The sequence below is a fragment of the Devosia sp. genome (assembly GCF_030689745.1).
GTDB classification, from domain to species: Bacteria; Pseudomonadota; Alphaproteobacteria; order Rhizobiales; family Devosiaceae; genus Devosia; species Devosia alba.
Genome location: NZ_JAUYGL010000146.1, coordinates 1 through 57,383, shown reverse-complemented (window position 1 = coordinate 57,383; position 57,383 = coordinate 1). Strand labels below are relative to the sequence as shown.

General features: G+C 63.1%; 51 protein-coding genes and 1 tRNA gene (1 of these 52 running past the window's edge). 32 read left to right on the top strand and 20 right to left on the bottom strand.

Annotation, left to right across the window (positions count from 1 at the left end; genetic code table 11):
* A protein-coding gene (locus Q8O80_RS13030; protein WP_305579879.1) for a cellulase family glycosylhydrolase crosses the window boundary here: on the top strand, positions 1-945 show its 3' portion. It extends 108 nt beyond the left edge of the window; 945 of the gene's 1,053 nt are visible here — the last part of the coding sequence; its start codon lies beyond the left edge, outside the window; its stop codon occupies positions 943-945.
* Here Q8O80_RS13030 and Q8O80_RS13025 read toward each other — a convergent pair whose 3' ends face one another.
* Complete coding sequence (locus Q8O80_RS13025; RefSeq protein WP_305579878.1) at positions 946-1,341, bottom strand: hypothetical protein; 396 nt, start codon at positions 1,339-1,341, stop codon at positions 946-948.
* A 70-nt stretch (positions 1,342-1,411) separates the two neighbouring features.
* Between Q8O80_RS13025 and dnaG the strand changes: the two genes are divergently transcribed.
* The 5 genes from dnaG to Q8O80_RS13000 all read left to right on the top strand — a co-directional run bounded on the left by dnaG (position 1,412) and on the right by Q8O80_RS13000 (position 6,525).
* On the top strand, positions 1,412-3,346 hold the full coding sequence (gene dnaG, locus Q8O80_RS13020; protein ID WP_305579877.1) for a DNA primase: 1,935 nt from the start codon (positions 1,412-1,414) through the stop codon (positions 3,344-3,346).
* A 182-nt stretch (positions 3,347-3,528) separates the two neighbouring features.
* Positions 3,529-5,595: an RNA polymerase sigma factor RpoD gene (gene rpoD, locus Q8O80_RS13015; RefSeq protein WP_371136195.1), complete on the top strand. Its 2,067-nt coding sequence runs from the start codon at positions 3,529-3,531 to the stop codon at positions 5,593-5,595.
* Positions 5,596-5,607: 12 nt separating this feature from the next.
* Positions 5,608-5,898 (top strand): DUF2442 domain-containing protein, encoded by a 291-nt coding sequence (locus Q8O80_RS13010; protein ID WP_305579876.1) that lies wholly within the window; start codon positions 5,608-5,610, stop codon positions 5,896-5,898.
* A gap of 25 nt (positions 5,899-5,923) precedes the next feature.
* Complete coding sequence (locus tag Q8O80_RS13005) at positions 5,924-6,214, top strand: HlyU family transcriptional regulator (RefSeq protein WP_305579875.1); 291 nt, start codon at positions 5,924-5,926, stop codon at positions 6,212-6,214.
* A gap of 89 nt (positions 6,215-6,303) precedes the next feature.
* Complete coding sequence (locus Q8O80_RS13000; protein ID WP_305579874.1) at positions 6,304-6,525, top strand: hypothetical protein; 222 nt, start codon at positions 6,304-6,306, stop codon at positions 6,523-6,525.
* On the opposite strand, the gene Q8O80_RS12995 is transcribed toward Q8O80_RS13000, so the two are convergent.
* From Q8O80_RS12995 to Q8O80_RS12980, 4 genes are all read right to left on the bottom strand, one after another.
* Positions 6,506-7,561, bottom strand: a complete 1,056-nt coding sequence (locus Q8O80_RS12995; protein WP_305579873.1) for an Atu2307/SP_0267 family LLM class monooxygenase — start codon at positions 7,559-7,561, stop codon at positions 6,506-6,508. The two genes, Q8O80_RS13000 and Q8O80_RS12995, sit on opposite strands and share 20 nt — an antisense overlap.
* 87 nt (positions 7,562-7,648) lie before the next feature.
* Positions 7,649-8,338: a tellurite resistance TerB family protein gene (locus Q8O80_RS12990; protein WP_305579872.1), complete on the bottom strand. Its 690-nt coding sequence runs from the start codon at positions 8,336-8,338 to the stop codon at positions 7,649-7,651.
* Positions 8,339-8,501: 163 nt separating this feature from the next.
* Entirely contained in the window at positions 8,502-8,891 is a 390-nt protein-coding gene (locus Q8O80_RS12985; protein WP_305579871.1) for a hypothetical protein, read from the bottom strand.
* 283 nt (positions 8,892-9,174) lie between these two features.
* Positions 9,175-11,310, bottom strand: a complete 2,136-nt coding sequence (locus Q8O80_RS12980; protein WP_305579870.1) for an OmpA family protein — start codon at positions 11,308-11,310, stop codon at positions 9,175-9,177.
* A gap of 252 nt (positions 11,311-11,562) precedes the next feature.
* Between Q8O80_RS12980 and Q8O80_RS12975 the strand changes: the two genes are divergently transcribed.
* Together Q8O80_RS12975 and Q8O80_RS12970 are read left to right on the top strand one after the other, a co-directional pair.
* Positions 11,563-11,985, top strand: coding sequence for a secondary thiamine-phosphate synthase enzyme YjbQ (locus Q8O80_RS12975; RefSeq protein ID WP_305579869.1), 423 nt, complete (start codon positions 11,563-11,565; stop codon positions 11,983-11,985).
* On the top strand, positions 11,985-12,809 hold the full coding sequence (locus Q8O80_RS12970) for a sulfite exporter TauE/SafE family protein (protein WP_305579868.1): 825 nt from the start codon (positions 11,985-11,987) through the stop codon (positions 12,807-12,809). Before Q8O80_RS12975 ends, Q8O80_RS12970 begins: the two co-directional genes overlap by 1 nt.
* 79 nt (positions 12,810-12,888) lie before the next feature.
* On the opposite strand, the gene Q8O80_RS12965 is transcribed toward Q8O80_RS12970, so the two are convergent.
* Positions 12,889-13,608, bottom strand: a complete 720-nt coding sequence (locus Q8O80_RS12965) for an SIMPL domain-containing protein (protein ID WP_305579867.1) — start codon at positions 13,606-13,608, stop codon at positions 12,889-12,891.
* 211 nt (positions 13,609-13,819) lie between these two features.
* On the opposite strand from Q8O80_RS12965, the gene Q8O80_RS12960 reads away from it, so the two are divergent.
* The 8 genes from Q8O80_RS12960 to Q8O80_RS12925 all read left to right on the top strand — a co-directional run bounded on the left by Q8O80_RS12960 (position 13,820) and on the right by Q8O80_RS12925 (position 23,180).
* Positions 13,820-14,962 (top strand): fumarylacetoacetate hydrolase family protein, encoded by a 1,143-nt coding sequence (locus Q8O80_RS12960; RefSeq protein WP_371136193.1) that lies wholly within the window; start codon positions 13,820-13,822, stop codon positions 14,960-14,962.
* Positions 14,963-14,985: 23 nt separating this feature from the next.
* Positions 14,986-16,425 carry an aldehyde dehydrogenase family protein gene (locus tag Q8O80_RS12955; protein ID WP_305579865.1) on the top strand — a complete coding sequence of 480 codons (1,440 nt, stop codon included), beginning with the start codon at positions 14,986-14,988 and terminating at the stop codon, positions 16,423-16,425.
* 162 nt (positions 16,426-16,587) lie between these two features.
* Positions 16,588-17,754 (top strand): ROK family transcriptional regulator, encoded by a 1,167-nt coding sequence (locus Q8O80_RS12950; RefSeq protein WP_305579864.1) that lies wholly within the window; start codon positions 16,588-16,590, stop codon positions 17,752-17,754.
* Positions 17,751-18,554 carry an ATP-binding cassette domain-containing protein gene (locus Q8O80_RS12945; protein WP_305579863.1) on the top strand — a complete coding sequence of 268 codons (804 nt, stop codon included), beginning with the start codon at positions 17,751-17,753 and terminating at the stop codon, positions 18,552-18,554. Before Q8O80_RS12950 ends, Q8O80_RS12945 begins: the two co-directional genes overlap by 4 nt.
* 5 nt (positions 18,555-18,559) lie before the next feature.
* Positions 18,560-19,591 (top strand): sugar ABC transporter substrate-binding protein, encoded by a 1,032-nt coding sequence (locus Q8O80_RS12940; RefSeq protein ID WP_371136196.1) that lies wholly within the window; start codon positions 18,560-18,562, stop codon positions 19,589-19,591.
* Positions 19,592-19,657: 66 nt separating this feature from the next.
* Complete coding sequence (locus Q8O80_RS12935) at positions 19,658-20,653, top strand: ABC transporter permease (RefSeq protein ID WP_305579861.1); 996 nt, start codon at positions 19,658-19,660, stop codon at positions 20,651-20,653.
* A gap of 2 nt (positions 20,654-20,655) precedes the next feature.
* Positions 20,656-21,432 (top strand): SDR family NAD(P)-dependent oxidoreductase, encoded by a 777-nt coding sequence (locus tag Q8O80_RS12930; protein ID WP_305579884.1) that lies wholly within the window; start codon positions 20,656-20,658, stop codon positions 21,430-21,432.
* Positions 21,433-21,554: 122 nt separating this feature from the next.
* Positions 21,555-23,180 (top strand): MFS transporter, encoded by a 1,626-nt coding sequence (locus Q8O80_RS12925; protein ID WP_305579860.1) that lies wholly within the window; start codon positions 21,555-21,557, stop codon positions 23,178-23,180.
* Between the two features lie 67 nt (positions 23,181-23,247).
* On the opposite strand, the gene phoB is transcribed toward Q8O80_RS12925, so the two are convergent.
* The 7 genes from phoB to Q8O80_RS12890 all read right to left on the bottom strand — a co-directional run bounded on the left by phoB (position 23,248) and on the right by Q8O80_RS12890 (position 30,622).
* A complete protein-coding gene (gene phoB, locus Q8O80_RS12920) occupies positions 23,248-23,949 on the bottom strand; it encodes a phosphate regulon transcriptional regulator PhoB (protein ID WP_305579859.1) in 702 nt (233 codons plus the stop codon).
* 122 nt (positions 23,950-24,071) lie between these two features.
* Positions 24,072-24,782, bottom strand: coding sequence for a phosphate signaling complex protein PhoU (phoU, locus tag Q8O80_RS12915; RefSeq protein ID WP_305579858.1), 711 nt, complete (start codon positions 24,780-24,782; stop codon positions 24,072-24,074).
* 29 nt (positions 24,783-24,811) lie between these two features.
* Positions 24,812-25,594 (bottom strand): phosphate ABC transporter ATP-binding protein PstB, encoded by a 783-nt coding sequence (gene pstB, locus Q8O80_RS12910; protein ID WP_305579857.1) that lies wholly within the window; start codon positions 25,592-25,594, stop codon positions 24,812-24,814.
* Positions 25,595-25,658: 64 nt separating this feature from the next.
* A complete protein-coding gene (gene pstA / locus Q8O80_RS12905; protein WP_305579856.1) occupies positions 25,659-27,020 on the bottom strand; it encodes a phosphate ABC transporter permease PstA in 1,362 nt (453 codons plus the stop codon).
* Between the two features lie 2 nt (positions 27,021-27,022).
* Positions 27,023-28,399, bottom strand: a complete 1,377-nt coding sequence (pstC, locus tag Q8O80_RS12900) for a phosphate ABC transporter permease subunit PstC (protein ID WP_305579855.1) — start codon at positions 28,397-28,399, stop codon at positions 27,023-27,025.
* Positions 28,400-28,504: 105 nt separating this feature from the next.
* A complete protein-coding gene (locus Q8O80_RS12895; RefSeq protein WP_305579854.1) occupies positions 28,505-29,536 on the bottom strand; it encodes a PstS family phosphate ABC transporter substrate-binding protein in 1,032 nt (343 codons plus the stop codon).
* A 330-nt stretch (positions 29,537-29,866) separates the two neighbouring features.
* Positions 29,867-30,622 carry an IclR family transcriptional regulator C-terminal domain-containing protein gene (locus Q8O80_RS12890; RefSeq protein WP_305579853.1) on the bottom strand — a complete coding sequence of 252 codons (756 nt, stop codon included), beginning with the start codon at positions 30,620-30,622 and terminating at the stop codon, positions 29,867-29,869.
* A 172-nt stretch (positions 30,623-30,794) separates the two neighbouring features.
* On the opposite strand from Q8O80_RS12890, the gene Q8O80_RS12885 reads away from it, so the two are divergent.
* The 3 genes from Q8O80_RS12885 to Q8O80_RS12875 all read left to right on the top strand — a co-directional run bounded on the left by Q8O80_RS12885 (position 30,795) and on the right by Q8O80_RS12875 (position 32,721).
* Positions 30,795-31,544, top strand: coding sequence for a fumarylacetoacetate hydrolase family protein (locus Q8O80_RS12885; RefSeq protein ID WP_305579852.1), 750 nt, complete (start codon positions 30,795-30,797; stop codon positions 31,542-31,544).
* Positions 31,545-31,742: 198 nt separating this feature from the next.
* Positions 31,743-31,818, top strand: a tRNA-Ile gene (locus tag Q8O80_RS12880).
* A gap of 387 nt (positions 31,819-32,205) precedes the next feature.
* A complete protein-coding gene (locus Q8O80_RS12875) occupies positions 32,206-32,721 on the top strand; it encodes a tetratricopeptide repeat protein (RefSeq protein ID WP_305579851.1) in 516 nt (171 codons plus the stop codon).
* A 169-nt stretch (positions 32,722-32,890) separates the two neighbouring features.
* Here Q8O80_RS12875 and Q8O80_RS12870 read toward each other — a convergent pair whose 3' ends face one another.
* The 5 genes from Q8O80_RS12870 to Q8O80_RS12850 all read right to left on the bottom strand — a co-directional run bounded on the left by Q8O80_RS12870 (position 32,891) and on the right by Q8O80_RS12850 (position 40,155).
* Positions 32,891-33,139 carry a hypothetical protein gene (locus Q8O80_RS12870; protein ID WP_305579850.1) on the bottom strand — a complete coding sequence of 83 codons (249 nt, stop codon included), beginning with the start codon at positions 33,137-33,139 and terminating at the stop codon, positions 32,891-32,893.
* A complete protein-coding gene (locus tag Q8O80_RS12865) occupies positions 33,136-34,536 on the bottom strand; it encodes a type II and III secretion system protein family protein (protein WP_305579849.1) in 1,401 nt (466 codons plus the stop codon). Before Q8O80_RS12865 ends, Q8O80_RS12870 begins: the two co-directional genes overlap by 4 nt.
* 70 nt (positions 34,537-34,606) lie before the next feature.
* On the bottom strand, positions 34,607-35,572 hold the full coding sequence (gene cpaB, locus Q8O80_RS12860) for a Flp pilus assembly protein CpaB (protein WP_305579848.1): 966 nt from the start codon (positions 35,570-35,572) through the stop codon (positions 34,607-34,609).
* Positions 35,573-35,924: 352 nt separating this feature from the next.
* Positions 35,925-39,038: an efflux RND transporter permease subunit gene (locus tag Q8O80_RS12855; RefSeq protein ID WP_305579847.1), complete on the bottom strand. Its 3,114-nt coding sequence runs from the start codon at positions 39,036-39,038 to the stop codon at positions 35,925-35,927.
* Positions 39,039-39,057: 19 nt separating this feature from the next.
* Positions 39,058-40,155, bottom strand: coding sequence for an efflux RND transporter periplasmic adaptor subunit (locus tag Q8O80_RS12850; protein ID WP_305579846.1), 1,098 nt, complete (start codon positions 40,153-40,155; stop codon positions 39,058-39,060).
* 510 nt (positions 40,156-40,665) lie between these two features.
* Between Q8O80_RS12850 and Q8O80_RS12845 the strand changes: the two genes are divergently transcribed.
* From Q8O80_RS12845 to Q8O80_RS12785, 13 genes are all read left to right on the top strand, one after another.
* Complete coding sequence (locus Q8O80_RS12845) at positions 40,666-43,353, top strand: cation-transporting P-type ATPase (RefSeq protein WP_305579845.1); 2,688 nt, start codon at positions 40,666-40,668, stop codon at positions 43,351-43,353.
* Positions 43,354-43,635: 282 nt separating this feature from the next.
* Positions 43,636-45,138, top strand: a complete 1,503-nt coding sequence (locus Q8O80_RS12840) for a catalase (protein ID WP_305579844.1) — start codon at positions 43,636-43,638, stop codon at positions 45,136-45,138.
* 72 nt (positions 45,139-45,210) lie between these two features.
* Positions 45,211-45,483, top strand: coding sequence for a hypothetical protein (locus tag Q8O80_RS12835; RefSeq protein WP_305579843.1), 273 nt, complete (start codon positions 45,211-45,213; stop codon positions 45,481-45,483).
* Between the two features lie 251 nt (positions 45,484-45,734).
* Positions 45,735-46,688: a tripartite tricarboxylate transporter substrate binding protein gene (locus Q8O80_RS12830; protein WP_305579842.1), complete on the top strand. Its 954-nt coding sequence runs from the start codon at positions 45,735-45,737 to the stop codon at positions 46,686-46,688.
* Positions 46,678-47,208 carry a tripartite tricarboxylate transporter TctB family protein gene (locus Q8O80_RS12825; RefSeq protein WP_305579841.1) on the top strand — a complete coding sequence of 177 codons (531 nt, stop codon included), beginning with the start codon at positions 46,678-46,680 and terminating at the stop codon, positions 47,206-47,208. The genes Q8O80_RS12830 and Q8O80_RS12825 overlap by 11 nt, the downstream gene beginning before the upstream one ends.
* Position 47,209: 1 nt before the next feature.
* Complete coding sequence (locus Q8O80_RS12820; protein WP_305579840.1) at positions 47,210-48,697, top strand: tripartite tricarboxylate transporter permease; 1,488 nt, start codon at positions 47,210-47,212, stop codon at positions 48,695-48,697.
* A gap of 55 nt (positions 48,698-48,752) precedes the next feature.
* Positions 48,753-50,276, top strand: coding sequence for an MmgE/PrpD family protein (locus Q8O80_RS12815; RefSeq protein WP_305579839.1), 1,524 nt, complete (start codon positions 48,753-48,755; stop codon positions 50,274-50,276).
* Between the two features lie 4 nt (positions 50,277-50,280).
* Positions 50,281-51,156, top strand: coding sequence for an oxaloacetate decarboxylase (locus Q8O80_RS12810; RefSeq protein WP_305579838.1), 876 nt, complete (start codon positions 50,281-50,283; stop codon positions 51,154-51,156).
* The gene (locus Q8O80_RS12805; RefSeq protein WP_305579837.1) at positions 51,125-51,868 is read left to right on the top strand and encodes a GntR family transcriptional regulator; all 744 of its coding nucleotides are present in this window, start codon (positions 51,125-51,127) and stop codon (positions 51,866-51,868) included. The genes Q8O80_RS12810 and Q8O80_RS12805 overlap by 32 nt, the downstream gene beginning before the upstream one ends.
* A 150-nt stretch (positions 51,869-52,018) precedes the next feature.
* Positions 52,019-53,284: an MFS transporter gene (locus Q8O80_RS12800; RefSeq protein WP_305579836.1), complete on the top strand. Its 1,266-nt coding sequence runs from the start codon at positions 52,019-52,021 to the stop codon at positions 53,282-53,284.
* Between the two features lie 280 nt (positions 53,285-53,564).
* Positions 53,565-53,969, top strand: coding sequence for a nucleoside diphosphate kinase regulator (gene rnk, locus Q8O80_RS12795; RefSeq protein WP_305579835.1), 405 nt, complete (start codon positions 53,565-53,567; stop codon positions 53,967-53,969).
* A gap of 126 nt (positions 53,970-54,095) precedes the next feature.
* Complete coding sequence (locus tag Q8O80_RS12790) at positions 54,096-54,623, top strand: hypothetical protein (protein ID WP_305579834.1); 528 nt, start codon at positions 54,096-54,098, stop codon at positions 54,621-54,623.
* A gap of 45 nt (positions 54,624-54,668) precedes the next feature.
* Positions 54,669-55,067: a GreA/GreB family elongation factor gene (locus tag Q8O80_RS12785; protein WP_305579833.1), complete on the top strand. Its 399-nt coding sequence runs from the start codon at positions 54,669-54,671 to the stop codon at positions 55,065-55,067.
* A 96-nt stretch (positions 55,068-55,163) separates the two neighbouring features.
* Here the strand turns inward: Q8O80_RS12785 and Q8O80_RS12780 are convergent, their stop codons facing one another.
* Together Q8O80_RS12780 and Q8O80_RS12775 are read right to left on the bottom strand one after the other, a co-directional pair.
* Positions 55,164-56,399, bottom strand: coding sequence for an MFS transporter (locus Q8O80_RS12780; RefSeq protein WP_305579832.1), 1,236 nt, complete (start codon positions 56,397-56,399; stop codon positions 55,164-55,166).
* A 135-nt stretch (positions 56,400-56,534) separates the two neighbouring features.
* Positions 56,535-57,146, bottom strand: coding sequence for a LysE family translocator (locus Q8O80_RS12775; protein ID WP_305579831.1), 612 nt, complete (start codon positions 57,144-57,146; stop codon positions 56,535-56,537).
* Between the last annotated feature and the right edge of the window lie 237 nt (positions 57,147-57,383).

The window sequence follows — 57,383 nt, the reverse complement described above, 5'->3', positions numbered from 1 at the left end:
AACCAGCTCGAGATGTGGCAGAAGGAGACGTTCAGCCCGGAGGTGATCGCGCGCGAGCTCGGCTGGGCGGCCGGGCTGGGCATGAACTCGATGCGGGTGTTTCTGCATGACCTGCTCTGGGCGGATGATCCGGCAGGCTTCAGGGACCGGATCGAGCGCTACCTCGATATCGCCGCCGACAAGGGAATCAGCACCATGCTGGTGCTGTTCGACTCGGTGTGGAATCCCGACGTGGCACTGGGCACGCAGCCGGCGCCCCGTCCGGGCGTTCACAATTCGCAATGGGTGCAGGGGCCGGGCAGGGCGCTCGCCGATCCCCAGCAGTATGGGCGGCTGCAGGACTATGTCGAAGGGGTGGTCGGCGCCTTTGCCACGGACGAGCGCGTGCTGGTCTGGGACGTGTGGAATGAGCCGAGCAATCTCAATGGCGGGCGGTTCGCTGAGCTGGACAACAAGATCGAGCTGATCAGCGCGCTGTTGCCGCGCGTCTTCGAGTGGACGCGCAATGCCGGGCCGAGCCAGCCTTTGACCTCAGGGGTCTGGGCGGGGAAGACGCTCTATGACGATCCGCATGCCCGGATCCAGATCGAGAATTCCGACGTGGTCAGCTTCCATGACTATCAGACCCCGGAGGCGTTCGAGGCCAAACTTCTCGGCCTGCCGAGGGATCGACCGCTGTTGCTGACCGAGTTCATGGCCCGGACGCCCGGCAGTACCTTTGAGGGCATCCTGCCGATTGCCAAGCGCGAGCGCATTGCCAGCTATTGCTGGGGGCTGGTCGCCGGGCGGTCACAGACGCTCTATCCGTGGGACAGCTGGACCAAGTCCTATGCGGATGCGCTACCCGATCCGTGGTTTCATGACGTGTTCCACGCCGACGGGCGACCCTACCGGGAAGCCGAGGCGGCGTTCCTCAAGCAGATCACCGCCCGGGACGCCAGCTGATCAGCGATAGATCACGGCGATGCCGGCGACGGCATCGTCCTGGCGATGGATTTTCGCGGCCACCGGCACGGTCAATTCGATATTGCCAAAGCCGTCCCAGCGCGGCGCCAGATCGGCGTCAGCGCCGATGGACAGAAAGCTGACGGCGTCGTCGGCAAGAGCGGCGCCAGCCGGGATCAGCGCCGCCTGGGTGTTTGGTTCGGTGTCGGGACCGCAGGTGCGGGCAAAGACCACCAGGTCAAACGTCGCGTCGGGCGCGGTGAGGCGGGCGCGCTCGATGCTGCTGCAGGTGGGCAGGGCGCCGGCGAGTAGCCAGAGCAGGGCGCCGACCAGCAGCGCCGGCAGGGTGGTGAACAGCATCAGATTGCGGAAACGGAACTTGCTGGAAATAGCCACGGAACGGTCCATGCTGTGGATAAGAACATGGGCCGTGACTCAGGCCCCGCGAATGCTTATCTAACATGTCATGCGCTTTTCCGATCAGTTTCTGGACGAGATCCGTCAACGGCTGCCCATCACGCAGGTGGTGGGCGAGCACGTCATGTGGGACAAGCGCAAGAGCCAGCCGGCCAAGGGCGATATGTGGGCCTGCTGCCCGTTTCATGGCGAAAAAAGCCCGAGTTTTCACGCCGATGACCGGCGCGGCATCTATCACTGCTTTGGCTGCGGCGTGTCGGGCGATCATTTTCGCTTTCTGACCGAAAAGGTCGGGATGAGTTTTCCCGAAGCGGTGGAACGGCTGGCCGAAATGGCGGGCCTGCCGATGCCGGCGCGCGACGAACGGCAGGAGCAGCGGGCCGCCGAACGCAAATCGCTGACCGATGTCATGGAACTGGCGACGAAATATTTCGAGGCCGCACTGAGCCATAATATCGGGGCGCGGGCACGCGGCTATCTGCTGGAACGCGGGGTCTCGGCGCAGAGCCAGGCACGCTTCCGCATCGGCTTTGCGCCCGACAGCCGCAACGGGCTCAAGGAACACCTGGCGGCCAATGGCGTGTCGGCGCAGGACATGATCGATACCGGCATGGTGGCGGTGCGCGAGAATGACCCGCTGCCCTATGACCGGTTCCGCAACCGGGTGATGTTCCCGATCATGGATTTTCGCGGCAAGGTGATCGCCTTTGGCGGGCGGGCCCTGTCAGCCGATGTGCCGGCCAAATATCTCAACTCGCCCGAGACCGAACTGTTTCACAAAAGGCAGACCCTCTATAATGGCCAGACGGCGCGGCAGGCCGCGCGCGATGGCGGCACGATTGTCGTGGTGGAAGGCTATCTCGACGTGATTGCGGCGGTGGCCGCGGGCTTTGAGGGCACGGTGGCGCCACTGGGCACGGCGCTGACCGAAGAACATCTGCAATTGCTGTGGCGGATGAGCCCGGACCCGATCCTGTGCTTTGACGGCGACAAGGCCGGACAGAAGGCGGCAGAACGCTCGGCAGACCTGGTGCTGCCCCATCTCAAGCCGGGCTTTACCGTGCGCATCGCCACCTTGCCGGAAGGGCAGGATCCCGATGACCTGATCAAGGCGCAGGGGCGTGCGGCGTTCGCCGATGTGCTGGACCGGGCGCGGAGCCTGTCGGATGTGATCTGGAGCATGGAAACCGGCGGGTTGGTGCCCGAGACGCCCGAAGCGCGGGCGGCGCTGCAGGCGCGGCTGCGCGAGCGCGCCAACTCGATCCAGGATTCGTCGGTGCGGTTCCATTATGGCCAGGCGTTCGATGAAAAGCTGCGGGCCTTTCTGGCGCCGGTGCGGCAGAATCGCTTCGAGCCGCGCCACGGCCAGCAGCGCTATGGCCAGAGCGGCGCCTATGGCTATCCCGGCCGGGGCACGCCCAAGCTGGTGGTGTCGGACACCCTGCGCAATTCGCGGCTGCTCAAGCCGGGCTCGGTGGCGGACGCCACGCCGCGCGAGGCCGCGATCATCCTCAGCCTGGTCAATCACCCGGCGCTGGTGGAGGACAGTTTCGAAATGCTGGCCAATCTGGACTTTGAAACCCCGGCTGCGCAAAAAGTGATGAGCGAGATTCTCAACCTGGCGGTGCGCCATCACGACATCTCGGGCAATGACCTGAAAGCGGCGCTGGGCGTGCGTGGACATGGCGCAGCGCTGGCCCGGATGGAGGATGTGCTGATGCGGCAGGGGGTCTGGCAGATCGGCTCGGAGATCGCGCTGGCCGATGCCCAGACCGGATTGAGTCATGCCTTGGCCTTGCATAACAAGAAAGTTCAGCTAAATAGAGAGCTTAAAGCAGCCGAAGCAGCGCTGGGCGAAGTCCCGAGCGAAGAAACCTTTGAAAGGCTGCGGGACATCAAGAACCAGATTACCACTGTCGATGGCACCGAGGCATTGATCGAAGGATTTGGTTCGTTATCGGGGCGCGCGACACGCAGTTTTTAGAGAATGCTCTAAAAGCCAGCGCGTACGCGCGATTTCGCATATGATCATGCGATAAGTTCGAGACGGACCTGGTTGCTGCTGGCGTTAACGCCTTGGTGACCGAACCTTTACCTTGCTTTGAGGTGTCACCACTTAAAGCCTTATTCGGGCCCGAGCGCAGACGGGTGCCGACGGAGTACCAGATGGCCACCAAGGCAGCTACCAAAACCACCAAGGACAACGAGAAGCCGGAATCCGGCGCCCCTGAGGCGACGATGAATGACAGCCCGCTGCTCGACGTCAACGACGCCGCCGTCAAAAAGCTCATCAAGGTCGCCAAGAAGCGCGGCTATGTGACTTATGAAGAACTGAACGCAGTGATGCCCTCGGACGAGGTCAGCTCCGAACAGATCGAAGACTTCATGAGCATGTTCTCGGACATGGGCATCAATGTCGTCGACGAGGACGAGGTCGAAGAGACCGAAGTCGAAAAGGACGAAGAGGACCAGGGCCAGGAAGTGGCGCCGGCCACCGGCACCGCTGTCGCCAGCACCTCCAACGCCAAGTCCGGCTCTGACCGTACCGATGACCCGGTGCGGATGTATCTGCGCGAAATGGGCTCGGTGGAACTGCTCAGCCGCGAGGGCGAAATCGCCATCGCCAAGCGCATCGAGGCCGGTCGCGAGACCATGATCGAAGGGCTGTGCGAAAGCCCGCTGACCTTCCAGGCCATCATCATCTGGCGCGACCAGCTCGCTGAAGGCGAAATTCTGCTGCGCGACATCATTGATCTCGAAGCGACCTATGCCGGCCCTGACGCCAAGCAGGCCGCACCGGCGCCCGACATGGCCAGCCTGATCGCCCCCAAGACGGTGGAATCGGCTGCCGAGCGGATCAAGGCGCAGACGCCGCGCCGCTCGACCAATGAGAATGGCGAATATGTGCCCGACGAGCCCAAGGCTCCGGAAGATCCGGCACCCGATGACGATGATGACGAGTTCGAGAACGCGCTGTCGCTGTCGGCAATGGAAGCCGAACTGAAGCCGCAGGTCGTCGAGACATTTGACCGGATCGCCACGGCCTATGGCAAGATGCGCCAGATCCAGGATCGCAATGCGCAGGATCTGAGTGCGAAAGTCAGCGATGCCGACCGCAAGAAGATTGACGGTTTCCGCGCCGAAGTGATCGCCGACGTGAAGTCGCTGGCGCTCAACAATGGCCGTATCGAAAATCTGGTCGAGCAGCTCTACGACATCAACAAGCGCCTGGTGAAGCTTGAGGGCCGTCTGCTGCGCCTGGCCGAGAGCTATGGCGTCAAGCGCGAGAAGTTCCTCGAGAGCTATTACGGCCAGGAAGTGAACCCGGCCTGGGAAGCCAATCTGGCCGAATTCGATGGCAAGGGCTGGGGCGAGTTCGCCAAGCGCGAAGCCGACACGATCCGCGAAATCCGCGGCGACGTGGCGACGCTGGCGACCGAGGCGGGCCTGAATATCGGCGAATACCGCCGCATCGTGCACAAGGTGCAAAAGGGCGAGCGGGAAGCCGCGATCGCCAAGAAGGAAATGGTCGAGGCCAATCTGCGCCTGGTGATTTCCATTGCCAAGAAGTACACCAATCGCGGGTTGCAGTTCCTCGATCTGATCCAGGAAGGCAATATCGGCCTGATGAAGGCCGTCGATAAATTCGAATATCGCCGCGGCTACAAGTTCTCGACCTATGCGACGTGGTGGATCCGTCAGGCCATCACCCGCTCGATCGCCGACCAGGCGCGCACCATCCGTATTCCGGTGCACATGATCGAGACGATCAACAAGATTGTCCGCACCAGCCGGCAGATGCTGCATGAAATCGGCCGCGAACCGACCCCCGAGGAGCTCAGCGAAAAGCTGCAGATGCCCTTGGACAAGGTGCGCAAGGTGCTCAAGATCGCCAAGGAGCCAATCAGCCTCGAAACGCCGATCGGCGACGAGGAAGATTCCAACCTGGGCGATTTCATCCAGGACGTGAACGCGATCCAGCCGATCGATGCGGCGATCCAGAGCAATCTGCGCGAAACCACGACCCGGGTGCTGGCGTCGCTGACGCCGCGCGAGGAACGCGTGCTGCGCATGCGCTTTGGTATCGGCATGAACACTGACCATACGCTCGAAGAAGTGGGCCAGCAGTTCTCGGTGACGCGCGAGCGCATTCGCCAGATTGAGGCCAAGGCCCTGCGCAAGCTCAAGCATCCGAGCCGGAGCCGGAAGCTGCGGAGCTTCCTCGACAATTAGGAGCGGCTGGGTATGGCCGTTGCGCGGCTCAAGGTAACGGCCATAAGGGCCATCGTGCCGTTCAAGCTGGTGGTGAGTTTTTCAGACGAGTCTTCGGGCACGTTTGATGCCGCCAGCATGATCGGGGAGCGCGGCGAGGGCACGGAACCGTTGCGGGATCGACGGTTTTTTGCTTCGGTCGAACTGGCCAATGGCGTGCCGACCTGGCCGAACCACTTTGATATCTCGCCGGCCTGGCTGCGCGAGGAAATGGAAAAACGCGGCGAATTACGATTGCCGTTGCCGGTCCGCCGCAGGCGCTGAATCGGCCGCAAGAGGAGACGAAGCCATGTCGTTCTGGAAAAGCCTGTTTGGTGGTGGCGCGGTCGACGCCGCGCCCGCCGGTGACAAGGTGCTGGGCGAAGAGGCCTATAAGGGCTTTGCGATCAAGGCCATCGAAATGAAGGCCGGCAGCGAATTGCAGCTCGCCGGCACCATCGAGAAGACCATCGACGGGGTGCTCAAGACCCATCGCTTCGTTCGGGCCGACCGGATGAGCTCGCGCGACGACCTGACTGCCCTGGCGCTGTCCAAGGGCAAGCAGATCATTGACGAGCAGGGCGAGAAGATTTTCAGCTAGTTTCGACAAACAGAATTATCGGTGCAGCCGGGGCGCCTGCGGACCGAGAGGGTTCGCGGGGCCATGCTGCCGCATAGGAGTATAAAACCATGGCCAGGAAACCCACCGCGCGCAGCGAATTCGTGATGTTTGACGTGTTCTATGTCGATGGCAGCCAGCGTTCCAACCGCAAGGTCGATGCGGCCCTGCTGGGGGGCCTGGACGGGGACGAACCCGCCAAGGCCGCGATTGAAGAGCAGGACCGCCTGATCTCGGAGAAGTCGGGCATGCCGCCGCTCGAGATCAAGACCCTCAAGCGCTCGGGGAAGTAGTCCCCAGCGCCTTGTCGATGGCCGGCTTTACCACCGTTCCATAAAGCTCGATGGCCTGCATGACCTTGGCGTGCGGCAGGGTGCCGACGCTGAGCTGCAGGCCGAAGCGGTCATGGCGGAACCATTCGTGCTGGGCCAGGATCTTGTCGATAATCTCCTGCGGCGAGCCCATGAAATAGGCGCCTTCGGGCGTCGAGCTGGCGTCGAACTGGCTGCGGCTGGTCGGCGGCCAGCCGCGCTCCTTGCCGATGCGGTTCATGGCCGCACTATGGGCCGGATAGGCCAGGTCGCGCGCGTCCTGGCTGTCGGCGGCGATGAAGCCATGTGAACTGATGCCGACCGGCAGGGTCTTGGGGTCGCGCCCGACCTTGGTTGCGGTCTCACGATAGAATTGGACCAGTGGGGCGAACTGGCGTGGCTGGCCGCCGATGATGGCGATCATCAGGGGCAGGCCATGATAGGCGGCGCGGGCCACCGAATTGGGGGTGCCGCCAACCGCGATCCACAGCGGGATGGGTTGCTGCACCGGCACCGGATAGAGCGCAATGCCGGCAATGGGCTTGGTGTGCTGGCCACCGGGCCAATTTATCGGGCCGCCCTGGCGCAGCTTGAGCAGCAGTTCGAGCTTTTCCTCGAACAGGCTGTCGTAGTCATTCAGATCGAGCCCGAACAGCGGAAAGCTCTCCACGAAGGAGCCGCGTCCGGCCATGATTTCGGCGCGGCCCTGGCTGAGATTGTCGAGCGTGGCGAACTGCTGGTAGACGCGGATCGGATCATCCGAACTCAGCACGGTGACCGCCGTGGAGAGGCGGATGGATTTGGTGCGCGCCGCGGCGGCGGCCAGAATGGTGACCGGCGCGGAGGCGGTATAGTCAGGGCGGTGGTGCTCGCCCAGGCCGTAGAAGGACAGGCCAAGCTGGTCCGCCAGCTCGATCTCCTCGAGCAGGTCGCTCAGCCGTTCGGCGGGGCTCTGCAAGGCGCCGCCATTGAGCGGGTCGGGGGTGTTTTCCGCGAAGGAATAAAGGCCGAGTTCCATCTGGTCGCTCCTGGTTGGCCGACAGATGAACCCTGCCGGGCGAACGATCAAGAACGCACAGCGATGTAACCGCGCGGCGGTGCCGGCTCAAACGTTGCTGGACGAGGGGGTATAGGCAAAGGAGTTGGCGGCAGCCGGTGCCGGCTCCGGGGCGCGTTCGCCCGCTGCCTTGTGGATTTCGCCGACCAGCGCGGGATCGAGTTTGAGCCTGGTGGCCAGGACATCGAGATAGGCGCGCTCGGAAGCGGTATCGGCCGAGATGGCGACCAGCGAGGCCGCGTAGATCTCGGTGGCATGGGCGGGGGTATCAGCGCGCGCCACGACAGCATTGATATCGAGCGGGGTCGAGAGTTCATCAAAGACCCAGGCTTTTTCCTCGGCCGACAGGTTCATCGTCTCCAGCCTGCCAAAGATGGCTTCCTTCTCGTCGGCATCGATACGGCCATCGGCCTTGGCAGCGGCGATCATGGCGCGGACCAGGGTCTTGCCCAGTTGTTCCTGGCTGGTGGCGTCACTCGCGGGCGGGATGAACGCATCGCGCGGGGGCGTGTCCGCGGCACCATCGGGCTGGTTGTTCTGATAATTCTGCCAGGCATTGTAGGCGAGCCCGCCGACAGCCGCCACGGCGCCGAGCTTGACGGCGTTGCCGGCGAGCTTGCCCAGACCGCCACCGCTCAGCAGCATGCCGGCAGCCATACCGGCGGCGCCGGTCATCGCCGTGCGCCGGGTATCAGGATCGTTCTGAAGCGCATTGAGGATCTGGTCGATATTGAACATGGTGGCTCCCTTGGTGCTGGCTGGGGATGTGGGTAGCAAAAACGCTCAGTGCAAGAGGCCGGTTTGTCCGGCAAAGCGCCTGGACAAACAAAGACCCCGGCGGGGCGACCGGGGCCTTCATTGCAGCCTGGTGGAGGTTCCAGGACTGCTGCCGACAGCAGGATTACTGAGCCGGTGCGGCGGGAGTGGCCGGGGCTTCAGTGGTCGTGCTGTTGGCAGGGTCAGCCGCCGGGGCCGGTGCTTCGGCTGCCGGAGCGGTTTCGGTCGCTGGTGCAGCATCGGTCATCGGAGCCGCTTCAGGCGCCATGGCCGGAGCTTCAGTCATCGGCGCAGGGGCCGTGGCTGGATCGGCCGGAGCCTCGATCGCTGGCGCGGTGTTCACATCGCCCGTGGTGGCTGGGCCTGAATTGGCGGAGAATACAAGGTAGCCGATGGCCAGCAGGGCCAAGGCGACGATAATGCCAACAAACCAGCCCGTGCCATTGCTTTCACGCGTATAGACGGTGCGGTTGCCATCATTGGTATAGACAGTGTCGCGTTCGGGAGTAGCCATAGTCGTAATCCTTTGTTCGAACCTATGGCTGAAGAACGCGCGTATTTTGATTTTGTTCCCGAATACGTGATCACAGTTTTCAAAAGATTTTGTTATCCGGTGCTGCGGTCTGGGCGGGAGACCGGCAATTGATCGCTGTTGCCGCGTGCCGGGTCGCCAGTAAGCACGCTGGACCCTGTTGTCGCTGATTTGCCGCCCGTGTCGGGGGGGCAAGGCCAGATACTGTCTGAACAGCAACAGGCCGGGCACAGTGGCCCGGCCTGTTGTCTGGATTGCAGTCGCCTTATTTGTTGGCGACGGTGATCAGCGGCGTGATGCGGCGGATGGTAACGCGACGGTTTTCGCGTTCTGCCGACTCGGTGCGGATCTTGAGATAACGTTCGCCATAGCCCTGGGTAGCCAGGTTTTCCGGCGGCACGTCGTAGAAGTCGGTCAGGATGCGCGCCACAGTGGCAGCGCGCAGATCGGACAGCTGCAGGTTGGAGATTTCCGAGCCCACCGCGTCGGTATGACCTTCGATGAGGAAGGTTTCGCCGGGGTTGCGGTCGAGCAGCTGCAGCATGGCATTGGCGACATTGGACAGGGCACCAACCTGGTCACGGCTGATGGTGGCGGCGCCGGTGTCGAATGTCAGACCGCCCACTTCGAGCTTGCGCACGCTGTCGCGAACGCGGGCCGACCGCTTGACCTCGTCGATGGAATAGAGCCGGGCAACCTGCTCAACCGGTGGCTGGCTGAAGAAGACCTGGACTTCATTCTCGTCGGCATATTCAGCATCCAGCACGTAGTCCTGCACCGGAATGTTCAGGCTGAGCGGGGGCAGGTCACGACCCGGGTCACGCCATACATTGAGGTCGTTGTCATAGCGATCGTCAAAATAGGCGAGCACATATTCGCGGCCATCGGGATCAATGCGCGAGCGACGCAGCACGTCGCCATAGCGATTGCGGACGGTGATGATCTGGCTGCCATCGGGACGGGTGATGGTTTCGCGCACGCGGCCATTGCTCAGGTTTTCGTAGAAGATTTCGTCTTCCTGGGCATTGTAGAAGCGGTCGGTATCCTGGCCGATCGAGTTGACGATCAGCTGCGAGCCGATCTGCAGGATCACCTGGGTGATGGCCTGACCCGGATCGAGAGGCTGCAGAACGCCGGTACCGGCCGCCTGGCCAGTCGCCACGTCAGCCGCCTGTTCGGTGATGACGTTGTTCTGCTGCTGGCCGATCGTGGCGCCGGTATTGTCGATATTGGTGGTGTTGTTATTGGTGACGGTGGTCTGGTTGATGATCGTCACGTTCTGAGGCGTCGTTGGCTCCTCAAGGGCTGCAGCCTCAACCATCAGGCCTTCCTCGGCGGTGACGGCCTGGATTTCCATGGCCTCGAAGCGGGCCTGCGAGCTGGCATCGTCGGTCGGTGCCGGTTCTGCAGCGACTTCAGGCGCCGGCTGAGCCGATGCCTCGCCCTCTACCGGCGCTTCGGGATCCTTGGCGCTGTCGAGCACGGGGGCGACCTGCTCCTCGGTCACGCCTTCGGGCAGGGCTTCGACCTGTTCCACAGGCTGTTCCATATTGGGGACGGCCGGCAGTTCCAGGCCATAATTGGCCAGGCATGCGGTAACGTCAGCCACGCCAGCCTGGGCGCACAGATCAGCGATGGCCTGCTGGGCAGCAGCCATCTGGGCCTGGGCGGCAGCCTGGTCGCCACCGGCCATCATGTCGGCGATGGCGGCGTTGTAGAGATCGACCTGGACCTGCAGCTCGGCGCTGATGTCCATGGTGGGCGTAGCAGCTGGCGTTGCCTCTTCAGCCGGAGCGGGCTCAGCAATTGGTGCGGGTTCTTCAGCGGGGGCTGGTTCTGCAGCGGGTGCTGGCTCTTCTTCTGCAGTGGCTGCTGGTTCGGCAACCGGAGCAGGTTCTTCAACCGGAGCGGCCTCTTCTGCAACGGGCGCAGCTTCGGCCTCTGGTGCGGGCTCGGCTACGGGTTCAGGCGCGGGCTCTGCTACGGGTTCAGGCGCGGCTTCGGGCTCGGGCGCAATTTCGGCGGCAGGCTCGGGGGCTGCCTCAGGGGCAGGCTCGGCAGCCGGTGCTGCTTCCTCTACGGGTGCAGCTTCTTCCTCTGCGGGCGCAGCTTCAGCCGGCGCGGGTTCTGCAGGTGCCGGGGCAGCCGGTTCAGCCGCGACGGCGGCATTGGCCTCGACTGCCGCGATGCACTCCTCGATGCTGACATAGCCGGCAACGATACAGGCCTCGGTGAAGGTGCCCTCGGCAACAGCAAGGGCGGCGGCGTCGCCTGATGCCTGTGCAGTTGTATAGGCCTGATAGGCAGCGACAAGGTCACCGTCCTGGGCACGGGCGGTCATCGGCAGCATGGCCATCAGGCCGATGCTGGTGCCGGTAAGAAGCCAGTTTCTAAGGCGCATTGTTTTTTCCTTTAAGTCGATTGGCGATTGGGCCAAGCATCGCGGTGGCAGTGTGAATGCAGTCTGAATGGATTCAGTGCACTGCGATGTGATGTGACAATCCCGCAAGGCCAGAACGCCTGGGGTTTGCCATGGTTCCCTGCCCTGGCGCGTCATCACAGGCGCGGCGATAGTGGCGCGAATGCGGCATGCCGAACGAATTGGCTTGTGGTTGCGCTGTTGAGGCGGGCGTTCCCGTGCTAGGCCCAAGGGATGCAGCAAGCCATCGACACCATCATCATTTCCACCCAGGGCCAGGGACTGTACGAATTTACCCGTGCGGTGCAGGACTTCGTCAGCGCCGCTGACGTGGCAACCGGACTGCTGACCCTGTTTGTCCGGCACACCTCCTGCTCACTGCTGATCCAGGAAAACGCCGACGACGACGTCAAGACCGATCTTGACGGGTTCTTTGCGCGCCTGGTGCCGGAGGGCATGGACTGGCTGGTGCATACCACCGAGGGCGCAGACGACATGCCGGCCCATATCCGGGCAGCGCTGACGCAGACCTCGATCGGCGTGCCGGTCAGTCATGGGGCACCGGTGCTGGGCAACTGGCAGGGGATTTATCTTTATGAGCACCGCCGCCGACCCCATCGGCGCGAGGTGGTGCTACACCTTATTGGAGACCGATAGTGGATCTGGTGGCGCAATACTGGCCGTTCGTGGTGGGGCTGATGATCACGGGTGTATGCTCGGGCGTTGCGGCGGGACTGCTGGGCATTGGCGGCGGGGCGATCATCGTGCCGGCGCTGGCGACGGCCCTGTCGGCCATGGGCTATGATTCGGAGCTGGTGCAGCATGTGGCGGTGGGCACCTCGCTGGCGATCATCATTCCGACCGGCGTGGTCAGCGCGCGCTCGCACTACAAGCGCGGTTCGCTCGACAGTGCCGCGCTCAAGCTGTGGCTGCCGTTTATCGTGGCGGGGACGTTCATCGGCGGGCTGATGGCCGGCCTGTTCTCGGGCGACGTGCTGCGCATCGTGTTTGCGGTGATGGCTTTCATGATCGCCGGCAATATCGTGTTCGGCTTCCAGACCCGGCTGATGGGCCATCTGCATGGTTCGGCCCTTACGCACCGGATTTCGGCCAGCGTGGTCGGCTTTATCTCGGCGCTGATGGGGATCGGGGGCGGTTCGCTGACGGTGCCGACGCTGGTGGCGTTTGGCGCCACCATGCACACGGCCGTGGGCACCTCAGCGGCCATCGGGGTCGCCATTGCCGTATCGGGCACGCTGGGATTTGTGATTTCGGGCTGGGGCGTGGCCGGCCTGCCGCCGCTCAGCCTGGGCTATGTCAATCTGGTGGCGCTGCTGCTGGTGGCGGTGCTGGCGGCGCTGTGCGCGCCGCTGGGCGCGGCGCTGGCACACAAGCTGGACCAGAAGACGCTGAAATATGTCTTCGCGGGATTTCTGGTGCTGGTCGGCCTGAACATGCTGTGGAAGGTGCTGGCCGGATAAGGAGGGTTGGTGGGGACGGATTGACTACGGAGGACCGTCCCCACCGCCCAAGCCCCCTCAATGAGGGGTATTGGAACGTTTATTTCGTGCCGTCGTCCAGGTCCCACTGGACCTTGACGTTGATGGCAAAGCTCAACTCGCCGGCTTCGACCGGTACCGGTGAACCCGCGGCCATCTCGGCTCGCGCATACATGGGGTATGGCTGCGGCTCATTGAAGCCCTGGGTCTCGGAAATCGAGACAATATCGTCCAGCGTGCCGCCGGCGGCTTCGGCGTAGAGCGCGGCCTTGGCGCTGGCGTCGGCAAAGGCGGCCTTGCGCGCCTGGTTGTAGAGTTCGCCCGGATCGGCCACCGAGAAGCTGACGCCGTTGACGGTATTGGCGCCCACGGTCACCGATTTATCGAGAATGGTGCCCAGGGCATCGAGCTGGCGCACCTTGACGGTGACGGTGTTGCTGACCTGATAGCCATTGATCTTGGGCGGCAAGGTATAGCCATTGGCGTCGCGCTGCTCGGAATAGACATAGTTGGGATTGACCGAGAACCCCGAGGTCTGGATGTCGCGTGCCTCGATGCCGGCCTCCTTGAGGGTCGCGATCAGTTCGGCCATGGCAGCGGTATTGGCGTCGAGCGCCTCACGCGCGGTGGCGCCCTGGCTGGTGACGCCCGAATTGATCATCGCCATGTCCGGCGCCGCAGCAACTTCGCCCCGGCCTTCAATGGTGATCGTTCCGGCCAGGGCGGGCAGGGTCAGCCCGGTGAGCAGGGCGAAGGGAATGAGGGCAGCGAGGTGACGCATTGAATAACTCCGTGAGTTGATCGCGGGGACTAATCCCCATCCATTGCGTCAGTATTACGGCACGGATGAACCTGGGTTGAACGGCGCTGTGGATGAAGCGTTCACGATACGCCTTCTTATAAGTATGATTTATTGCCACGCTGCGCTTGCATGGTGCAGCACGGCTGGGGTAGTCACTGCGCTAGTATTTCAAGGCAGCAAGATGAGCGACATGGATTATCCGGACGGCATTCTGGTGGGTCGGGCGCGCGTGCCGGGCCATGATCACCCGCGCATTGTGACGGTACGCGATGGCGACCTGTTCGACATCACGGCCAAGGGACTGGCCACGGTGCGCGACATTGCCGAGAGCGGCCGGGCGGCAGAGCATGTGCGCAGCGCGCCGGGCGTGTCGCTGGGCTCGGCCCAGGCCGTGCTGGCCAATAGCGTGGCGGCCGATCATGATGCCAGCGTGCCGAGCCTGCTGTCGCCGATCGACCTGCAGGCCATCAAGGCTTCAGGGGTGACCTTTGTGGTGTCGCTGCTCGAACGGGTCATCGAGGAGCAGGCGCGGGGCGACAAGTCGCGTGCTGATGCACTGCGCAGCGAAATCCTCGACCTGATCGGCATGGATCTCAGCGAGCTGGTGCCGGGGTCGGATGCGGCCGTCAAGGTCAAGGCGGCGCTGATGGAAAAGGGCGTGTGGAGCCAGTATCTCGAAGTGGGGATCGGGCCGGACGCGGAAATTTTCACCAAGGGCCAGCCGATGAGCGCGGTGGGCTATGGCGCCGAAGTGGGGTTGCACCCGAGCTCGAGCTGGAACAATCCCGAGCCCGAAGTGGCGCTGCTGGTGACCAGTGCGGGGGCCATTATTGGCGCCACGCTCGGCAATGACGTCAATCTGCGCGACGTGGAAGGCCGCTCGGCACTGCTGCTGGGCAAGGCCAAGGACAATAATGCCTCGGCTTCACTGGGGCCGTTCGTGCGGCTGTTCGACGGCGATTTCACCCTGGAAACCATCAAGCAGTCCGAGATTGCGCTGCGGGTGGAAGGCGAAGACGGCTTTGTGCTCGAGGGCCATTCCTCGATGAGCCAGATCTCGCGCACCCCGGAATCGCTGGTGGCCGCGACGCTGGGCGCGCATCATCAATATCCCGACGGGCTGGTGCTGTATCTGGGCACCATGTTTGCGCCGGTGCAGGATCGTGGCGGCGCCGGCATGGGCTTTACCCACAAGCTCGGTGACGTCGTCTCAATCTCGACATCCAGTCTGGGTACCCTGTCCAACACAGTGAACCTCTCCACCAAATGCCCGCCCTGGACCTATGGCAGCAGCCATCTGCTGCGCGACCTGGCCAAGGCAGATCTCCTTTAGTCTCCTCCCGAAAGGCACCAAAAATGGCTGAAATTTACAAGAACCTCATCAATGGGGAATGGGTTGGCGGCGACGGCGTCGAGAACATCAACCCCTCCAATATCAGCGAAGTGGTCGGCGTTTACGCGCGGGGCACCGTCGAAGACACCAAGCAGGCCATTGCCGCTGCCAAGGCGGCGTTTCCGGCCTGGTCGCGCTCGGGCATTCTCGAACGCCATGCCATCCTGTCCAAGACCGCCCAGGAAATCCTGGCACGCAAGGCCGAACTGGGTGAACTGCTGAGCCGGGAAGAGGGCAAGACCCTGCCGGAAGGCATTGGTGAAGTGACCCGTGCGGCGCAGATCTTCGACTTTTTTGCCGGAGAAGTCCTGCGGCTGGCCGGCGAAGTGCTGCCATCGGTCCGGCCCGGCGTGGGCGTGGAGATCACCCGCGAGCCGATCGGGGTGATCGGCATCATCACGCCGTGGAATTTCCCGATTGCCATTCCCGCCTGGAAGATGGCGCCAGCCCTGGCCTATGGCAATACGGTGGTGATCAAGCCGGCCGACCTGGTGCCGGGGTCAACCTGGGCGATTGTCGACATTCTGCATCGCGCCGGCCTGCCGCATGGCGTGGTCAATCTGGTGATGGGCAAGGGCTCGGTCGTCGGCCAGACCATGCTGGACAGCAAGGACGTCAATGCCATCAGCTTTACCGGCTCGGTGGGCACAGGCAAGCGCGTGGCCACAGCCTCGATCGAGGTGGGCCGCAAGTTCCAGCTGGAAATGGGCGGCAAGAACCCGACCGTGGTGCTGGACGACGCCGACCTCAAGGTGGCGGTGGAAAGCGTGGCGCAGTCGGCCTTCTTCTCGACCGGCCAGCGCTGCACGGCATCGTCCCGGGTGATCGTGACCGAGGGCATTCACGATGCTTTCGTCGACGCGCTGTGCGAGCGCACCAAGAATCTGCGGGTGGGTGATGCCCTGGCCAAGGATACCGAAATCGGCCCCGTGGTCGATCCGGGCCAGCTCAAGCAGGATATGGACTATATCGCCATTGGCCAGGCCGAAGGCGCCACCCTGCGGGTGGGCGGCAATCGGGTGAACGCACCGACAGAAGGCTATTTCCTGCAGCCGACGCTGTTCACCGAAGCGACCAACCAGATGCGCATCAGCCGTGAAGAGATTTTTGGCCCCGTGGCCTCGGTCATTCGCGTCAAGAACTATGAAGAAGCGCTGGCGACGGCCAATGACACCGAGTTCGGCCTGTCGGCCGGCATCGTCACCACCTCGCTGAAATATGCGACGCACTTCAAGCGCAATGCCGAAGCCGGCATGGTGATGGTCAATGTGCCGACAGCGGGCGTGGACTTCCACGTGCCGTTTGGCGGTCGCAAGGGCTCCAGCTATGGCCCGCGCGAGCAGGGCAAGTATGCGGCCGAGTTCTTCACCGTGGTCAAGACAGCCTATACCGCTGCCGGCTAAGCCATATCGGCCGCTAACACATTCCGGACGGCCCCTGGCGCAAGCCAGGGGCCGTTTGGTTCTGGGCAGGGCCCGGCCGATCGCGGTGCAACTCTATTTTTGAATTCCAATTGACATAATAAATAGGCACTGCCACTCTCATGCCTATTGAGAGGGCAGAGCATGGTATTGCGCGGTACCAATCAGGAGCAGGCCCGGCCGTATAACCGGCGGATCGTGCTCGAATGCATCCGCAATGGCGGCCCGGCGACGCGGGGCGACATCGCCGCCCGGGTAGGGCTGACGGTGCAGACCGTCTCAACCATCGTGCGCGAGCTGGAAGAACAGAATTACCTGCTGTCGGTGCGCGAGGCGCCCAAGGGGCGTGGCCTGCCGCCGACCACGCTGCGCCTTAACCCGGATGGCGGCTATGCCGTGGGCGTTTCCATTACGCCGCTGGGCGTTGAGGCGGCGCTGATGAACCTGGCCGGCGACATGCTGGGCCGCGCCGCGCGCAGCCATGCCCATGCCAGTCCCAACGAGGCCTTTGCCCTGATCGGTGAACTGGTGGCCGAGATGCGGGCGTTGCGGCAGGACGGGCGCATCCTGGGGGTGGGCCTGGCCATGCCGGGCCCGTTCGACGTGCAATCAATGAGCTTTGTCGGGCCGACGACGCTGGATGGCTGGGCCGGGGTGCCGGTGCGGGCGCGGCTGGAAGAAGTGAGCAAGCTGCCCGCCTTCATCGCCGCCGATACAGTGGCGGCGGCGCTGGGCGTGCGGCTCTATGGCGAGGGCGCCGGGATCGGGCAGTTCTACTATCTGCATTTCGGCGTCGGCCTGGGTGGCACGATGATGCAGGACGGCGTGCCGGTGCGTGGCGCCTGGGGCAATGCCGGTGAAGTCGGCCATATTCCGCTGATGCCGGGCGGGCGCCTTTGTCCCTGTGGCAATGCGGGGTGCCTCGAGCGCTACCTGTCGCTGGACGCTTTCAGCAACCGCCCGGACGGTCAAAGCCAGGCGGACTGGGTGGCCGAGGTCACGCCGATCTTTCACAGCGCCATCCAGACCATCGAAAACCTGTTCGACCCGCAAACCATCGTGCTCGGCGGAATCGCACCGGGCGCGCTGATCACCCAGCTGGTGGCGACAACCGCCGTTCTGCCCAGCTCGATTTCAGCTCGCTATGACCGCACCACGCCGCGCGTCATCGCCTCGACCGGGCGCCAGTCGGTGATGCGGGGGGCGGCGGCCCTGGCGGTCTCCGGCGTCCTGTCGCCCCGGCAGGAGATCAGGTCTTCCCCCGATCGCGCGCCGAAGCGCGACCCCTTTTCGAACGGAATGGCAGCATGAGCGAGCCCCTTCTCGTCCTCGACAATATCACCAAGAGTTACGGGGCCGTGCAGGCCTTGCGCGGCGTGTCGTTCTCCATCGGCAAGGGCGAGGTCATTGCCCTGCTCGGTGACAACGGCGCGGGCAAATCGACCCTGGTCAAGATCATCTCGGGCGGGCTGGACGCCAGCTCCGGCAGCATGCGCTTTGAAGGCAAGCCCTTCGCGCCGAAATCGCCATCGGAGGCGAAGGCTGCCGGCATTGAGACGGTCTACCAGGACCTGTCGCTGTGCACCAATGTCGACGTCGTGGCCAATTTCTTCATGGGGCGCGAACTGACGCGGTCGTTTCTGGGCATCAAGGTGCTCGATGAACCGCGCATGGAAGAGCAGGTGGCCAAGGCCATGGCCACGGCCGGCACGCGCATTCCCTCGCTGCGCAGCAAGGTGGAGCACCTGTCGGGCGGCCAGCGCCAGGCCATCGAGCTCAACCGCTTCGTGCACTGGGGCGGCAAGCTGGTGCTGCTGGACGAGCCTTTTGCGGCACTGGGCGTGGAACAGACCAAGCGCGGACTGGAGATGATCCGCCAGGTGGCGGCGCAGGGGATCGGTGTGGTGATCATTACCCATATCATGCAGCAGGCCTTCCAGGTGGCAGACCGCATGGTCGTCATCCGCCAGGGCGTGGTGGCGGGCGATGTGCCGACCAAGCAGACAAACGCGGACGCAGTGATCGGCATGATCACGGGCGAAACCCTCACCGGGACCGGACCGGTAGGGGGCGTGACGGAGGGATCCGGTGCACAGGAGCGAAACGAATGAAGTACATGTTGCAATGGGGCATGGTTCTTCTGGCCGGCGCTGCCGGGATGGTGAACCCCGCCTATTCCCAGGAAAAGGGAACCGTCTATTACATGGTCCCGACCCTGCTCGACGAATTCCAGACCGGTTCGGTCAGCGCGCTCGAAATGTTCCTCGAGCAGGTCGGCTATGAGATGACCACGCTGAATGCAGACAACAAGACCGATCTGCAGCAGAGCCAGATGAATGACGTGATCACACTCGCGCCCAAGGCGATCATCCTGGCCGCGGTGGACTTCAACGCGCTGGCACCATCGGTGGAGGCGGCCCGCGCCGCCGGCATTCCGGTGATCGAATTCGACCGCCAGATCTCCTCGACCATGTCGGACTTCACCTCGGTGGCCGGCACGGTGGAGATCGGCTATGTGGCGGCCGAACAGGTCGAGCGCCTGCTGACCGAGAAGAACGGTGCGGTCAAGGGCAAGGTTCTGCAAGTGCTGGGCGACCCCGGCGACCCCTATACGCTCGACATCCAGATGGGGTTCGAGGAAAAGATGGCGGCCTTCCCGGACGTCATCATCATCAGCCAGCCGGCGATGATGTGGGAGGCCAGTAATGCGGGGACGATCGTCTCCGACCAACTGCTGGCCAATCCGGACATCGATATCGTGTTCAGCCATGCCGCTCATCTGTCGGTGGCCGCGGTGGCTTCACTGGAATCGGCCGGCAAGCAGCCCGGCGATGTCTATGTGATGAGCTCCAATGGAGCGCCGGTGGCGCTGCAGATGATCCGCGACGGCTGGATGCAGGTGGAAGTGGAGCAGCCGCTCTATGCCCAGGCGGCGGCCGTGGCCATGTTCATGGACAAGATCGTGGCCAAGCAGCCGATCGAGCCGGGTGAATATGACGTGCTCGGGCTGAAATCGGTGGTGACCAATGAAGAATGGGGTCCGACCATCAAGATCCCCGGCGCTGCCATCACGGCGGACAATGTCGGCGACGCGGCCTTCTGGGGCAATCTGCAGCCGCCCACCGAAGCCGTGACGCCGGTTCCCTAACCAGCAATGCCCCTTCCGCCACTGGCGGGAGGGGTCTGGTCCCGCCGCTTTTTGCGAGAAATGACGATGACGCCCCAATCCCGCCGCGTGCTCGAAGTCGTGCTCGACAACCTGGTCTGGTTCATGCTGCTGGCGGTGCTGGCGATCTTTTCGGCGACCATCCCGAACTATTTCCAGCCGGGTATCTTCGCCAATATCATCGAGCAATCCACCGTGCTGGGGGTGATGTCGATCGGCCTGGCGCTGGTGATCATTGCCGGGCACATGGACCTGTCGGTGGAATCGGTGGCGGCGCTGAGCGCCATGGCCGCCAGCATGGTGTTCGCCTCCTCGGGCATTGGCATGGGGGTCGAGCTGACGCCGGGCTGGCTGGTGGTGCCGGCCTCGCTGGCGCTGAGCCTTGCCGTCGGGGCGGCGGTCGGGCTGCTCAACGGCTATCTTGTCGTCAAGATCAAGATGAATGCCTTCATTGTCACGCTGTCGAGTTTCATCTGGGTGCGCGGGCTGGTGGTGGCGCTGTCGGGCGGCCGCTCGGCGCAGAACCTGGCCGACGAGCTGCGCTGGCTGGCGATCCAGCGCTTTTTGGGCCTGCCGCTGACCGCCTATATCGCCATTGCCTGCTTTGTCGGTTTTTCCTTCATGATGGCCAAGACGCGCTACGGCCGGCACCTGCTGATGATCGGCGGCAATGAGGCGGCCGCCTTCCGCGCCGGCATCAAGGTGGACAAGGTGCTGATGATCGCCTTTCTGCTCTCGGGCATGGTGGCCGCGCTGGCCGGGTGGTTGCTGGCGATCCGCACCTCTGGGGCCACGGCCAATCTGGGTACCGGCATGCTGTTCAATGCCTTTGCCGCAGTGGTGATCGGCGGCATCAGCCTTAAGGGCGGTGTCGGCGCGCTGCCGGGGGTCTATGCCGGTGTGTTGCTGCTGTCGGCGATCAATACGGCGATCAACCTGATGGGCCTGCCGGCGCATTTCACCCAGGTCATCCATGGCCTGCTGGTCCTGGCGGCGGTGCTGCTCGACACGCTCAAACAATCGATCCGGAAGAAACTGGCATGAGCATGACTGGACGCCTGGCAGGCAAGACGGCCCTGGTTATCGGGGCGGCGCGGGGCATCGGCAAGGGCACGGCGAAGCGCTTTGTCGAGGAGGGCGCCAACCTGGTGCTGGCCGATTTCGAGGAAGCGGCTGGGCGCGCCAGTGCCGCCGAGCTGGGCGGCAGTTTCATCCGCACAGACATTGCCCGCTATGCCGATGCCGAAGCGGCAGTGGCGCTGGCCGTGGCCTCCTATGGCCGGCTCGACATCGTGGTGCAGAATGCGGGGATCTATCCCTGGCAGCTGATCGAGGACACGACGCCGGAAGACTGGGACCGGGTGATGGCGGTCAATCTGCGCGGCAGCTTCAATGCGGCCAAGGCGGCGCTGGAGCCGATGCGGGCGCAAAAATATGGGCGAATCCTGTTCACGTCCTCGATCACCGGGCCGCATGTGACCAGCCCCGGGCATGGCCACTATGCTGCGAGCAAGGCGGGGATCAACGGCTTCATCCGCTCGGCGGCGCTGGAATTTTCCGGCTATGGCATCACCGTGAACGGGGTGGAGCCGGGCAATATCCTGACCGAGGCGATGCAAGAGCACCGCGGCCCGGCCTTTATCGCCGATATGGAAAGCGCCATTCCGCTCGGGCGGCTGGGCAGTGCGCGCGATGTCGCCAATGCCTTCCTGTTCCTCGCCTCGGACGAGGCCAGCTACATTACCGGCACCACCATCGTGGTGGATGGCGGCCAGTTGCTGCCCGAGGGCAATGACTTCCGCATCGTACCCAGCGGGGTCTAGACGCGACGCTGCCGGGAGCTGAAGGCAGGCAAGGCGGCCAGCGCCTTGAGCGGCGCGTGGCTTGTCAAAGCGGACGGACTGGCTCAAGACGGGGCGTTGCCACCAGCCGCGCGAGAAACAGCATGCCCGATAGACCGTCCATCCTGGCGCCGTTCAAGCATGAGACCTTCAGGCTGTTGTGGACCGCCACGCTGGTGTCCAATCTGGGGGGGCTGGTGCAGTCGGTGGGTGCCGGCTGGATGATGACGACGCTGACCGACTCGCACAATATGGTGGCACTGGTGCAGGCGTCGACCACGCTGCCCATCATGATCTTTTCCCTGGCTGCCGGCGCCCTGGCCGACAATTTCGATCGCCGCGTGGTGATGCTGATCGCGCAGGGCGGGATGGCGCTGGTGTCGGTGCTGCTGGCGGTGCTGGCCTTCATGAACCTGATGAGTCCCTGGCTGCTGCTGTCGCTCACATTCATGATCGGCGCCGGGACGGCATTGTTCAATCCGTCCTGGCAGGCGTCGATGGGCGATATCGTGCCGCGCAGCGATCTGCCCGGCGCGGTGACGCTGAACGCCATGGGCTTCAACATGATGCGCAGCGTCGGCCCGGCAGTGGGCGGGCTGATCGTGGCGCTGGCAGGCGCCGCAGCGGCGTTTACGCTCAATGCGCTGACCTATCTGCCGCTGATCACCGCGCTGCTGCGCTGGAAGCCGGAGCGGCCCGCCAACCGCCTGCCGCGCGAAGGCTTCGGCAGCGCCATTCTGGCCGGCATCCGCTATGTGTCGCTGTCGCCCAGCCTGACCACGGTGCTGTTCCGCAGCTTCCTGTTCGGGCTGTCCGCCGTTGCGGTTCTGGCGCTGCTGCCCTCGGTGGCGGCCGAATATGTGGGCGGCGGGGCGCTGGCCTATGGCACCCTGCTGGGCTGCTTCGGTCTGGGGGCGATTGGCGGCGCGTTCATCAATGGCCGGGTGCGCGAGCGCTTCAGCAATGAGTGGATTGTGCGGGCGGCCTGTATCGGTTTTGCGCTGAGCTGCGCGGGGTTGGGGTTCAGCCGAGACCTGATCCTGAGCCACGCCGTGCTGGTGCCGGCGGGGGCATGCTGGGTGCTGTCGATGAGCCTGTTCAACGTGTCGATTCAGCTGTCATCGCCCCGCTGGGTGGTGGGCCGGGCGCTGTCGCTCTACCAGACGGCGACGTTTGGCGGCATGGCGATGGGCAGCTGGCTGTGGGGCGTCAGCGCCGACGCGTTCGGGATTGACTGGGCGCTGGCCATGGCCGCGCTGGTACTGGTGTTTTGCGCGCTGGTGGGGTTCATCCTGCCGCTGCGGGAGTTTGAATCGCGCGATCTGGGCCCGCTCAACACCTTCAACGAACCGGTGCTGCGGCTGAACCTGACCCCGCGCAGCGGGCCGATCATGGTGATGGTCGACTATCGCATCGCCCAGGATGACATTCCCAGGTTCCTGGCGCTGATGACCGAGCGACGCAAGGTGCGGCTGCGCGACGGGGCGCGGCAATGGGCCCTGCTGCGCGATCTGGAGCAGCCGGATCTATGGGTGGAAAGCTACCATGTGCCGACCTGGGTGGATTATGTGCGGCACAATCTGCGGCGCACCAAGGCGGATGCAGAGAATTTCTTGGCCTTGCGGACCCTGCACCAGGGCGATGGCCCGCCGCAGGTGCACCGGATGATCGAGCGGCAGACCGTGCCGCTGGCCGACGAGACGCCGCTGCGCAGCGTGCCCGAGGTTTAGAGGCAGGGGCCGGCCCCTCCTAGCCTCCCCCTGAAGGGGGAGGGACAGATCGGCGGGCCCTGAAGGCTCAGGCGACCTGGGCGAAGCGCTCATCGAAGGCATAGCCGGCGCCGCGGACGGTGCGGATGGGGTCGGTTTCGCGACCGCGATTGATGGCGCGGCGGAGGCGGCCGATATGGACGTCGACGGTGCGCTCGTCGACATAGACATCATTGCCCCAGACGCCATCGAGCAGCTGCTCGCGCGAATAGACGCGGCCGGGATGGCGCATCAGATATTCGAGCAGGCGGTATTCGGTGGGGCCAAGATGGACGTCGCGGGCGGCGCGGCGAACGCGGTGGGTGGTGCGGTCGAGTTCGAGATCGCCGACCTTGAGGGCGGCAGTGACCAGATTGGGATTGGCGCGGCGCAGCAGGGCGTGGATACGGGCGATCAGTTCGGGCACCGAGAAGGGCTTGACCACATAGTCGTCGGCACCGGTGGCCAGGCCGCGGACACGCTCTTCCTCTTCACCGCGTGCGGTGAGCATGATGATCGGCACGCGGGCGGTTTGCTCGCGGGCGCGCAGGCGACGGCACATTTCGATGCCGGAGATTTCGGGCAGCATCCAGTCGAGCAGGATCAGATCGGGCAGCTTGTCCTGAATGGCCTGGGCCGCTTCGTCGCCGGTTTCGGCGGTGACGACGCGGAAGCCCTCGGCTTCGAGGTTGTAGCGCAGCAGGATGGCGATATCGCCTTCGTCTTCGACAACGAGAATGGTAGCGGGCATGGGTGCAACCCCGTTTTAGGACAAAGGAAGGCCGGTTTGCCTGGTGAGGCCGGGAAGTGATCCGCGCGCCATCACCATGCTAGCCAACTGGGCCGAAATGTTCCGACGGATCGAAGGTCATGTTACGCCTTGATCTGGGTGCGATGCAGTTCCTGGATATCGCTGGTGAGCTGTTTGCCGGTCTGCAGGTAATAGGCGTGCTCGGCGATGTTGGTGGCGTGGTCGCCAATGCGTTCGAGGTTCTTGGCGCAGAACAGCAAATGGGTGCAGGGCGTGATGTTGCGCGGATCTTCCATCATGTAGGTGAGCAGTTCGCGGAACAGCGAGGTGTACATGGCATCGACTTCGTCGTCGTGGTTGCAGACCTGGATGGCGGCGGCAGCGTTGCGGCTGGAATAGGCGTCCAGCGAATCCTTGATCTGGCGCAGCACCAAGGCCGTCATGTTCTTGACGCCATTGTAGAAGGTGGGTTGCAGGCTCATGCCTTCGAGCTTGAGCGAGCGGCGGGCCAGTTGCTTAGCCATGTCGCCGACGCGTTCGAGGTCGTTGGCGACGTGGATCGAGGTGATGATGGCGCGCAGGTCCGAGGCCATGGGCTGGCGGCGGGCAATCATCGAGACGGCCATGTCGTCGATATTGCGCTGCATGTCGTCAATGCGCTGATCGGCGATGATGGTCAGATCAGCCAGTTCGCGATCCAGCTTGAGCAGGGCCTTGGTGCCGTTCTCGATGGCGAGTTCGACCTGGCCGCCCATCTCGGCGATGGATTGGGCCAGCTGGATCAGCTCGTCGCTATAGGCGGTAACGATATGGTCGGTGCCGGTGGCGGGCATGGCAGTCTCCTCTTATGTCCGTGCGGGGATCAGCCGATACGGCCCATGATGTAGTCCTGGGTCTGCTTGTGCTCGGGGTTGGTGAAGATGTCTTCGGTGACGCCTTCCTCGATCAGCTTGCCCAGATGGAAAAACGCGGTCTTCTGGGAAACCCGGGCGGCCTGCTGCATCGAGTGGGTGACGATGACGATGGTGTAGTTTTCGCGCAGTTCGTCGATCAATTCCTCGATGATGGCGGTGGCGATGGGGTCAAGCGCCGAGCAGGGCTCGTCCATCAGGATGACCTGGGGGCCGACGGCGATGGCGCGGGCGATGCAGAGGCGCTGCTGCTGGCCGCCCGACAGGCTAGTGCCGGGCTCGTTGAGGCGATCCTTGACCTCTTCGAACAGGCCCGCCTTGCGCAGCGAGGAGACCACGATCTCGTCGAGATCGGTCCGCGAGCGGGCGAGGCCGTGGATTTTGGGGCCGTAGGCGACGTTCTCGTAGATCGATTTGGGGAAGGGATTGGGCTTCTGGAACACCATGCCGACGCGGGCGCGCAACTCGACGACATCGAGATTTGGATCATAGACGTCATCGCCATCGAGCTTGATGCTGCCGCCGACCCTGGCGCCCTCGATCGTGTCGTTCATGCGGTTGATGCAGCGCAAGAAGGTCGACTTGCCGCAGCCCGACGGGCCGATAAAGGACGTCACCGCCCGATCGGGAATGTCGATGGAAATGCCGAACAGGGCCTGCTTGTCGCCATAGTGTACGGTGACGTCGCGGGCGGAGAGGCGCGTCTCGCGTTCCAACACGTCTAGGGGGTTCATACTTTGATCCACTGTCTTGGAGGTCAATTTGATCTTTCCGGCAATCATATCCATTTGGGTCCCCTCAAGCGCGCTTCTCAAGGCGCGAACGCAGGAAGATGGCAATGGCATTGAGCATCAGCATCAATCCCAACAGTACGATGATGGCCGCCGAGGTGCGGGCTTCGAAGAAATTGCGGTTTTCGTTACCCTGCCAGAGATAGATCTGGACCGGAAGCGCGGTTGCCGAATCCATCGGGCTGGACGGGATGTTGGCGATGAAGGCGCTCATGCCGATCAGCAGCAGGGGCGCGGTTTCGCCCAGGGCCTGGGCGACGCCAATGATGGTGGCGGTCAGGATGCCCGGGAAGGTCATGGGCAGCACGTGATGGAACACGGTCTGGTTGCGTGAGGCGCCCAGGCCCAGGGCGGCCTGCCGCAGCGATGGGGGCACTGCGCGGAGCGAGGAGCGTGTCGCAATGATGATCGTCGGTAGCGTCATCAGGGTCAGAACCAGACCCCCGACGATGGGCGCCGAGCGCGGCAAACCAAAATAGTTGATAAACACGGCTGCGCCGAGCAAACCAAAGACAATCGAGGGCACGGCAGCCAGATTGTTGATATTGACCTCAATCAAGTCCGTCCACCGGTTCTTGGGCGCAAATTCTTCCAAATAAACAGCGCTGGCAACGCCAATCGGCACGGCGAGAACGATCACCACCATCATCATGTAAAGCGAGCCCATGAAGGCACCGGCCAGACCGGCTGAGGCGGGCGCAGAGCGGCTATCGACGTTGGTGAATATGTGCCCCGCAAAATCGAAACGAATGATGCCCTGTTCCAGGAACTGGTCGGCAAGCTGGCGAGTTTCCGGTGCTAGCTGCTGTCGGGCATCGGGCTGGGATCGGTCGATTGTGCCCTTTAGCCAATTGTCGGTATTGGCGGACCCGAGGATGGACACCGGCATGGTCTGGCCAAGCACGTCGGGATTGGCGAAATACTGATCACGCAGCTGGAAACGCGCTGCCGTTGTGACCAAGTCGAGCAGATCGCCGGTTTCGATCTCAAACTCTGGCACCTGCGCGCGGATCGCTGTTTCAACGACGGTATTCCAGTTCGACAGCGTCACGGCCCGCTGCCAGTTGGAATAGGCGCGCTGATAGTCAGCATCCGAGTTGCTGTCCTCCCGCTGCGGCTGCGGTCCGCCTTCGATCAGTTCGGGATCAAAATAGGCTTCCAGATGCAGCGTGGACTGCCAGAAAGAAGGCATGCCTTTGGAAAGGATCATGCCGAAGAGGATGGCAACAAAGCCAAGCGCCGCGACAATTGACAGGATGCCGGCCCAGCGGAACAGAACCTCGCTGCGGTGGCGTCGACGAAGGCCCTTGCGGACTTGTTCGCGGTTGCGGCTGCCCGGTGAAGCCGCAGAGAGCAATGTGTCGGTCATGGCTATTCGTATTGCTCCCTGAATTTCCGTACGATGTAGAGAGCCATGACATTCAGCAGCAACGTCATGGCGAACAAGGTCAGACCAAGCGCGAAGGCCACCAGCGATTGCGGGCTGGTAAAATCGGCGTCACCCGTTAGCTGGTTGACGATGCTTACTGTAACCGTTGAAGTCGGCTCGGCAGGATTGAAGCGCAGCACGGGGCTATTGCCGGCAGCCAGCACTACAATCATCGTCTCACCAATGGCGCGGCTTACCGCGAGAAGGACGGCGCCCACAATGCCAGGCAGTGCAGCTGGCAGCAACACATTGCGGATGGTTTCCGACTGCGTCGCACCCAGGCCAAGGGATCCATCGCGCATGGCCCGGGGAACCTGGGCGATGATGTCGTCACTGAGCGAGGAAATGAACGGGATGATCATGATGCCCATCACCACGCCGGCTGTGAGCGCGCTGGTGGCATTGATATCGATGCCCACGGCGTCGCCAGCGGCAGCGAAGAAAGGCCCGACAGTCACCAGGGCGAAGAAGCCGTAGACGATGGTGGGAATGCCGGCGAGAACCTCGATGATCGGCTTGACGACGTTGCGCACCCGCTCATCTGCGTACTGTGACAGATAAATCGCTGACATCAGCCCGATCGGGACCGCAACTAGCATAGCGATGATGCTGATCATGACTGTGCCCCAGAGCAGCGGCAGCAGACCATATTCGCCCGCCGAGCCGGTGCCAGCACTCTGGAAGCGCGGATTCCATGTCGTGCCGAAGAAGAAGTCCAGGGGGTTGATAAAGCTGAAAAACCGCAAGGCATCGGAGAGCAGCGACAGAACGATGCCCAGCGTGGTGACAATGGCCACGGCTGAGCAGGCCATAAGGGCAATACGCACGAAGATTTCGACTTCGGTACGTGCGCGCAGCCGAGGGCCGATGCGGCGCTGCGCCCAAAACAAGCCGCCAGCCCCGATCGCTGCTGCGGCAGCGAGCACTGCGAGAAAGGATATCTGTTGGTAACTGGCAAAGACTTGTGCTGCCACAACTTCTGTCGCGGAGGGCTCGCCGACAACGCCGTAGCCGCTGGCAATGGCTTTCACGCGGGCAATTGCCGCCTGCAGCTGCATCTGTGACAATTGTGCTGTTTCCGGCGGCAATTGCGCCACAATGAAACTATTGGTGACCTGTTCGCTGAATAGCGCCCAGATCCCGATTATGACCATAGCTGGCAAAACCGCAAAGAGAGCCGCCAAGACGCCGTGGTAAATGGGGCGGGAATGCAGGTGCTGGCTTTTGTTGCCAGCGAGCTTGCGGCTGCGGGACCAGCCAACCTGATAGGAAAATGTAAGAAGAACCAGGAGAAGTGCGGCAATGACGAGAGCGTTCACGGCGAACCGGTCCTTCCTGAGGGGAGAGGCTATCTAGCCCATGGTATTCAGGCTTGTAGTGATGGACCCCGGCAAAGCCGGGGTCCATCACATTAGCGCATACGATTACTGAGGCTGGTACTGTTCGGCGTTGTTGAACGCGTCCAGCTGTGCAGCAAGGAACTCGCTGGAAGCAGGCACCAGACCAGCGGCTTCAAGCGTGCCACCAGCACCGGCCATCTGCTCGGACAGGAAGAAGGCAACGTAGTCTTCAATGCCAGGGATCACGCCGATATGGGCGCCCTTGACGTAGAACTGCAGCGGACGGGAAACCGGGTAGTCGCCCGAAGCGATGGTCTCAAGCGAGGGCTCGACGCCCGAAACGGTGGCAACCTTGAGGCTGTCGCGGTTCTGGTCGTAGAAGGACAGGCCGAACACGCCGACAGCTTCGGGGTTGGACTGCAGACGGGCCAGAGTTTCGGTGTAGTCGCCAGCGATTTCCACAACCACGTCCTGACGGGGGGTCAGGCAAGCAGCTTCCATGGCGTCTTCATCCATTTCCGGCAGTTCGGCAGCTTCGCAACCGATAGCGAGGACGCGTTCGTCGAACACTTCGCGCGTGCCGTGGTTGGTGCCGGGGATGGCGATGAAGATGGCCTGATCGGGCAGGGACGCATCGATATCGGACCAGTTGGTGTAGGGATTGGCGACCATTGCGCCGTCAACAGGAACCTGCGCTGCGATGGCCTTGTACAGGTGCACGGGCTCAAGGGCGAAATCGCCCTGTTCGATTCCGGTGGCAAAGACGATGCCGTCAAAACCGAAAACGATCTCGCGGACGTCTTCAACGCCATTGGCCTGGCAGCTTTCCAGTTCTCTTGCACCCATCTTGCTTGACGAGTTAGCGATGTCGAGCGTGGCTTCGCCGACGCCTTCGCACAGCTGACGCTTGCCGCCGCCCGAACCGCCGCCGGCAACATTTGGCGTGTTGAAATCGGGGAACGCGTTGCCGAATTCTTCGGCAACGATCGAAGAGAAGGGAAGAACGGTGGACGAGCCAGCGATCTGAATGGTGTCGCGCGACTGGGCGAAAGCGGCTGGGGTGCCGAATGCGACAAGCGCGACGACGGCAGCACTGGCGAAGATTGCAGACTTCATGGGAATTTCCTTTTCGGAATTCAGTTCAAACCCGGCGGGCCGATCCGAGACATCATCCCTGGCGCCGCCCTTTGACGAGGCCGACCATATGGGGGGCGTGCGACTGTTTTATTGCAGTTCCGTGACGCGTTTGTGACAGTTTATAGCTTTGAAAACAAAGCGTTATTCTGGGAACGAGGCAAAATTTGCCGCGCTGGCGGCGGATCTATTGTGACAATCGCGGCGGGGCGTGCAGACTCAGTGCCCAGGGGCCGGTCCCGTCCAGCTGCCAGTCTAATCCCCGATTGTGACAGCGCTATTATGACCGGCCCGGCAGGCCGGACGGCGCCTTCAGCGCAGCAGGGGACGCACTTCGGCCTGGACCTTGCGCATCAGCGGCAGGAAATTGGCGATCATGTGCGAGGTGGAGGCGCGCGCGGTCTGGGCGCCAATATTGAGCGCAGCCACGGTCTGGCCCCCGGCATTGAGCAGCGGCACGGCGATGGAACACAGGCCCAGCTCAAGCTCCTCATCAATGACGGCAAAACCCTGGGCGGCCACGACGGCCAGTTCGGTGGTGATGGCAGCCAGATCGGCCTTGGTCTTGGCGGTATAGGCGATCAGGTTGGAGCGGCCCAGAATATCGGCGGCAAGCGGGGCGGGCAGGGCGGCCAGCATGATGCGCCCCATCGAGGTGCAGTAAGCGGGCATATGAGCGCCTGCGCCCAGATTGATCGACATGACGCGGCGATGCGCGGCGCGGGCGATATAGAGAATCTCGGTATTGTCGAGAACGGCGGCCGAGGAGGATTCGTGGATCTGGGCGGACAGGGCATCCAGATAGGGTTGAATCAGCCGGGGCAGCGGCGTGGCGGCCAGATAGGAGTGACCCAGATTGAGGATGCGCGGCGCCAGGCGAAAGAACTTGCCGTCATAATTGGCGTAGCCGAGATGGGTGAGGGTCAGCAGGCAGCGGCGGGCGGTGGCCCGTTCGAGGCCCGTGCGGCGGGCGACATCGGTGATCGACAGGCTGGCGTGCTCCTCGTCAAAGCACTCGATGACCGCCAGACCCTTGACCAGGCCGTTGATGATGTCGCCGTCGCGCATGGGAGCTTCCGTCACATTGGGCGCTGACCGAACACAGAGCGCCTGGCGCACAATAGGCGGCGCACCGGCAGGGGGCAATGACGTTGCCTGCCCAGACATCACTTGCGCCGGCGCGGCGTGATGGGACATGTTGCCGGTCCCTGGCGAACCATCGCCGATCATGAGGATGACCATGTCCGACGCTCTGGAAGATGCCGCACTCGCCCTGTTTGAGGCCCGCCATACATCCCGGCCGATCACGGCTTTTCCGGCAAGCTGGGTGCCCCAGACGCTGGCGGAGAGCTATCGTCTGCAGGATGCGGTGATGCGCCATGAGGGCGCGGCAGGCGGCTGGAAGGTGCTGGCAGGGGGCGAGGGCGAGCCGATGTGCTCGCCGATCCCGAAATCGCGTTACCATGACAATGCGGCCACGCTTGATCAGGCCGGGCTGATGGTCTTTCTGAGCGAGGTGGAGGTGGCCGTCAAGCTGGGGCGGACGCTGGCCCGCAAGGCCACGCCCTATACGCCCGAAGACGCGGCGGCAGCGATTGTGTCGGTGCACCCGGCGCTGGAAATGTGCGCCAGTTCATTTGCGGAAGCCGCCGAGGCGCCATCGCTGCTCAAGATGGGCGATCTGCAAAGCAATGCCGCGGTGATCGTGGGGGCGCCGCTGACCCCGCCGACGACACTGGATTTTGCCAGCCTGCCGATCGAGCTGCGCTATGGCGGCGCAGCAGTGGCCCAGACCGAACAGGGCGCCTCATGGCAGGAAATTGTCGCTGCCATTGCCTGGCTCGCCAATCACGCCATCAGCCGCGGGCTGGCGCTGAATGCGGGCGATGTCATCATCACCGGGGCGCGCCTCAAATATCCGGCGACGGGGCCGCTGGCCATCGAGGCCGAACTGGCCGGCATGGCGCCGGTGCAAGTGACGCTGCGCTAGCGGCAACTGCCGTGAGGGGCGGTGGTTGGGGCCGGGACAGCGCAAACCGCTGTCCTCGGCAAACCGGCGGTCTTGGCCGCGTCAGCCTTGGCCGCGTCAAATGGGGAGCGCTGGCGCGACGGGGCACGCCCAAGAGCGCATTTGACCCCTGCCGTTAGCGCGTGCTACCAGCCAACAAAATGCCGAAAACTCGGCATGGGGCCCATAGCTCAATGGTTAGAGCCGACCGCTCATAACGGTCTGGTTCCAGGTTCGAGTCCTGGTGGGCCCACCAACTAATCCCTTGATACTGCATAGTTTTGCCCTCCATTTACGGACGGCACATGGGTTTTGCCAACCGAGCAAGCCCACGCACCGGCCTGGTAAAGTTCAGAATTTTGCCCTTGGCTTTGAGATGATCGGGCGCAAATCGTGCCGAGACGCGCCGGGTGGGCGCGCAAGCCATCCGAACACTTTCGGGACAACATCCGTGCCACGACCGCCGGAGTTTGCTCAGATGCGCCGCGAGACACCGGCATCACTACCCGATGCGGGCTTGCGCCTTGTAAGCGGGCGTTAACTTTGGCGCACGGTATCGCTTTGCATTTACCCAACATACTAAGCTGCCTGCCTATCCTGAGGACCTGAAGCGCCACATGGCGTCGGTACTGAGGTGAGTGACGTGAGCCGATTTGCTGGATTGTTGAATACCGGTGTCCTGGCCGTTGGATTGACCATGCTGTCACTGACGGGCTGCTCGACAGCCAACCTGAGCAGTTTCGGCACCAGCAGTGCCAGCATCCCCGAATTGCGGGCCGGATCCAGCTATACGGCCGATGTCGCACTGGCCGAGGCGCGCGGCCATTTTCACGGCAATGATTTTGGCTACTCAGCGGCGCTCTACAAGAAGGTTGTCGAGTTGTCGCCAAATGATGCGCAGGGCTATATCGGGCTGAGCGCCTCCTATGACCGGCTGGGACGGTTTGACCTGTCAGACCGCGTCTATGCGGCGCTCTACAAGATTTCCGGTGGCACCGCGCAATACTACAACAATGTGGGCTACTCCTATCTGCTGCGCGGCAATGCCGTGGGTGCGCTGACAAATTTCCGCAAGGCAGCGGCGCTCGACCCCAATAATGCGGTGATCGACAACAATATCCAGATGCTGGCCTACTCATCGGCCAGGTCGCGCGCCTGACCCGTGGTCAGGCGCCCGGGCTGGTCTGAGCGGCTAGGCCGGGGGCACGCGATCTTTCCAACGTCTTGCCACCCGCGGGCCAGCGCATAAAAGCGTCAGGCTTTCAGCATGTGCACCGGGCTGTCATTTCCCGGCGGCCAGCGACGATGTGCGATGGGCGTTGTCTGGATCAGGGGCTGGGGGCGGCAACCGCGTCGGACGGGATGACCGAGCCATTCCTGCCAAGCCCGACCGTGGACCTCATCGACGCCGGGTCGATCGTTTCACGCTCGAGATTGGCCTTGACCGCATTGCCCGAACTGAAGGCGACGCGATCTGTGTGCTGCAGATAGTCATAGGTGCAGCCACTGAGCAGCAGGGCAACAGTGAGGAGCACGGCAACAGTCCCCGCCATGCGGGATGGGCGCAGCGGGCTCAATTGGTCGCCTCCGATCCAAGATCGATGATGTAGCCATAGGGACCGACGATCCCCTCGCCGGTCTGGAAGCTGCGGATCATCTTGCGGGTCACTTCCATTTGCCCGAGGGCGAAGAACTCAAGGTCATTGGCGGCCTGGGTCGCGTCCAGCGGCGACGCGGGGGTCTGGCCGGCAACGGAGGGCTGGACCAGGCGCGGCGTAACGATGACGACAAGTTCGGTGTCGTGCTTCTTGTAGCCCGACGATTTGAACAGGGAGCCGAGAATGGGCACGTCGCCGATCCAGGGCAACTGATCCTGGCTGAGGCTGGTGTCGGCCTGGATCAGGCCGGCAACCGAAAAGCTCTGCCCGTCGCGCAACTCGACAGTGGCATCGAGATTGCGGGTGTTGAAGATGGGGTCGCCGCCGGCGGTATAGCCACCGATAACGCTGACCTCGGGCGCCAGGTGGATCTGGATGCGGTCGCCCAGCACCATGGGCGTAAAGGTCAGCCGGACGCCGAAATCGCGGTAGTTGAGCGTGACATTGCCATTGGGATCGGCGACGCGAATGGGGACCTGGCCGCCGGCCAGAAAGCTCGCCTTGACGCCCGACAGGGTGGTCAGATTGGGTTCGGCCAGGGTGCGGACCAGGCGCTTGCCTTCCAGCGCCTTGATCGTGGCATTCAGGCTGATGCCCGAAACGCCCGCCAGAACACTGGTGGCGAATGAGGAGAATGAACCGGCATTGGCCGCCGGACCGCCCGCGCCCCCGCCAATGCTGGCCTGGACGCCGCCGATCGAGCCGCCCCAATTGATCCCCAGCTCACGGCCCGCGTCGCGCTGGGCTTCGAGAATGCGCACCTCGAGATTGACCTGTTGGCCGCCCACCAGCGTTATGGTGTTGACCACGGCGGGGCTGCCATACTGGGCGACGATCTCGAGGGCCTTGTCCATCGACAAGGAGTCGGGGACCGTTCCGGCGAGGCGAACCCGACCGTTGACGGTGGAGACCTGGATACTGGAGCTTGGCACCGCCGCGCGAATGGACTGGGCGATATCGGCGGTGTCGGCGCCTACTTCGACAGCGAGCAGACCGATCGGCACGCCGGTGCTGGAGTAGAGATTGACGGTGGTGGTGCCAAAGGTCTTGCCCACCAGATAGAGCGAACGATCGGTGATGGGTTGGGCTTCGGCAATGGTGGGGTCAGCGGCCACGATCTTGTCGACCGGGCCAGAGACGGTCACCGTCACCGCCTGGGAGACCGGCATGTTGATGCGCAGTACCGAGGTGGTGGACAGATCGTAATGCACGGTCTGGGCCATGGCCTGGCCGGCGCCGGCGAGCAGCAGTATTGCGGCGGCGCGCAGCAGGGTCGTCACTATGAATGTGCGCAGATTGCCTGGGGCTTTTGTCATCTGTTCGCTTCGTTGTGGTTCGTCGGTTGATCGGAGCCTATCTGGCCTTGATCAATGCCGCCTTAATGGGTCACCGTGGCTCCCGGGCACTGCCCGGGTTCCAGAACGGGCTGGTGATCCGGATGGACTGATTGGTGTTGAGCTCGGCGATGGCGTCCGGTTCGGCGAAATCTGTCATCGCGCGCAGGGCCAGGGTCAGCGGCCCGAGCGAGGACGCATTGACCAGGATTTCGGCCTGCTCCTCATCGAGTTCCAGCGTGGCAATGGCATGATCGGCAAAGATCTCGGCGCGTGGATTGTCCGGATCGGCGGGGGCGCCGGTCTGGCCGGTTTCGCCCAGCCGTGTGTTGATCGCCAGGACACGGGCATTGCGCAGGACCGTTTCCGAGGTCTGACCGGCAGATGAAGGGCGGGTCAGAATGACGTCGACATGATCATTGGGCACGATGAAACCGCCGGAGGCGGCTTGGGCCGACACCGTTACGGAGACGCCGCGCATGCCGCTTGCCAGAACCGCCGACAGATAGCCCTGGGCATTGCGGGCCAGCTTGTCCTCGCGAATTGGGTCGCCAGCGAAGATCTCAAAGCGGGCCAGCGTGCCCGTCATCTCGGCTATGGCCTGGGGCGCATCGTCTTCGGTGACATAGTGGGTGTTGATCGCGTCAGTGGGCCAGTATTCCCAGGCGACCGTGGTTTCCGAAAGTTGCTGGCCAATGCCGATGGCTTGCGTGGCGACGAGAATGCGGGTGCCCGTTGGCGGTGGTGCGACGTCGGCGACAACGCTGGGCACGACCTGCTCGGGCGCTGGGCTGGAAACCAGCAGGGCAGCGAGGCCACCTGCGGCCAGCGCAATGACCAGCAGGACCAGCCGGGCCGGTTTGAACATCGAGCTGCGCGGCAAGAAAAACCTGCTCTTGTGTTCAGCGGCAGCACCCCATTGCAGGCCATTGCGCAGTTCATCAAAATTCCGGCGCTCGCCAATGCGGCGCTCGGGTCCGGAATAGGTGTCGGAATTTGCCACACGACGATCGCCCATGCGGCGCTCTTCGCGCATCTGGCCGGAGCCGCTGTCATCTGAGTCCGTAAGACTGACCCGTGGATGCCGGCGCCGCTCAATCCCGGTCAGCTCGGGCGCCTGGGCGGCCGGCTGGCCAGTAGCGGGCGCTGGCGCAGTTCGCGCATTGTCCGTTGCGGCATCAAGTGAAACACGCCTGAGCAAAACAGCCTCGCAGATGCGATCGGCTGGTTGGGATTGACCGCAAAAAAGGACCGTCGCACCACTAGCCTAGCGATGAGCAATCACCGTTGCCTTTTAAAACGGGCATAAATTGTCGTTTCGATCTTAAGGGCTTGGTCAGGTTCGAGTCCGGGCGGAGCGGGGGATTGTCCTATTCAGCCGGTTCCGGCTTGGCGCTGGCTGCGTCCAGCTCCTGCTCAAGCCGTGCTTCTTCCTGGGTTCTGGGCTGCGAAAATCTGGCGAGCAGCAGATAGGCCGCCGGGGTCAGGTAGAGCGTTGATATCGCCGCAAAGCTGAGGCCACCGACCATTACCCAGCCCAGCGCCGAGCGCGCTTCTGCGCCGGCGCCGCTGGCCAATACCAGCGGCAGACCACCGAGAATGGTCGCAATCATGGTCATCATTACCGGGCGCAACCGAATATTGGAGGCCTGCTCGATGGCTTCGCGCACGGGCAACCCTCTGTCGCGCAACTGGTTGGCGAATTCGACGATGAGAATACCGTTCTTGGCCATGATGCCGACGACCAGCACCAGTCCGATCTGGCTGAAGATATTGAGACTCCCCCCGGTCACCAGCAAAGCATAGAGCGCCGCGGCGACGCCGAACGGCACGGTGGTCATGACGATGATTGCGCTCCACAGGCTCTCGAACTGCGCCGCCAGGACCAGCAGAATGATGACCAGGGCAAAGCCGAAGGTGATGAGCAGGCCATTATTGGCCTCACCAATGGTGCGCGCCTCGGCCAAGGGAATGATCGAGACCCCCTCCGGCAGCAGGGGGCGGGCCAGCTCCAGCGTCTGATAGTAGGCGTCGCCAAGCGCGATGCCGCCATCCAGGCTCGCAGTCACCGGCACGGCACGGCGCTGCTGTTCCCGGCTCAGCGAGGGCGGCACCGCTGACTCGACAATGCTGGCGATGGTCGACATGGGCACGAACCGCCCGTCGCCGGTCTTGATGAACAGGCTTTCGAGGTCGCGTGGATCGTTGATCGGGTTGCTGGTCGAGACCAGGCGGACGGTATAGCTGGTGTCATTGATGAAGACATTGCCGATGTCGCTGCCGTCGATCATGGCCTGCAGCGTGGTGGCCAGGCCATTGATGTCGATGCCCAGGGCGTCGGCCTTGGCCCGGTCGACCGTCAGCGTCAGTTGCGGCTGGGTGGTATCGAAATTCACGCTGACGCGGCCAAAGCGACCGTCCTGGTCCAGCAGATCTGCGATTTGCTGGGCCGTGTCGGCGAGCACCGTGTAGTCCGATCCGACCACGGCGAACTGCAGGCCGGCGCCGCCGCCGCGAATGCCCAGGCTGTTGCCTTGCCGGACCGAGGCCCGGATGCCGGGAACCTGTGTCATCAGCGCATTGATCTCGTTGGCGATTTCAGCCTGAGTGCGGTCCCGCTCGCCCCATGGCGCGAGGGTCAGGACCATGAAACCGCCCGTGCCAAAGCCGGAAAGCACAAAGATCGACTGCACTTCGCCATTGTCGAGATAGGGCTGCAACATGGCTTCCACCCGCGTCATCTCGGTGCGAACGTAATCAAGACTGGCGGTGTTGGGCGCCGAGATGCTCAGGGCAAGCTGGGAGCGATCTTCAGGGGGCGTGATTTCCTGCCGCAGATTGCCAAACACGAAATAGGACGAGGCGGCGAACAACAGGGCGATCAGCACCACGACGAAAGGATTGGCCAGCGCGACCCGCAGGGTGACCCGGTAGAAACGCGCCATGCCGCGCCCTATGGCGCCAATAATGCCACCGTGCTGACGGGCGTCGTGAGCCTTGAGGAAGCGTGAGGCGATCATTGGGCCCATCGACAGCGCAACAATCGATGAAATGAGCACCGCAATGGCCAGGGTGAAGCCAAACTCCCGGAACAGGCGCCCGGTCTGGCCCTGCAGGAAAGACAGCGGAACAAACACGGCGGCCAGCGTCAGAGTCGTGGCCACGACGGCAAAGAACACTTCCTGGGTACCCAGCACAGCGGCGGCGCGCGGCCCCATTCCCATGTTCTTTCGCCGCACGATGTTTTCCAGCACCACGATAGCGTCATCCACGACCAGGCCGGTCGCCAGGACCAGCGCCAGCAGGGTGATGATGTTGAGGGAGAATCCGGCCAGGTAGATGCCGGCCACCGCACCAAGCAAGGCGATAGGCATGGCAATGGCAGGCACGATGGTGGCGCGCCAATCGAGCAGGAACAGGAAGATCACGGCAACGACAACCGCCAGTGACACAGCCAGGGCCACCTGAACCTCATGCAGCGCCCCCTCAATGAACACCGCATCGTCGCTGGAGACCTTGATCTCGATACCCTCGGGCAGGGTGTCGTTGAGCCCATCCACCGCGGCATGGATGCCCTTCGATATCTCGATGGTGTTGGACTGCGCCTGCCGCACGATGCCCAGACCAATGCCGGGCTTGCCATCCGAACGCAGCGCGGAGGTGCTGCCGGCGGCGTCGAACACCACCGTGGCCACATCGCCCAGACGCGTGCGCCCTTCGATGATGATGTCTTCAAAGTCGCGCGTCGTGGTGATTTCGGAGATCGCCCGAACGGTGATATTCTGGTTGGGGCCGTTGATGGAGCCTGCCGGCGCGTCAAAGGCGATGGTGGAGAGTGCATTGCGCACATCGGCCACCGTCAGCCCGCGACTGGCCAACTTGAGCGGATCGATATCGACTTCGAAGGCAGTCTCGCGCGTGCCGTAGACCTGAACTTCGGAGACGCCGGCTACCGCGCTGAGGCGCTCGGAAATCACCGCTTCGACCACTTCGCTCATCTCGGCAATCGACATGGTATCGGACGTCACGGCGAGCCGGATGATCGCCTGGGCGTCGCTGTCGGCCTTGTAAATGACCGGGTCGTCGACACCATCGGGAAGGCTGCGGCCGGTACGGCTGAGCGCATCGCGCACATCGGAGGTGGCCACATCAAGATTGGTGCCGTCGGCAAATTCGAGCGTGACGCGGCTGCGGCCCGTCGATGAACTTGATGAAATCGAGGACACGCCCTGCACGCGCGCGACGGCACCCTCAATGATTGCGGTCACTTCGCGGTCGACGGTCTCGGCTGCCGCGCCACTGAATTCAGTCGATATCGACAATACCGGCTGCTCGACGCTGGGCAGTTCGCGCACCTCGGCCCCCAGCAGCGCGGCAAGGCCAGTAACCACAATCAGCGCATTGACCACGGCGGCCAGTATGGGGCGGCGCACGAAAAGCGATGCCAGCGTGCCGCCGCGCTCATTTTTCTGGGCAATGGACATGGCCGGCGCTCCTCGGGGCTCAGGGTTGGGGGATGGCGGTTTCGGCAGTGCCATCAGGACCACTGAGCAAGGTCACCCTGGCGCCATCGCTCAGCTGCAATATGCCCTCGGTTATGATGGCGTCGCCGGCTGCGAGATCGGCCCTGACCAGAACGCCATCGCTGTTGCGTTGCACGATTTCGGCGGGTACGCGGGCCGCCTCGCCGTCAACATATTTCCACACATATGAGCCCTCGGCAGACCACAGGATCGCCAGAGGATTGACCGCTGGATACTGCTCTCCAGGAAAGCTCAGGGCGACCGAGAAAGACATGCCGGCGCGCAGCGCGCCGTCGGCATTGGGGATCTCGGCCTGCACCTGCAAGGTGCGGCTGGCTGGGTCAATACGGCTGTCGATGGCGCGGATCGCGCCCGGGAACTGACGGCCCGCCAGAGCGGTGGCGGCCACGGTGACGGGCGCGTCGAGCGCGATGGCCGGCGCGTAACGTTCCGGCACCCAGAAGTCGATCAGGATCGAGGAGGCGTCATCGATGGTGGTGATCGGCGTCTGTGCGGTGACATAGTTTCCCGGCGTTACGCTGATCAGGCCAATCGTTCCGGCGATCGGGCTGGTGATGGTGCGGCGGGCCAGGGCGACTTCGGCGTTGCGCAGGGCCAGATCGGCATTGGCGGAGGCCAGCTCGGCAGCGGCCACTGCGGTGGTGGCCACCAGGCTGGAGCTGGCGAGGCCCTGCGTGCGGGCCAGGGTTGCGCTGGCATCTTCTGCAGCGAGCACGGCGCGATCATAGTCAATCTGCTCGTTCTCGGACTCCAGTCGCGCCAGAACCTCACCCGCAGCGACGATCTGGCCGGGGCGAACCAGCACTTCGGCAAGATAACCGCCAGCGGGGGAGGAGATGGTAACCGAGCGCGCGGCCGTTCCCTCGCCGATGGCGGTGAGGGTGGCGTTGATGGTTGCCAGGGTCGCCGGCGTCGTCACGACATTGGTCTGTCGACCGCCGGCAGCTCTGCCGCCGCCACTGGCCGGCGGGCCGCCGGGCCGCGTTTCCTGAGCGGGCGAAGCGCCGAAAGGCAGGGCGATGCCATAGTTGGCGAGGGTAAGCGTGGCGCTGGGCACAAAAACGATCCAGGCCGCAACTGCGATGGCCAAAACTACCATGGACGCCAAAAGTTGCCGTATCAAATTCAAACCCCAGACTGTCCAAAGCGCGAAGCGTTGCCGGCTAGCGGCTATGGATGAATTACCAGAGCGACGCCCTCATTCACAATGAAGAAAGCCCGCCAAACATTACAATGCGGTAAGGCCGCGAGCATGCCGTGCCCGTATCGGCCCTGGCAACTTGCCGCCAATGATGGGGGCGGACGCACAGGGGGACGTCTTTGGGGGGGGCACGGCGTGCCTCTCATTGGCTGCACCGGGCCGCTGGCGATGGGGCCGGCACAATGCCCCGATCAGCGTTGACCTCGGAGCATGATCAGGCCCAAATCCCCCTGTACCGAGCAGGCCACCGACTGGTTTCCACCAGATTCGCGACAGAACCGGCAATAGCGCCGGCTTGCAGACAGGGCGGTCAGGTGTCAGGTGGCTAAACCATTGCGGAATGCGCTCGAAGGAGACCAGGCTCTCATGAATGACGTGAACGCAACCGCAGCTTTTGCCGAGCGGGCCGACATTGTGGCGCAAGGGCTGGCGGTCGATCCGGAAGTTGGGCTGGATGAGCAAGCCATAGCCGAGCGACGCACCCGCCATGGCCCGAACCAGCTGCGCGCCCATGCCCGGCAAAACGTCTTCGTTATTCTGGCACATCAGTTCAAGGGCGTAATCGTCTGGTTGCTGGCGTTTGCCGCGGCACTGTCGTTCTATTTTGATGACATTGCCGAGGGCAGCGCGATCATTGTGGTCCTGGTGATCAACGCCCTGATCGGTTTCGCCACCGAACTGCGCGCCGCCCGCACAATGGAAGCATTGTTGAACATCGCCACGACCACGACCCGGGTCCGGCGCGCGGGCAAGACAGTGCGCATCGACGCACAGGAGCTGGTGCCGGGCGATATTGTCCTGCTTGATGCGGGGGATATGGTGACCGCCGATTTGCGGCTGGTGCAGGCCTCGAACCTGCAATGTGACGAATCCGTGCTGACCGGGGAATCGGTGCCCGTGGCAAAGCAGACCGAGCCGGTGTCACCGGATGCGACGATCGGGGACCGGGCCTGCATGGTCTTCAAGGGTACGGCGATCACCCAGGGGACGGGCACCGGAATCGTCATCGCCACCGGAATGGCAACCGAACTTGGCCATATCAGCCATCTGGTGCAGACCGCCCAATCCTCGGCCTCGCCGCTGGAGCAGCGCCTCGACCGGTTGGGTCATCGACTGGTCTGGCTGACGCTGGGGCTTGCCGCACTGGTGATCGGCGCGGGCACTCTGCGCGGCCTCGAAATGGCAATAATGATCCAGACCGGCATTGCCCTGGCCGTTGCGGCAGTGCCCGAAGGACTGCCGGTGGTCGCCACACTGAGCCTGGCCCGCGGCATGTGGCGCATGGCGGCGCGCAATGCGATCATCTCGCGCCTGTCATCGGTGGAGACACTGGGCGCGACCACGGTCATCCTCACCGACAAGACGGGCACGCTGACCGAAAACCGCATGACGGTTGTGCAATATCTTGTCTCCGACACGACGTTGGACCTGACCCGGCAGGGCTCTGCCGTGCAGTTCGAACGCGACGGGCGCGCGCTTGATCCCGGGCAGGACGCGCGCCTTGGTGCATTGCTGCGGATTGGCGCGCTGTGCAACGGCGCGTCGCTGGGGCAGGCCGGCGAGACTTCGTCCGGTGATCCGATGGAACTGGCGCTGCTGCGGGTCGCCGCGCAGGCCGGGCAGGGGCGCGAGACACTGTTGCCCGAATGCGAAAAGGTTGGTGAGCACGCCTTTGATCAAGCCAGCAAGATGATGGCGAGCGTGCATCGGGACAGCGAGGGGGTATTCTACGCGATCAAGGGCGCGCCCGAGGCGGTGATCGACAGCTGTACCCGGGTTCTTGGCCCGGACGGTATGGAGGATATGGACGCTGCGGTACGCGCCGATTGGCTGGCGCGCAGCGGGGCTGCAGCCAGTGACGGGCTGCGCCTGCTCGCCCTGGCGATGAAGCGCACAGATCGCGACGATGTCGCTCCCTATGAGAACCTGACACTGGTCGGCATGGTCTGCCTGCGCGATCCCTTGCGCGGCGATGTTGCCGAGGCCATCGCCGCTGCCCGCGCCGCCGGTGTGCGTATCGTGATGATGACCGGCGACCACGCCGATACCGCCGCCGCCATCGCGCGCCAGGCCGGACTGGGCGCGGATGGCCATGTGCTGACGGTGATCGAGGGCGATGAACTGGCCGGTCTCGACCCGGAAACGGTTGACGGGGCGCTGCGTGACCGAATTCTTGCCGCCGACGTCTTTGCCCGTGTAACCCCGGCAACCAAGCTGAACCTTGCAACGCTCTATCAAAACAGCGGCCACATTGTCGCGATGACCGGTGACGGGGTGAATGACGCTCCCGCCCTCAAGATGGCCGATATCGGCATCGCCATGGGCCAGCGCGGCACCGAGGTGGCGCGCGAAGCGGCCGCCATGGTGCTGACGGATGATTCCTTTGGCACGATCATCGCTGCCATGCGGCAGGGACGCGTGATTTTCGACAATATCCGCAAGTTCGTCATCTATCTGATGTCATGCAATGTCAGCGAAGTGCTGATCGTCGGCCTGGCCGTCGGCGCGGGTCTGCCCATGCCCCTGCTGCCGCTGCAAATCCTGTTTCTGAACCTTGTGACGGATGTTTTCCCGGCCTTTGCCCTTGGGCTTGGTGCAGGCGATGACACGGTCATGAAGCAGCCGCCGCGTGACCCGGCCGAGCCGATCATCGACCGCATCCGCTGGATTACCATTGCCGTGCTGGGCGGTGCGATCACCCTGGCGACGCTGGCCGCATTCTGGCTGGCGCTGCATTGGTTGCTGCTGGACCTGGGCCCATCGGTTACGGTGGCCTTCCTGACGCTGGCGCTGGCGCAGTTGTGGAACGTGTTCAATGTGCGGGCGCCGGGCGGGCGGCTTTTCGTGAACGCGGTGACCTGCAACCCCTGGGTATGGGGGGCCATAGCGCTGTGTCTTGGTCTGATCGCTGCGGCGCTCTGGGTGCCGGGCCTGTCGGCCATCCTCAAACTGCCCGACCCCGGCAGCGCCGGCCTGCTGCTGGCGATGGGGGCAAGTCTTGGTCCCCTGCTCATCGGGCAGATTTTTGTCATTCTAAGATCGGCCCGGCGGTGACATTGCGTGAGGGGCGGAGGAAGTGTCGCCGATTGGTGGCTTGCTGGTGAGGGCTGCTGAACCCGATGCGCTGGCGCCTTGTTGCCGCAAATATCATTAGACCTGCGTGCCAACGCGCCTTAATCTGGCAAGCTGACTTGATTGGTGACAGCGGACACTGGGCATGGGCCCAATCCCGCGCCCTGCACGGTCCACTTGACGTTAGATGATCGCGGACCCAAGTCCACAAAGTTCGAAGATAGTTTGCAACGGGCCGGAAGCGGTCCGGAAAGGAATGACAATATGACCGCCTGGGATAAGAAGGAGAGCGTTGGCTCCACCACTGGCGCAGGTGCCCCCGCACCGAGCGACCGTAACGCGCTCACCGTCGGTTCGGACGGCCCCATTCTGCTGCACGATGTGCACTTTCTCGAACAGATGGCCCATTTCAACCGTGAAAAGGTGCCTGAGCGGCAGCCCCATGCCAAGGGTGCCGGTGCGTTCGGCGTGCTGAGCGTCACCGAGGACGTATCGGCCTATACCAAGGCGTCGCTGTTCCAGAAGGGCGCCTCGACCGACATGCTGGCGCGCTTCTCGACGGTGGCCGGCGAAATGGGCAGCCCCGACACCTGGCGCGACGTGCGCGGCTTCTCGCTCAAATTCTATACCGACGAGGGCAATTACGATCTGGTCGGGAACAACACGCCGGTGTTCTTCGTGCGCGATCCGATGAAGTTCCCGCACTTCATCCGCAGCCAGAAGCGCCTGCCGGATTCCGGCCTGCGCGACAACAATATGCAGTGGGACTTCTGGACCAATAACCCTGAAAGCGCCCACCAGGTGACCTATCTGATGGGTGAGCGCGGCCTGCCGCGCACCTGGCGCCAGATGAACGGCTATGGTTCGCACACCTATATGTGGATCAACGCTGCCGGCGAGAAATTCTGGGTGAAGTACCACTTCCACACCAATCAGGGCATGGCGTTCTACAACAATGCCGAAGCGTCCGCAGTGGCCGGCAGCGATGCCGATATCCATCGCCGTGATCTGTTCGAGGCCATCGCCCGTGGTGAGCATCCGAGCTGGACGCTGTCGGTGCAGGTCATGCCCTATGCCGAAGCCAAGGGTTATCGCTTCAACCCGTTCGACCTGACCAAGGTGTGGCCGCATGCCGACTATCCGCTGATCAGGGTCGGCACCATGACGCTCAATCGCAATCCGGAGAACTTCTTCGCGCAGATCGAGCAGGCGGCGTTTTCCCCCGGCAACACGGTCCCCGGCATTGGGCTGTCGCCCGACAAAATGCTGCTGGGCCGGGCCTTTGCCTACAATGATGCGCAGCGGAACCGCATCGGCACAAACTTCCACCAGCTGCCGGTCAACCAGCCCAAGGTGCCAGTGAACAGCTATATGTTCGATGGACAGATGGCGTATCAGCACAGCGGCAGCGCGCCGGTTTACGCGACCAATAGTGGCGGGCGCCCATGGGCCGACGAGACCGGCCCGGTGGCCGAAGGCTGGGAAGTCGACGGCGAGATGGTGCGCAGCGCCTATAGCCTGCACGCCGAAGACGACGATTTCAGCCAGCCCGGCACAATGGTGCGCGAGGTCTGGAACGATGCGCAGCGCGATCAGTTTGTCGATCAGGTGGCGGGAAGCCTGTTGGGCGGCGTTCGGGAGCCGGTGCTGAGCCGCGCCTTCGCCTATTGGAAGAGCGTGGACGCTGCCACCGGTCAACGCATCGAGGACAAGGTTCGCTCCGGCAATGCGCCTGAGCCGGCAGAGGGCATGGGCGAAGGCGGCTAGTCCCAGCCAAACCTCCTTGTCCGCCGGTCTGTGTCCATGCGACCGGACCGGCGGGCACGCTACGTTCGGGGCGTGTCAGCAAAGACAGCCCCGTCGACCGCCATCAGCCAGAGCCGGGGCGGTGGTGCAGTGCTGGCAGTGATCACTTGCTGTTGTGCGTTTACTGGCGGCGCTTCCGCGCCCCGGCCCGCCAAATTCGTTCCCGTCGCCAGCACAGCCAAGTATGGCGCTGCCACGCTTGAGATGAGCGCCCACGCCCATACCACCGCCACTGTCACGCTGGTGGTCGGACCGGCTGCGCTGTTTGCACCCCGATTGAGACTTGCCGGCCAGTTTGCCGGCTGACGAGCGCGTTTCTGACGGACGAAACCCTGTTCGAAGGGAGCTCCGCCAGATCGCGTTGTGGTTCGCCTTGCTTGGCGGTGCGCTTTCGGGGCGCAGCTCGCGTGGAGGTTCGTCGGTGTATCTTCTGTCAGCATAATCATCGATGTTGACATTGAAATCGCCATATGGTCGTAGTTGGGGCGTGTTTCTGTCGACAAAAACATCATCGATAACGATGAGATTGTGTCGACGGTCTCAAAGAGGAGAAACCAATGAACTTCAAAAAAGCTCTTTTGCCGCTGGCTATGTTTGCGGCACTCGCGACTGGCGCAGCCCAGGCACAGGTCAGTGTCATGCTGCCAGCCAATCCAGGCGGCGGCTGGGACGGCACGGGCCGTCAGGCGATGCAGGCGATGATTGACGCCGGCATCTATAGCGGCGGGGTGAACTTCACCAATACGGGCGGCGCGGGCGGCACTATCGGGCTGGCCGAATTCAAGAACTCGCAGTCCGGCAAGGCCGATGCGCTGGCGATTTTCGGCGCCATCACAGTCGGCGCCATCGACATGAACAAGTCGCCGATCTCGCTTGCCGACTTCCGGCCTGTTGCCCGGCTGACCACCGAATATGATGTGATCGCGGTCAAGGCGGATTCGCCGTACCAGACGCTGGCTGAATTCGTGGCTGCCCTCAAGGCCGACCCCGGCGGCACGGCTGTTGGTGGCGGTTCGGCCGGTGGCGTGGACCAGATCGCACTGGCGCTGCTGGCGCAGGCCGGTGACGTGCCGGTCAACGATCTCAACTATATTCCGCAGGCCAGCGGTGCTGAAACCGTAACCGGCATCATCAATGGTACGCTGGTGGCAGGGTTCTCCGGCGTGTCCGAATTCGCGCAGTTCGCCGAGCAGGGACGCATTCGCATCCTTGGTGTCACGGCGCCTGAGCGGCTGGCCGGTATTGATGCCCCGACTTTCAAGGAAGCCGGGTACGACGTGGAAGTGGGTAACTGGCGTGGTGTACTGGGCTCGCCCAACATGCCGGACGACAACTACGCGGTCTGGGTCGAGAACTTCAAGAAGCTGAACGAGAGCGAGCAGTGGCACAAGGTTCTGGAAACCCAGGGTTGGGCCCAGAACTATCTCGGCGGCGCCGAATTCGGCCAGTTCATCGCTGATGAGACGGTGCGTATCGGGGCCGTGCTGAAGGATGTCGGACTTGTCGACTAATCCAGGTTCCGGCTTGCCCGAAACCGGGAAGGGAGGCGGCGCTCGCGCCGTCTCCCGTCCATGGTGGCTGGGGCTTGCGGTCATCGCGCTTGGCGGCGTCTGCCTTTATGGCTCGACCTCCCTGGCGCAAAGTGCGCGCTATTCCTCGATCGGTCCGGGCCTGTTTGTCACGATTGCGGGCGGCGGGCTGGTCATTCTGGGGGTGATGCTGCTGGTGCAGATTGCCCGCGGCGAACAATTCGAGCCGCAGGACGCAGAAGATGCTGCGGGCGACATGAAGGCCAATCCCGTCGCGCTCGGCACGGCCCTGGTAGCGGTCCTGCTGCCCATTTTCACCATAGAGACCTTGGGCCTGCCGATCACGGCCATGCTGTCTTTCACGCTGGTGGCGCGATCATTTTCGTCGCGCAAGCTGCTGCTCGACCTCGTTTACGGCGCGATTCTGGGTACGGCTGCCTGGTTCCTGTTCTCCGGTCTCGGGCTGCAGCTCGGGGCATTTCTGCCGATAGCGGGGTTCTGACATGCAATCCTTTGAACTCCTGCTGCAGGGCTTCTCGGTTGCGCTGCAACCAACCAATCTGATGTGGGCGCTGCTCGGTTCGATACTCGGCACGGCGATCGGCGTCCTGCCGGGGATCGGTCCGGCGCTGACCATTGCGCTATTGCTGCCCGTGACCATTTCGGTCGCGCCAACGTCGGCTTTCATCATGTTTGCCGGCGTGCTGTACGGCGCCATGTATGGCGGCTCCACCACATCCATCCTGATCAACACGCCGGGCGAGTCCGGCTCAATGATGACGGCGCTGGAGGGCAACAAGATGGCCCGCACGGGTCGGGGCGCCGCAGCCCTGGCCACGGCAGCCATTGGCTCCTTCGTGGCGGGCACCATTGCCACGCTGCTCCTGACCTTTGCAGCGCCGGTGATCGCGGAAATTGCCTTCTATTTCAAGCCTGCCGACTATTTTGCGCTGATCATTCTGGCGTTCACCTCGGTGGCGGTGGTGATGGGAAGCTCGCGCGTGCGCGGGTTCATCTCGCTGTTCATCGGCCTGGCGCTTGGCGTGGTCGGCATCGACAAGATGACCGGCGCAGCGCGACTGACTTTTGGCGTGCCCGGGCTTTTCGACGGCATCGAACTCACCGTGGTGCTGGTGTCGCTCTTTGCTGTTGGCGAAATTCTATACGTCGCCAGTCGTTATCGGCCCGGCGCCGGAGACACGACGGCGCTCAAGGGACAGACGTGGATGACCAAGGAGGACTGGAAGCGATCCTGGAAACCCTGGTTGCGTGGCACCGCCCTCGGCTTTCCGATGGGCGCCCTGCCTGCTGGCGGCTCAGAAATTCCCACCATGCTTTCCTATACGCTGGAGCGCAAACTCTCCAAGCACAGCGAGGAATTCGGACACGGCGCGATTGAAGGGGTGGCGGGCCCGGAGGCGGCCAATAATGCCGCCGCGGCCGGCATGCTGGTGCCGTTGCTGACACTGGGGCTGCCGACGTCGGCGACGGCCGCCGTGCTGCTGGCGGCGTTCCAGAACTATGGCCTGCAACCGGGACCATTCCTGTTCACATCCAACCCCGAGCTGATCTGGGGCCTGATTGCTTCGCTGTATATCGGCAATGTCATGCTGCTGGTGTTGAACCTGCCGCTGGTCGGCATCTGGGTGAAGCTGTTGCTGATCCCGCGACCGCAGCTTTATGCCGGCATTCTGGTGTTCGCCATGATCGGCATCTGGGGCCTGTCAGGACAGGTCATCGATCTGATCGTCATGGTGACGGTCGGCATCGTTGGCTATGTCATGCGCGTCTATGACTTTCCCATCGCGCCGGTGTTGATCGGGCTGATCCTGGGACCCATGGCCGAGGTGCAGCTGCGCACGGCGCTGGCGGCTGCGCAGGGTAATCCGGTGGTGCTGGTTTCAACCCCGCTGTCGGCCATCATGCTGGTCATCGCGGCGCTGTTCCTGCTGGCCCCCATCGTGCTCAACCGCCTCAAGGCCAACGCTTAATCGAGCTGGCCCGCGGGCCAGCTTCACTGCCTGATTTATGAAAGACCACTCTGCGATGAAGAAGCATACTGTTCGAGTTCATCCCTCCGCCGACAACCTGCCGCGCGAAAATCAACTGGCCTGGCATATTGCCAGTTTTGCTGCCAATTGCGGTCAGCTCGATGCCGATGTGGTGGAGATGATTGCCTGCCGCATCGTGGACAATGCCAGCGTGGCGCTGGCGGCGATCAACCGGGCGCCGGTCGCCGCGGCGCGCGCCATGGCGCTGGCGCATCCGCGCAAGGGTGGCGGCACGGTCTATGGCCTGCCAGCCCAGGTGCGGGTCGATGCCGAATGGGCTGCCTGGGCCAATGCCACGGCGGTGCGCGAACTGGACTTTCACGATACATTCCTGGCCGCCGACTATTCCCATCCCGGCGATGCCATCTCCCCCCTGATTGCGGTGGCGCAGCAGATGGGGCTCGATGGCGCGGCGCTGGCTCGCGGCATCGCGGTGTCCTATGAGATCCACGTGGCGCTGGTCAAAGCCATCTCCTTGCACCAATACAAGAAGGACCATGTCGCCCATCTCTGCCCGGCAACCACTGCCGGTATCGGGGCGATGCTTGGACTGCCCACCGAGACCATTTTTCAGGCGGTCAATCAGGCGGTGCATCTGTCGTTCTCGACGCGTCAGTCGCGCAAGGGCGAAATCAGCTCGTGGAAGGCCTATGTGCCGGGCTTCTCGGGCAAGCTGGCCATCGAATGCATCGACCGCGCCATGCGGGGGGAAGCCTCGCCATCGCCAATCTACGAGGGTGAAGAGTCCGTTCTCGCCTGGATGCTGGGCGGTCCTGACAGTCGCTATGACGTCTATCTGCCGGCCGATGGGGAAGCGCCGCGCGGCATTCTGGAAACCTATACCAAGGCCCACTCGGCCGAATATCAGGCACAGGCGCTGATCGATCTGGCAATCGAGCTTTCGGCGCAGATTGGCGATCTGAGCAAGGTGAAATCGATCCTGCTCGAAACCAGCCATCACACCCACAACGTGATCGGGACGGGCGCCAACGACCCGCAGAAGAGCGATCCGGAAGCCAGCCGCGAAACCCTTGATCACTCGATCATGTACATTCTGGCTGTCGCTCTCGAAGATCGCAAATGGCACCATGTCGACAGCTATACGCGCGAGCGCGCCCGCACCCCGTCGACCGTGGCGCTATGGCACAAGATCCGCACCGTGGAAGATCCCGAATGGACGCGACGCTATCTCGACGCTGATCCGGCCAAACGCGCTTTTGGTGGCAAGATTGTCGTGACACTGGCCGATGGAACTACCGTAACCGGCGAACGCGCGGTTGCCGATGCTCACCCCAACGGGGCGCACCCCTGGGCCTGGCCCGACTATGTCGGCAAGTTCGAGACGCTGACCCGTGGCGCGTTGGGCGACGGGGAACGGCAGAGCTTTCTGGCTGCTGCCAAGGGCTTTGCCGGTCTGTCGAGCAAGGCGCTGGACGGCCTGATCCCGGCGCTGCCGACCGGCGCCGTTACCCCGTCCAAGCCCACCGGCCAGGGCATTTTCGATCGCGGACTGGAGTAGCATCATGCTCAACCATGAGATCAACAAAGCCTTCCGTGCCCGGCTCAACAGGGGTGGCGCGATACTGATGCCGGGGGCCGCCAATGCACTGGCCGCCCGCGTCATTGCCGATCTGGGATTTGAGGCGATCTATCTGTCGGGCGCCGGGCTGACCAATACCTATCTCGGCATGCCCGACCTGGGCTTTATCAGCCTGCCCGAGATCGCCCAACATACCGCCACGATCCGTGACTCGACCGATCTGCCGATTGTGGTGGATGCCGATACCGGCTTTGGCAATGCACTCAATGTCCGGCACACGATCCGGACCCTGGAGCGGGCCGGTGCCAGCGCCATTCAGCTCGAAGACCAGGTCAGTCCGAAGCGCTGCGGTCACTTTTCGGGCAAGGATGTGGTGGACCTGGGGGAAGCACGCGGCCGTATCAAGGCGGCGGTCGATGCCCGGCAGGACCCCAATCTGCTGATCGTTGCCCGCACCGATGCCCGCGCCACGCAGGGCTTTGCGGCGGCCATCGAACGGGCGCAGGCGTTTATCGAGGACGGCGCCGACATCACCTTCGTGGAAGCGCCCGAGAGCGTCGATGAAATCCGCGATATCCCGGCACGGCTCAAGAACACACCGCAACTGGTCAATCTGGTGGTGGGCGGCCGCACCCCGATCATGCCGCTTGAGACGCTCGACAAACTGGGTTTCTCGCTGGTGCTCTACGCCAATGTCGCGCTGCAGGGGGCGGTTTACGGCATGCAGGCGGCGCTCGGCGAGCTCAAGAGCAAGGGCAGCCTGGATGAAGATGGCCCGGTTGCCAGCTTCAAGGAGCGGCAGCGCCTGGTCAACAAGCCCCTGTTTGATGAATTGGAGAAGCGCTACGTCAGTTCTTGAGGCCAAACTGGGCGAGCTGGTTGAACCCACCCAGCGCGATGCCGGAATCGATAGCGAGAGCACATCGCTTGCCGACTCATTGTTTGAGCGGTTGAGCGAGGCCATTGTTACGGGGAAATTCGCCCCGGGCAGCAAGCTGAGCGAGCCCCGTCTGGCCAGCCGGTACGGGGTCAGCCGCGGACCGCTGCGCGAGGCCATTCGGCGATTGGAGGAACGCAAGCTGGTAACGCGTCTCCCCCGCCAGGGGGTGCGGGTCATTGTGCCCTCCAGCGCAATGGCAGGTGAACTGTTCCGTATTCGCGAGGTTCTCGAGGGCCTGGCGGCGCGCGAGGCCGCCCGAAACGCCACGCCGGAAGAGGTTGCCGAGCTGCGCAACATGCTGGCCGCGCATGCCGAGGCGCTCGCGGGGCCCGATGCCATGATCTATTGGCAGGCCACGGCCAATTCGGATTTTCACTTCAAGATTGCCAGAATGTCGCGCAGCCAGCATCTGTTCGAGTTGCTGTGTGGCGAATATTACACCCTGTTCCGGCTGTTTCGCATGCGACATCGCATTGTGCCCGGTCGTGCCAAGCGCGCCTTGATCGAGCATGTCCGGATTGTCGATGCCATAGAAGATGCCGACGCCGACCTGGCCGAACTGCTGATGCGCCGCCACATTGCGTCGGCCCGTGTCGGGATCGAGAGCAATGAAATTCGCCACGGCTTGTGAATGTGACATTTTGCCGGGTGGTTGGACTGTGATTATGCGGTTGGGATGGGTATTGGTGTCGGGGCAGCGTTAGCGCGCCAGTTCGGGCCGGTTGCCGTGCGCGGGGGGTGGCCAAACGTCGACGTTGTGTTTTCAAGTGAGTATTGTTCCATGAAATCCCCGGTCGATACCGTCATAGCGGCAGACAAGAAACTGCCGCTACCGGCTATCTGGCTGTTCGCTTTGCCGCTGGCCGTGCTGGCACTGGGGCATACCATTTCGAACCTGATCCGGACGCTGCCGGCCATTTCGGCCGATGTGGTTGCGCAGGACCTGGCGGTGTCAGCGGGCGATATCGCCGCCATGACAGGTTTTTATCATCTGGCTTTCGCGCTGGGCCAGATCCCGGTCGGCGTGGCGCTTGACCGCTATAGCGTCAAGTCAGTGGTTTCCGTGCTGCTCGCACTGGTCGCCGTCGGCTCGGTGCTGGCGGCCTTGGTGCAGGGTCCTGCAAGCTTCATACTCACTCAAACGGTACTTGGTATCGGGTGCTGCGGCATGCTGCTTTGTCCACTGACCTATGCGGCCCGCACGACTGATCCGCGCCAGTTCGCGCTCTGGTCCGCCTTCATTCTGGCAGTGGGAAATAGCGGCATGGTGGTGTCGGCCAGTCCGATGGCCTGGGTCGTCGAGCACTATGGCTGGCGGCTTGCCTATGGACTGCCGGCGCTGTTTGCGCTCATCGTCCTCATCATTGTGCAATTGGTTATCAAGCCGGTCCGGCCAACGACACATAAGCCAGCCAATGTCTGGCCCGAGATCAAGGAAGTTGCCAGGATCGGGCTTTCCCCCGCGCTGCGTGGCGTCGTCGTTCTCGCCTTCGTGTCGTTTGCGGTGATGATCGGGGTGCGTGGCATGTGGGGCGGGCCGTGGCTGATGGAGGCCAAGGACCTGTCCAGACTGGCGACAGGAAACGTTCTGCTGGGGCTAACCCTGGTGCTGATCGTAATGCCCATGGTTGTCGGGTTGGTCGACAAGCGCATGGGCCGGTCGCGCCTCTTGCTGGCCATCGGCCATGTCCTGGCAGGCGTCATGCTGATCCTGCTGCCGGCAGGAGCCAATGGTGGTCTGCTCGCGGGGTTGTTCGGCGTTGACGGTTTCTCTGCGGGCTATGATGTGGCGCTGATCATCGCCTTTGGAGCGTTCATATCGGTTCAGCCCCTGCTGTTTGCGCTGGGTCGCGCTGCCGTGTCGGGCCAACATGCCGGCAAGGCGCTTTCCGCGGTAAATCTGGCCTTTTTTGCCGGTGCTGCCATTATCCAGGCGCTTTCGGCGCCGGTGAACACGGGATTTGGTGCAGGCGGCGTGCTCATCTTTCTCGGTCTGTTGAGCGTGTCCGGAGCGATGGCATTCTGGGGATTGCGTAAACTGGCCTAGCGCCGGGACGCAGCACGGCATCGGCACACCCTGATGTCATCCAGGCTGGCTTGACAATAATTTTTTCGAGCTTACCTTTGTTGGCATGAACCCGAACTTCAACATCCTCAGAGCAGTAAAACGCCGGACCAGTCCGGTCGAAGGATAGTTGCCCTAAACTTCGCTATGCGCCTGCATGCCAAGTTTAGGGATTTTGGGACTTCCCCTATTTCCAGTCAATTGTAGTCAGCCGGATCATCAGGTCCGTCTGCAACTATTAGTCGTACACGCGGAGACCACGATGCGCACGCATACTCTCAGACCCCAAATTCGTGTTGCTCAATCAGAGCATCAACAGCTTCTTGCTCTGGCCGCGGCCGGCAGTGCGTCGGCGGCCGATAGCCTGCTGATAGAAATGGAGCGCGCCCGCGTGGTGCCCGATGCCAAGCTGCCCGAAGACGTCGTGCGCATGGGGTCACGCATACAATATCGGACGGATCGCGATGATCTGGTCGAAGTTACGCTGGTTTATCCAGCTGATGCCGATATCGCCCAAGGCAAGGTCTCGGTGCTGACGCCCGTGGGAGCCGCTCTCATCGGTCTGCGGACGGGCCAGTCCATCACCTGGGAAGCGCGCGACGGGCGCAAGAACGTGCTGACGGTCCTGTCGGTAGTCCAGCCTGCACATGCAGCCGTGGAGGCATAATTGAAACGCTGCTCTCCAGTCTTCCGGCAAACACAACACCGGCGTTTTCCCCTGGTCTGGTAGGCGAACTGCCTCTGGATCAGGGGGTGTCGCTGCCGGCAACCTTTCATGTTCCAGGAGTTTTCCATGACCACCGAGCTTCCAGTCGTCCTCACCGCCAGAGGCTTCGCGCTTCTTGAAAGTCTGCTGCAGCAGCATGAGGCGCCGTTTGCCGGCGCTGCCGAAATCGTCCGCCGCAAGCTTGATGCAGCAATTGTCGTGTTTCCGACCGATGTTCCAGCCAATGTGGTCACGCTCAGGAGCCGTGTCCGGTTCTGCGTGGACGGGGCGGCGGCAGATGAATGCACGTTGATTGGCGGACCCGACGACGCGGTTTACGGACCCACCCTGCTGTTGACCTCGCCCAGGGGTCTGGCGCTGATCGGGGCAGCGGCCGGCCAGACGGTACCGGCACAACTGCCGGATGGATCAGAGGAAATGATCCGGATTGAAGCGGTGCCCTATCAGCCCGAGCAGCGGCGCTCCCGCCTGGACCTGCAGGTTATTTCGGGGCGAGACCTGCCCGAGCCCGCCAAATTATTCTCGTCGGCTCGTTCGCGCCAACCCGTCGCCCCATTCGGGGGCGATGATGATCCAGGACCAAGCGCCGCCTGAACGGCACCGTGTTCCAGCAATTGAACGCATTCTCGGGAGACTATTGTGGGATTTTTTCCGGTGAACCTTCCCTCGATCATGGTGGCCGAGTCTGATCGGCACGATCTGCTGGTTCTGGCCATGGGCGGCGCCGGTCACAGCGCTGACGAGGCCGACAATCTACTGTATGAACTGGGGCGCGCCAGGGTCGTTGATGATCAGCAGTTTCCGCCGGGTGTGGTGCGGATGGGATCGAGCGTCCTGGTCAGTATCGACGGCGGCGAGCCGCAGATATTGCGGCTCTCCTACCCACGCGAGCAGGGGAACAACAGGGTCTCCATCTTCTCGGCAATTGGCACCGCGCTGCTGGGGCTGCGCCGCGGCCAGACCATCAAATGGACCGACCGGGACGGAAAGCCGCACGAGGTCGCGGTATATTCCGTCGGTGACGAGGAACATGGCTGAGCCTGCCTGAGTGGTGACGATGGCAGCCTGCCGACACCCCGGGGGCACTGGCGCTGCGCCTTGCCCGGTGCTCGATGGGCAAGGGCAGCGGCACCCCTATCCCGGCTGCACTTTTCTCGTTCCCTTGGTCAGGTTGAGCGGCGGCACCGTGGTTTCAGTGTTCGGCAGCAGAATGGTCAGAAAGCCCAGCACAAGCAGGAGCGAGCAGGCATTGAAGACGTATTCGATGCCGACCTGGTCCGCGACGGCGCCCAGAACTGCGGCGCCAAGGGCACCAATGCCAAAGGCGAATCCGAACACGAAGCCAGCCACCATGCCCACTTTCTGCGGCAGGAGTTCCTGGGCATATACCACGATGGCGGAGAAGGCGGACGACAGGATCAATCCGACGAAGATGCTCAGAATGGCGGTGGCCATCAGGTCCATGTGCGGCAGCAGGAGGGCAAAGGGCAGGGCGCCCAGGATCGACCCCCAGATGACCTTGATGCGGCCAATGCGATCGCCGATCGGGCCACCGAAGAAGGTGCCGACGGCGATGGCTGCGAGAAACGCAAACAGATAACCCTGCGCTTCCTGCACCGGCAGATTGAATTTCTCGATCAGGAAGAAGGCATAGTAGTTCTTGAACGTCTCGATGTAGACGTATTTGCTCAGCAGCAAGGCACCGATAACGGCAAATGCCACGATCAGTTGTTTCCGCGGCACCGGGGAGCGAACCGGCGCGGGCGCGCCCGCGTTTCTGATCGAAATCTGGTGGTTGGTGTACCAGCGTGCCACCTGAATCAGCAGCAGGGCACCGAGCACGGCCAGCAGCCCAAACCATACTGTGCTGATCTGCCCCAGCGGCAAGACGATCAATGCTGTCGCCAGCGGCCCCAGGGCCGTGCCGGTATTGCCGCCAACCTGGAAGCTGGATTGCGCAAATCCCAGCCGCCCGCCTGATGCCATGCGGGCTATACGCGACGCTTCGGGATGGAACAGGGCTGAGCCGACGCCCATGACCGCAGCTGCGACGAGCAACAGGAAGAACGAGTTGGCGATGGCCAGCAGAACGATGCCCAGTGCGACAATCAGCAGGGAGACGGCAATCGTATAGGGCTTGGGCCGCATGTCGCCATAGAGCCCCATCAGTGGCTGCAATATGCTGGCAGTGATCTGCTGCGCCAGTGTCAGCAGACCAAGCTGGAAGTAGTCCAGCTCATAGTTCATTTTCAGCAGCGGGAAGAGCGCCGGAAGCAGGAACTGGATGAGGTCATTGATCAGATGAGCGCCGCTGACCATGAAGATGATCGCGTAGGACGGTCCGGCAATTCTGGCTTGTGAGACTTGCATATTCTTCCATGCGGTAGCTGCCCGATCCGGCAGTGTTTCGAACCGTGGTGGCACGCGCAGTGCCGCCACTCTGGCGAGGATGTCCCGCCTGTGCGCTGCGGCGGCGCCGCGCGCGCCATCGCCTTGGGGGTGGCGTCAGTGCTGGAAGACGACCAGACCGGCGGCGGTCGCCATCATGACCCCGGCGGTCTTGTTGAGGCGACCCAGGGCGCGCTCGCTGCGGAACATGTCGCGGGCAGCCGAGGCCAGCCAGGCATAGCCGCAGCCAATGGCCAGCAGGACAATCACCACAATTGCGGTCAGCTCGCTGAAGGCGACCAGGTTCATCTGATCGAGCGGAATAACCGTGGGCAGAATGGCGAGGTAAAACACGATGGTCTTGGGGTTGCCCATGGTCAGGGAGAAGCCGGCGAGGAAGGTCTTCAGCCAGGCCTCGTTCCTGGGTTTCATCTGTTCGGCGCCGGGGCGGGCCGTCCAGAATTTGTAGGCGACGTAGAGCAGGTAGGCGGCGCCGGCCCAGCGCACGACGACGAAGATCGGGCCGAAATAGGTGGCGATGGTCGCCAGCCCGAAGACGGCGAAAATGAAATAGGCCAGATCGCCCGCCAGAATGCCCAGCACCATGGGAAAGGCGCCCTTGAAGCCGCCACCCAGGGCCCGCGCCACCACTGCAGCAACGCCGGGCCCGGGAACCAGGACGGCGACGGCATAGGCAATAGTGAAGGTCAGGAGGGTGAAGGCATCCATGGTCGTGGTCTCGAATAGGGAGGCCGGACACTAGGCCGTCCGGCAGCGATTGCCAAGAGAGCAGATCGGGCCATCGGGGTCGACCATGGGCGTTCTGGCGTGCCGAAATGCCGCCCGGCCTTTCGGCTTACGGTTACACGGGTAATGGGCGGCCATTGGGCCAGAAACTGTCGACATAGAACGGACCAAGGGCCGCCCATCACGATCCGCTTTTTGGGCGAGGTCCGGTTCAGGCGG

Coding starts and splice junctions, on each gene's coding strand:
- Q8O80_RS12820 (WP_305579840.1), top strand. CDS start 47,210: ATGCAATCCTTTGAACTCCTGCTGCAGGGCTTCTCGGTTGCGCTGCAA.
- Q8O80_RS13005 (WP_305579875.1), top strand. CDS start 5,924: ATGTCGTTCTGGAAAAGCCTGTTTGGTGGTGGCGCGGTCGACGCCGCG.
- Q8O80_RS12790 (WP_305579834.1), top strand. CDS start 54,096: ATGACCACCGAGCTTCCAGTCGTCCTCACCGCCAGAGGCTTCGCGCTT.
- Q8O80_RS12960 (WP_371136193.1), top strand. CDS start 13,820: ATGGATTATCCGGACGGCATTCTGGTGGGTCGGGCGCGCGTGCCGGGC.
- Q8O80_RS12830 (WP_305579842.1), top strand. CDS start 45,735: ATGAACTTCAAAAAAGCTCTTTTGCCGCTGGCTATGTTTGCGGCACTC.
- Q8O80_RS12965 (WP_305579867.1), bottom strand. CDS start 13,608: ATGCGTCACCTCGCTGCCCTCATTCCCTTCGCCCTGCTCACCGGGCTG.
- Q8O80_RS12855 (WP_305579847.1), bottom strand. CDS start 39,038: ATGTCCATTGCCCAGAAAAATGAGCGCGGCGGCACGCTGGCATCGCTT.
- Q8O80_RS12895 (WP_305579854.1), bottom strand. CDS start 29,536: ATGAAGTCTGCAATCTTCGCCAGTGCTGCCGTCGTCGCGCTTGTCGCA.
- Q8O80_RS12890 (WP_305579853.1), bottom strand. CDS start 30,622: ATGCGCGACGGCGACATCATCAACGGCCTGGTCAAGGGTCTGGCGGTC.
- Q8O80_RS12800 (WP_305579836.1), top strand. CDS start 52,019: ATGAAATCCCCGGTCGATACCGTCATAGCGGCAGACAAGAAACTGCCG.
- pstB (WP_305579857.1), bottom strand. CDS start 25,594: ATGAACCCCCTAGACGTGTTGGAACGCGAGACGCGCCTCTCCGCCCGC.
- Q8O80_RS13010 (WP_305579876.1), top strand. CDS start 5,608: ATGGCCGTTGCGCGGCTCAAGGTAACGGCCATAAGGGCCATCGTGCCG.
- Q8O80_RS12945 (WP_305579863.1), top strand. CDS start 17,751: ATGAGCGAGCCCCTTCTCGTCCTCGACAATATCACCAAGAGTTACGGG.
- rnk (WP_305579835.1), top strand. CDS start 53,565: ATGCGCACGCATACTCTCAGACCCCAAATTCGTGTTGCTCAATCAGAG.
- Q8O80_RS12865 (WP_305579849.1), bottom strand. CDS start 34,536: ATGACAAAAGCCCCAGGCAATCTGCGCACATTCATAGTGACGACCCTG.
- Q8O80_RS12985 (WP_305579871.1), bottom strand. CDS start 8,891: ATGGCTACTCCCGAACGCGACACTGTCTATACCAATGATGGCAACCGC.
- Q8O80_RS12925 (WP_305579860.1), top strand. CDS start 21,555: ATGCCCGATAGACCGTCCATCCTGGCGCCGTTCAAGCATGAGACCTTC.
- Q8O80_RS12950 (WP_305579864.1), top strand. CDS start 16,588: ATGGTATTGCGCGGTACCAATCAGGAGCAGGCCCGGCCGTATAACCGG.
- phoB (WP_305579859.1), bottom strand. CDS start 23,949: ATGCCCGCTACCATTCTCGTTGTCGAAGACGAAGGCGATATCGCCATC.
- Q8O80_RS12845 (WP_305579845.1), top strand. CDS start 40,666: ATGAATGACGTGAACGCAACCGCAGCTTTTGCCGAGCGGGCCGACATT.
- phoU (WP_305579858.1), bottom strand. CDS start 24,782: ATGCCCGCCACCGGCACCGACCATATCGTTACCGCCTATAGCGACGAG.
- Q8O80_RS12775 (WP_305579831.1), bottom strand. CDS start 57,146: ATGGATGCCTTCACCCTCCTGACCTTCACTATTGCCTATGCCGTCGCC.
- Q8O80_RS12990 (WP_305579872.1), bottom strand. CDS start 8,338: ATGTTCAATATCGACCAGATCCTCAATGCGCTTCAGAACGATCCTGAT.
- Q8O80_RS12935 (WP_305579861.1), top strand. CDS start 19,658: ATGACGCCCCAATCCCGCCGCGTGCTCGAAGTCGTGCTCGACAACCTG.
- Q8O80_RS12815 (WP_305579839.1), top strand. CDS start 48,753: ATGAAGAAGCATACTGTTCGAGTTCATCCCTCCGCCGACAACCTGCCG.
- pstA (WP_305579856.1), bottom strand. CDS start 27,020: ATGACCGACACATTGCTCTCTGCGGCTTCACCGGGCAGCCGCAACCGC.
- Q8O80_RS12840 (WP_305579844.1), top strand. CDS start 43,636: ATGACCGCCTGGGATAAGAAGGAGAGCGTTGGCTCCACCACTGGCGCA.
- Q8O80_RS12995 (WP_305579873.1), bottom strand. CDS start 7,561: ATGGAACTCGGCCTTTATTCCTTCGCGGAAAACACCCCCGACCCGCTC.
- Q8O80_RS12810 (WP_305579838.1), top strand. CDS start 50,281: ATGCTCAACCATGAGATCAACAAAGCCTTCCGTGCCCGGCTCAACAGG.
- Q8O80_RS12980 (WP_305579870.1), bottom strand. CDS start 11,310: ATGCGCCTTAGAAACTGGCTTCTTACCGGCACCAGCATCGGCCTGATG.
- dnaG (WP_305579877.1), top strand. CDS start 1,412: ATGCGCTTTTCCGATCAGTTTCTGGACGAGATCCGTCAACGGCTGCCC.
- Q8O80_RS12805 (WP_305579837.1), top strand. CDS start 51,125: ATGAATTGGAGAAGCGCTACGTCAGTTCTTGAGGCCAAACTGGGCGAG.
- rpoD (WP_371136195.1), top strand. CDS start 3,529: ATGGCCACCAAGGCAGCTACCAAAACCACCAAGGACAACGAGAAGCCG.
- Q8O80_RS12780 (WP_305579832.1), bottom strand. CDS start 56,399: ATGCAAGTCTCACAAGCCAGAATTGCCGGACCGTCCTACGCGATCATC.
- Q8O80_RS12975 (WP_305579869.1), top strand. CDS start 11,563: ATGCAGCAAGCCATCGACACCATCATCATTTCCACCCAGGGCCAGGGA.
- Q8O80_RS12885 (WP_305579852.1), top strand. CDS start 30,795: ATGTCCGACGCTCTGGAAGATGCCGCACTCGCCCTGTTTGAGGCCCGC.
- Q8O80_RS12955 (WP_305579865.1), top strand. CDS start 14,986: ATGGCTGAAATTTACAAGAACCTCATCAATGGGGAATGGGTTGGCGGC.
- Q8O80_RS12940 (WP_371136196.1), top strand. CDS start 18,560: ATGTTGCAATGGGGCATGGTTCTTCTGGCCGGCGCTGCCGGGATGGTG.
- cpaB (WP_305579848.1), bottom strand. CDS start 35,572: ATGGGCGATCGTCGTGTGGCAAATTCCGACACCTATTCCGGACCCGAG.
- Q8O80_RS12930 (WP_305579884.1), top strand. CDS start 20,656: ATGACTGGACGCCTGGCAGGCAAGACGGCCCTGGTTATCGGGGCGGCG.
- Q8O80_RS13000 (WP_305579874.1), top strand. CDS start 6,304: ATGGCCAGGAAACCCACCGCGCGCAGCGAATTCGTGATGTTTGACGTG.